This window comes from Acidithiobacillus sp. TH-A117 (assembly GCF_057473465.1).
Map to the genome: position 1 here is coordinate 1 of NZ_JBYCKQ010000034.1, position 46,490 is coordinate 46,490.

41 protein-coding genes, 1 tRNA gene and 1 pseudogene are annotated in these 46,490 nt (G+C 53.3%); 20 read left to right on the plus strand and 23 right to left on the minus strand.

Annotated features, from left to right (window positions below):
- Window positions 1–66 precede the first annotated feature (66 nt).
- Entirely contained in the window at window positions 67–432 is a 366-nt protein-coding gene (locus AC2VLR_RS08530; protein ID WP_486881744.1) for a type II toxin-antitoxin system HicA family toxin, read from the minus strand.
- Window positions 433–842: 410 nt separating this feature from the next.
- Between AC2VLR_RS08530 and AC2VLR_RS08535 the strand changes: the two genes are divergently transcribed.
- From AC2VLR_RS08535 to AC2VLR_RS08555, 5 genes are all read left to right on the plus strand, one after another.
- Window positions 843–1,148, plus strand: coding sequence for a hypothetical protein (locus AC2VLR_RS08535; protein WP_486881745.1), 306 nt, complete (start codon window positions 843–845; stop codon window positions 1,146–1,148).
- Window positions 1,149–1,366: 218 nt separating this feature from the next.
- Window positions 1,367–1,825 (plus strand): helix-turn-helix domain-containing protein, encoded by a 459-nt coding sequence (locus AC2VLR_RS08540; RefSeq protein ID WP_486881746.1) that lies wholly within the window; start codon window positions 1,367–1,369, stop codon window positions 1,823–1,825.
- On the plus strand, window positions 1,822–2,403 hold the full coding sequence (locus tag AC2VLR_RS08545; protein ID WP_486881747.1) for a PIN domain-containing protein: 582 nt from the start codon (window positions 1,822–1,824) through the stop codon (window positions 2,401–2,403). Before AC2VLR_RS08540 ends, AC2VLR_RS08545 begins: the two co-directional genes overlap by 4 nt.
- Before the next feature lie 265 nt (window positions 2,404–2,668).
- Window positions 2,669–3,778, plus strand: a complete 1,110-nt coding sequence (locus tag AC2VLR_RS08550; protein WP_486881748.1) for an AI-2E family transporter — start codon at window positions 2,669–2,671, stop codon at window positions 3,776–3,778.
- A 1-nt stretch (window position 3,779) separates the two neighbouring features.
- Complete coding sequence (locus AC2VLR_RS08555) at window positions 3,780–5,243, plus strand: MDR family MFS transporter (protein WP_486881749.1); 1,464 nt, start codon at window positions 3,780–3,782, stop codon at window positions 5,241–5,243.
- A 40-nt stretch (window positions 5,244–5,283) separates the two neighbouring features.
- Here the strand turns inward: AC2VLR_RS08555 and AC2VLR_RS08560 are convergent, their stop codons facing one another.
- From AC2VLR_RS08560 to htpG, 7 genes are all read right to left on the minus strand, one after another.
- Entirely contained in the window at window positions 5,284–6,099 is an 816-nt protein-coding gene (locus tag AC2VLR_RS08560; RefSeq protein ID WP_486881750.1) for an outer membrane protein assembly factor BamD, read from the minus strand.
- A 117-nt stretch (window positions 6,100–6,216) separates the two neighbouring features.
- Window positions 6,217–6,477, minus strand: coding sequence for a hypothetical protein (locus tag AC2VLR_RS08565; RefSeq protein ID WP_486881784.1), 261 nt, complete (start codon window positions 6,475–6,477; stop codon window positions 6,217–6,219).
- An 86-nt stretch (window positions 6,478–6,563) separates the two neighbouring features.
- Window positions 6,564–6,773 (minus strand): hypothetical protein, encoded by a 210-nt coding sequence (locus AC2VLR_RS08570; RefSeq protein WP_486881751.1) that lies wholly within the window; start codon window positions 6,771–6,773, stop codon window positions 6,564–6,566.
- A gap of 66 nt (window positions 6,774–6,839) precedes the next feature.
- Window positions 6,840–7,415, minus strand: coding sequence for a DNA-3-methyladenine glycosylase I (locus AC2VLR_RS08575; RefSeq protein ID WP_486881752.1), 576 nt, complete (start codon window positions 7,413–7,415; stop codon window positions 6,840–6,842).
- A gap of 64 nt (window positions 7,416–7,479) precedes the next feature.
- Window positions 7,480–8,568, minus strand: a complete 1,089-nt coding sequence (locus tag AC2VLR_RS08580; protein WP_486881753.1) for a TQO small subunit DoxD — start codon at window positions 8,566–8,568, stop codon at window positions 7,480–7,482.
- Window positions 8,569–8,579: 11 nt separating this feature from the next.
- Window positions 8,580–10,094, minus strand: coding sequence for an outer membrane protein assembly factor BamB family protein (locus AC2VLR_RS08585; protein ID WP_486881754.1), 1,515 nt, complete (start codon window positions 10,092–10,094; stop codon window positions 8,580–8,582).
- A 336-nt stretch (window positions 10,095–10,430) separates the two neighbouring features.
- Window positions 10,431–12,326 carry a molecular chaperone HtpG gene (htpG, locus tag AC2VLR_RS08590; protein WP_486881755.1) on the minus strand — a complete coding sequence of 632 codons (1,896 nt, stop codon included), beginning with the start codon at window positions 12,324–12,326 and terminating at the stop codon, window positions 10,431–10,433.
- Between the two features lie 273 nt (window positions 12,327–12,599).
- Between htpG and AC2VLR_RS08595 the strand changes: the two genes are divergently transcribed.
- From AC2VLR_RS08595 to AC2VLR_RS08610, 4 genes are all read left to right on the plus strand, one after another.
- A complete protein-coding gene (locus AC2VLR_RS08595; RefSeq protein ID WP_486881756.1) occupies window positions 12,600–13,376 on the plus strand; it encodes a hypothetical protein in 777 nt (258 codons plus the stop codon).
- A gap of 140 nt (window positions 13,377–13,516) precedes the next feature.
- A complete protein-coding gene (locus tag AC2VLR_RS08600; protein WP_486881757.1) occupies window positions 13,517–14,050 on the plus strand; it encodes a universal stress protein in 534 nt (177 codons plus the stop codon).
- Entirely contained in the window at window positions 14,051–14,965 is a 915-nt protein-coding gene (locus AC2VLR_RS08605) for a sulfite exporter TauE/SafE family protein (RefSeq protein WP_486881758.1), read from the plus strand.
- A complete protein-coding gene (locus AC2VLR_RS08610; RefSeq protein WP_486881759.1) occupies window positions 14,965–15,708 on the plus strand; it encodes a TIGR02186 family protein in 744 nt (247 codons plus the stop codon). The genes AC2VLR_RS08605 and AC2VLR_RS08610 overlap by 1 nt, the downstream gene beginning before the upstream one ends.
- A gap of 24 nt (window positions 15,709–15,732) precedes the next feature.
- Here AC2VLR_RS08610 and AC2VLR_RS08615 read toward each other — a convergent pair whose 3' ends face one another.
- Genes AC2VLR_RS08615 through AC2VLR_RS08625 form a run of 3 tightly spaced genes read right to left on the minus strand, consistent with a single transcriptional unit; the run spans window position 15,733 to window position 18,026 of the window.
- The gene (locus tag AC2VLR_RS08615; protein ID WP_486881760.1) at window positions 15,733–16,473 is read right to left on the minus strand and encodes an HAD family hydrolase; all 741 of its coding nucleotides are present in this window, start codon (window positions 16,471–16,473) and stop codon (window positions 15,733–15,735) included.
- A 7-nt stretch (window positions 16,474–16,480) separates the two neighbouring features.
- On the minus strand, window positions 16,481–17,479 hold the full coding sequence (locus AC2VLR_RS08620) for an aminoglycoside phosphotransferase family protein (protein ID WP_486881761.1): 999 nt from the start codon (window positions 17,477–17,479) through the stop codon (window positions 16,481–16,483).
- A 31-nt stretch (window positions 17,480–17,510) separates the two neighbouring features.
- Complete coding sequence (locus AC2VLR_RS08625; protein WP_486881762.1) at window positions 17,511–18,026, minus strand: hypothetical protein; 516 nt, start codon at window positions 18,024–18,026, stop codon at window positions 17,511–17,513.
- 216 nt (window positions 18,027–18,242) lie between these two features.
- On the opposite strand from AC2VLR_RS08625, the gene AC2VLR_RS08630 reads away from it, so the two are divergent.
- From AC2VLR_RS08630 to AC2VLR_RS08650, 5 genes are all read left to right on the plus strand, one after another.
- Entirely contained in the window at window positions 18,243–19,856 is a 1,614-nt protein-coding gene (locus AC2VLR_RS08630; protein WP_486881763.1) for a cation:proton antiporter, read from the plus strand.
- On the plus strand, window positions 19,849–21,306 hold the full coding sequence (locus AC2VLR_RS08635; protein WP_486881764.1) for a TrkH family potassium uptake protein: 1,458 nt from the start codon (window positions 19,849–19,851) through the stop codon (window positions 21,304–21,306). The genes AC2VLR_RS08630 and AC2VLR_RS08635 overlap by 8 nt, the downstream gene beginning before the upstream one ends.
- Before the next feature lie 10 nt (window positions 21,307–21,316).
- Window positions 21,317–21,973: a potassium channel family protein gene (locus tag AC2VLR_RS08640; protein ID WP_486881765.1), complete on the plus strand. Its 657-nt coding sequence runs from the start codon at window positions 21,317–21,319 to the stop codon at window positions 21,971–21,973.
- A gap of 278 nt (window positions 21,974–22,251) precedes the next feature.
- Window positions 22,252–22,524 (plus strand): EexN family lipoprotein, encoded by a 273-nt coding sequence (locus tag AC2VLR_RS08645; RefSeq protein ID WP_486881766.1) that lies wholly within the window; start codon window positions 22,252–22,254, stop codon window positions 22,522–22,524.
- A 68-nt stretch (window positions 22,525–22,592) separates the two neighbouring features.
- Window positions 22,593–23,528 (plus strand): sulfur oxygenase reductase family protein, encoded by a 936-nt coding sequence (locus AC2VLR_RS08650; protein ID WP_486881767.1) that lies wholly within the window; start codon window positions 22,593–22,595, stop codon window positions 23,526–23,528.
- A gap of 27 nt (window positions 23,529–23,555) precedes the next feature.
- Here AC2VLR_RS08650 and AC2VLR_RS08655 read toward each other — a convergent pair whose 3' ends face one another.
- The 9 genes and pseudogenes from AC2VLR_RS08655 to AC2VLR_RS08695 all read right to left on the minus strand — a co-directional run bounded on the left by AC2VLR_RS08655 (window position 23,556) and on the right by AC2VLR_RS08695 (window position 35,855).
- Complete coding sequence (locus tag AC2VLR_RS08655; protein WP_486881768.1) at window positions 23,556–24,707, minus strand: MFS transporter; 1,152 nt, start codon at window positions 24,705–24,707, stop codon at window positions 23,556–23,558.
- Entirely contained in the window at window positions 24,704–26,218 is a 1,515-nt protein-coding gene (locus AC2VLR_RS08660) for a GMC oxidoreductase (protein ID WP_486881769.1), read from the minus strand. The genes AC2VLR_RS08655 and AC2VLR_RS08660 overlap by 4 nt, the downstream gene beginning before the upstream one ends.
- 4 nt (window positions 26,219–26,222) lie before the next feature.
- Window positions 26,223–27,008: a glucose 1-dehydrogenase gene (locus AC2VLR_RS08665; protein ID WP_486881770.1), complete on the minus strand. Its 786-nt coding sequence runs from the start codon at window positions 27,006–27,008 to the stop codon at window positions 26,223–26,225.
- Window positions 27,005–29,368 (minus strand): glycoside hydrolase family 15 protein, encoded by a 2,364-nt coding sequence (locus tag AC2VLR_RS08670; RefSeq protein WP_486881771.1) that lies wholly within the window; start codon window positions 29,366–29,368, stop codon window positions 27,005–27,007. Before AC2VLR_RS08670 ends, AC2VLR_RS08665 begins: the two co-directional genes overlap by 4 nt.
- Window positions 29,369–29,475: 107 nt before the next feature.
- Window positions 29,476–30,327 carry a DUF1641 domain-containing protein gene (locus AC2VLR_RS08675; RefSeq protein WP_486881772.1) on the minus strand — a complete coding sequence of 284 codons (852 nt, stop codon included), beginning with the start codon at window positions 30,325–30,327 and terminating at the stop codon, window positions 29,476–29,478.
- 63 nt (window positions 30,328–30,390) lie between these two features.
- The gene (locus AC2VLR_RS08680) at window positions 30,391–31,677 is read right to left on the minus strand and encodes an NAD(P)/FAD-dependent oxidoreductase (protein WP_486881773.1); all 1,287 of its coding nucleotides are present in this window, start codon (window positions 31,675–31,677) and stop codon (window positions 30,391–30,393) included.
- A 220-nt stretch (window positions 31,678–31,897) separates the two neighbouring features.
- Window positions 31,898–32,701: a cryptochrome/photolyase family protein gene (locus AC2VLR_RS08685; protein WP_486881774.1), complete on the minus strand. Its 804-nt coding sequence runs from the start codon at window positions 32,699–32,701 to the stop codon at window positions 31,898–31,900.
- A gap of 215 nt (window positions 32,702–32,916) precedes the next feature.
- Window positions 32,917–33,330, minus strand: a pseudogene (locus AC2VLR_RS08690) (deoxyribodipyrimidine photo-lyase); the annotation flags it as partial.
- A 26-nt stretch (window positions 33,331–33,356) separates the two neighbouring features.
- Entirely contained in the window at window positions 33,357–35,855 is a 2,499-nt protein-coding gene (locus AC2VLR_RS08695; protein ID WP_486881775.1) for a penicillin-binding protein 1A, read from the minus strand.
- A 95-nt stretch (window positions 35,856–35,950) separates the two neighbouring features.
- Here AC2VLR_RS08695 and gltX point away from each other — a divergent pair, with 95 nt between their 5' ends.
- Together gltX and cysS are read left to right on the plus strand one after the other, a co-directional pair.
- Window positions 35,951–37,399 carry a glutamate--tRNA ligase gene (gene gltX / locus AC2VLR_RS08700; protein ID WP_486881776.1) on the plus strand — a complete coding sequence of 483 codons (1,449 nt, stop codon included), beginning with the start codon at window positions 35,951–35,953 and terminating at the stop codon, window positions 37,397–37,399.
- A 12-nt stretch (window positions 37,400–37,411) separates the two neighbouring features.
- On the plus strand, window positions 37,412–38,815 hold the full coding sequence (gene cysS, locus AC2VLR_RS08705) for a cysteine--tRNA ligase (protein ID WP_486881777.1): 1,404 nt from the start codon (window positions 37,412–37,414) through the stop codon (window positions 38,813–38,815).
- A gap of 2 nt (window positions 38,816–38,817) precedes the next feature.
- Here cysS and AC2VLR_RS08710 read toward each other — a convergent pair whose 3' ends face one another.
- Window positions 38,818–41,271: an Rne/Rng family ribonuclease gene (locus tag AC2VLR_RS08710; protein ID WP_486881778.1), complete on the minus strand. Its 2,454-nt coding sequence runs from the start codon at window positions 41,269–41,271 to the stop codon at window positions 38,818–38,820.
- A gap of 198 nt (window positions 41,272–41,469) precedes the next feature.
- On the opposite strand from AC2VLR_RS08710, the gene rluC reads away from it, so the two are divergent.
- Window positions 41,470–42,423 (plus strand): 23S rRNA pseudouridine(955/2504/2580) synthase RluC, encoded by a 954-nt coding sequence (rluC, locus tag AC2VLR_RS08715; protein ID WP_486881779.1) that lies wholly within the window; start codon window positions 41,470–41,472, stop codon window positions 42,421–42,423.
- Window positions 42,420–43,082 carry an HAD family hydrolase gene (locus AC2VLR_RS08720; protein WP_486881780.1) on the plus strand — a complete coding sequence of 221 codons (663 nt, stop codon included), beginning with the start codon at window positions 42,420–42,422 and terminating at the stop codon, window positions 43,080–43,082. Before rluC ends, AC2VLR_RS08720 begins: the two co-directional genes overlap by 4 nt.
- On the opposite strand, the gene AC2VLR_RS08725 is transcribed toward AC2VLR_RS08720, so the two are convergent.
- Window positions 42,975–44,390, minus strand: coding sequence for an MFS transporter (locus AC2VLR_RS08725; protein WP_486881781.1), 1,416 nt, complete (start codon window positions 44,388–44,390; stop codon window positions 42,975–42,977). The two genes, AC2VLR_RS08720 and AC2VLR_RS08725, sit on opposite strands and share 108 nt — an antisense overlap.
- 581 nt (window positions 44,391–44,971) lie before the next feature.
- Here AC2VLR_RS08725 and AC2VLR_RS08730 point away from each other — a divergent pair.
- Both AC2VLR_RS08730 and AC2VLR_RS08735 read left to right on the plus strand, forming a co-directional pair.
- Window positions 44,972–45,586 (plus strand): DUF2459 domain-containing protein, encoded by a 615-nt coding sequence (locus tag AC2VLR_RS08730; RefSeq protein ID WP_486881782.1) that lies wholly within the window; start codon window positions 44,972–44,974, stop codon window positions 45,584–45,586.
- Between the two features lie 220 nt (window positions 45,587–45,806).
- Window positions 45,807–46,118 carry a hypothetical protein gene (locus AC2VLR_RS08735; protein WP_486881783.1) on the plus strand — a complete coding sequence of 104 codons (312 nt, stop codon included), beginning with the start codon at window positions 45,807–45,809 and terminating at the stop codon, window positions 46,116–46,118.
- A 268-nt stretch (window positions 46,119–46,386) separates the two neighbouring features.
- On the opposite strand, the gene AC2VLR_RS08740 is transcribed toward AC2VLR_RS08735, so the two are convergent.
- Window positions 46,387–46,471, minus strand: a tRNA-Leu gene (locus AC2VLR_RS08740).
- Between the last annotated feature and the right edge of the window lie 19 nt (window positions 46,472–46,490).

Genomic DNA, 46,490 nt, shown 5'->3' on the forward strand with positions numbered 1-46,490 from the left:
CGTCCATAAACGTCACCAGTACCGTGCCATCATCCGGGGTTAACGTGACGGGGTAATCAAACATGGTCATTGCTCCTGCTCGCTGGATAATCCGAGTTGCCGCTTGATAGCGGCTTCCAACCCTCTGCCTAGCTCAGTCGTGCCGTGCATCGGTAGCACAGACTGCTTGCCGTTCAAAAACACCTTCAGATGTGAGCCCTTGCCAGGCTGAAATGTCGCGCCCTGCTGCTCTAGCCATTTCTTCATCTGCTTGGAGTTCATGGAAGCATAGTAACAGAAGTGTTGCATCTCGCAAGCTGGGATACTGCGAGAAATCGCGGTAACTTTCGGCGCAAGTTGAGGTGGAATTGACGGCATGAGGTGTGCGGACAGCTGCAGCGGGAATTGATTTCGACGAAGCATCGCAAAAGCTATACCGCCAAAATCCGCCACAATATCGAAGCTATACCCGTCATCGGGTTCTTTATCTTGCGTTCCCCACTCCCTGTTTTTTCCCGATTTTTTTCCCGTTTTTCCGCTTTTTGCGGGCCGTCAGGCCCGCCGCGCCCCGCAGGGGGCGACCGCGATTTTTGCCCTGCCAGCACGCGCCGGGGTGACCGCTGCTTGCCCACTACCAGCCATAATCGATTATCCCCTAGCAAAATGCTCAATTACCCCGCCATGCTCAATACCACCAAGCCGTGCAATGTCAGGCAATCTCCAAAAACTGAGGGCGCGGCTATCGCCCTGGTATCGGATACCAGAGTAAGTAGCATGACCCCAGCGTATCCACGATGCATTGCGAATAAAGACCCATCCAGGCAAAGGACGCCGGGATATGCGCTGCATAAATCTGGGGGCGCATGCCCAAAGAGATCAAACAGGAAATCGGCAGTACCCGCAGCCAGACCCGTACCGCCGATGCGGTCACGAACCATCTCCATTTCTGTCTGCTGGCCACGACGCTGACCTGGATCTACGCGGATCGCATCGAGGCTGACCCCGAGCGCCGTCAAATCGCCAAAGGCCGGACCAGTTTTGCCTTCTCAGACGTCCGTAGACTCATCGCGGACGAAGCGCTCTGCGACCATTTTCTGGGGCTTTGGCCTCATCTCTGCCAACCCCTCCATAAATCATTCACCAAGGTGCTCAGGCGTAAGGTGACTTGAGGTTTGGCGATCAGCAAAATGTGAAATTCAGTGAAACTTCAGTTTTTTGTTGTTGGTTTATTTTCTGCGTTGCATTTGCATGATTCCCTATGACCGTGAATGAGAGAGCGCCAAATTCAGAAAAAAGAGATTCACATCTACGGATAACGCGCTTGCCGTTTCGTTTATTTCGTATACACTGATTCGATATGAGGCAACGAATTTCGGAGGTGCATACCATGGCATCCACTACGGTAAAACAAAGTCCTGATGCTTTGGCCCTAGCAGCCAAAGAAAGTGCTCGAAACCTTTCCATTTTTTTGCATACCCACGCAGACATTCAGGAACTCCAGATAGGAAGCGGCACCGGGGACACCCAACGGGTGCGCATCCCTACACAGGCGTTGCACCTTCTCAGGGAAATCCTGGTGGAACTGGGTATGGGGCATGACGTACGTATCATTCCCGTAAGCGCTGAACTCACCACCCAAGAAGCCGCCGATATTCTAAACGTGTCACGGCCCTTTTTGGTGCAATTATTGGAACGCGGGGAGATCCCATATCACAAAGCAGGCACGCATCGACGGATTTGTTACGAGCACCTTATTGCATACAAGGACAGGACGGAAGTGGAACGGCGCAAGAACATGGATGATCTTGTGGCGCAAGCTCAGGATATCGGGATGGGCTACGATTGAGCTTTCATAACACGCAATTCACCGTCTTACTGGATGCTTGTGTGCTCTATCCCGCACCGCTGCGGGATTTACTGATACGCCTTACGCTCTCAGGACTTTTCCGGGCAAGGTGGACGCATCAAATTCATGAAGAATGGATAAAGAATTTGCTGGCTAATAGACCAGATATCCAGCGTGAGCAGCTAGAACGCACCAGAGCCCTTATGAATAACAGCATGCTTGACTGTCTGGTTTCTGGATATGAATTTCTCATCGAGTCCATAGTTCTTCCCGACGCCGATGACAGGCACGTCGTCGCCGCTGCGATCAGGGGGCAGGTAGACCTTATAGTCACTTTCAATCTCAAAGATTTTCCTTCTGATGTGCTCATCCAATACGACCTGGAAGCCAAGCATCCAGATGACTTTCTGTGTGAGCAGTACGACTTGCAGGGGGCTAAAGTCATCCAGGCCGTTGCGGAACACCGTGCAGCACTCAAAAAGCCTCAAAAAACGCAGGATGAATATCTCAATACACTTCTTGGCATCGGCCTTACCCAAACAGTGGAAATGCTTAACAGATGGAAGCATGCATTTTAATGAAACTCGAAGTGCTATGGCGGGGGAATAGTCATTAAAAAACGTTTACTAAAGCTTGAGCAAGATTGCTCGGCTACATCAGCCTGAGATACATAAGCCTACGGTCGCGGAGATTCAGCTTGAATGAGTAATGACTGGCGAGCTCATTGATTTTGTAGCGTGGGGATTCTTCGCGCATGTTTCCACAACCCAAAGGGTGCCTGCCCTGTCTACCCAACGCCGGTTTCAGGCATAATGATCTGATGATTTTACGCGGGGATTCATTTTGACTGAAGTTTCTCGATCTGTGCAGCGCTGGTTGCCGATTTTGCTCATTGTTGCAGCGCTCATTTGGATATTGCAGAATTTTTGGTCGGCGCTGGCCTGGTCGGCGGTGCTGGCTGTGGTATTTTGGCCTTTCGTGCTGCGTATTCCGGGGCGCTGGCGTCCCTTAGGCGCCTTGTTTTTTGCATTGACTGCCGCCAGTCTGATTCTGCTACCCCTTGCTTTTGTGATTGTGGAGTTGCTGCGCGGTCTGCGTCTTCTCGGACCCTGGATCTCTCAAGAAGAATTGTCGCATTGGGCATTACCCCATTGGCTGAGCACCCATCTGCCGCAGGTGCTACTGGATCCACTGCGTCACTTGTGGCAGGTGGCGACGCAATGGCTGGGTGCTTTTTTGCCGGGAATTACTGCAAAAAATACACTCTTGCCAGCGCATTTTCAGGGATTTCAGGTGTTGGCGGGGTCTGACGCCCTACTCGCCCACGGTCAAATGGTTCTCAATGTGCTGGGCGGTGCTGAAGATACGGCACTCAATGCCAGCTTGGCGCTGCTGCTCCTGTTTTTCTTCTTGCTGCATGGTGAAACTCTGGCGCAGGGTCTGGCAGAACGAATCACTGGTCTGGCGGGTGCAGACGTCTGGATAGTGATCGCGCGGGGATTGGACATTTTACGCGGTACCTTCTGGAGTGTGGTGATTACCGGACTTTTTGAAGCCCTGCTGTTTTGGGCTTTATACGCGGCTTGCGGCATCCCCCATGCGCTGATCTGGGGAACCGTATCCGGAGTGTTTTCCGTGATTCCCTTCGGGGCGTCCGCTGTTTTTACCGGAGTAACCTTGTGGACCTGGTTGGCGGCTGGCGAACCCTTACTGGCTCTGGTGATTTTCATTGTCGGTAATATCATCACCACGCTGGCCGACAATCTGCTGAAACCGCTACTGATCGGTGGCCGTTCCCGGATGCCTTTCATGCTGATTTTTATGGGTCTGCTGGGAGGCCTGTCGGTATTGGGCATATTGGGTATTTTTGTCGGACCGATGCTGATGGGCATGTTGATGGCCTGGTGGCAGGGATGGAAACCAAGAGATATAGATAAGGAGTGTCTGCGCTGACATGTCTGCTCAAAATCCGGTAGTACCTCAGGACGAAAGAGACTTTCGTCTGGATTGGTCGGCGCGCCTGATGTTCGTAGCCATTTTGTCTTCCATTTTTCTTGCGGCTATGGACCAGACCGTGGTTTCAACGGCACTGCCGACCATTGCCCGGGACTTGCATGGGCTGGCCAAACTGCCCTGGATTGTGACGGCCTATTTGCTGACATCCACTGTCTGTTTGCCGGTCTATGGCAAACTCGGTGATCTTTTAGGTCGCAAATATCTGTTGCAATCGGCGGTATTGCTGTTTCTGGCAGGCTCGGCACTGTCCGGGATCGCGCAAAATATTGATGAATTGATCCTGTTTCGGGCATTGCAAGGTATTGGCGGAGGTGGCCTGCTGGTTACGGCCATTGCCTCAATTTCGGATTTTATTCCGGTAACCCAAAGAGGACGTTATCAAGGACTGGTGGGCGCGGCTTTCGGGCTCGCCACACTCATCGGCCCCTTTCTGGGTGGCTTCATGGTTGAAACCCTGAGTTGGCGGTGGATTTTCTACATCAACGTGCCTATCGGCGTGTTTGCTCTGCTGGTCATTGGCGCGGCCTTTCCCAAGCCGTTGCGCACGGCTGAATGGATCATGGACGTGTGGGGTACGGTGTTGCTGATTACCGGATTGAGCGCGATGGTCCTGTTTGCCAGCGTGGCCGGCCCGGTACTGGCTTGGAATGCTCCGGTATTATGGTTGCTGTTGGCCCTGGGATTGGGCAGCTTTGCAGGGTTTTTCATTTTTGAGAGGCGGCATCCACAACCCCTGTTACCACTGGCTTTTTTCCGATTCCGGACCTTTACCCTGAGTGTTACCCTGTCTTTTTTTGTGGGCGTGGCCATGTTGGGTTCCATCAGCTTTCTGCCCATTTACCTCCAGGATGTGCGCCATTATTCACCAACCATGTCCGGTCTGGAATTGTTGTACCTGCTCATCGGCATGTTAGCGATGTCCATTCTGGCAGGGCGCCGGATCAGCTACAAACAGCGCTATCGGGAATTTCCGATTCTCGGCGCCTTGTTGATTACGCTTGCCCTGGCCTGGCTGTCCCGGCTGGGTGAACAGACGCCCATGTGGCACATTGACGGAGCTTTGGTTCTGCTCGGCCTGGGCCTGGGAATGACCATGCAGGTGCTGGTGCTTTCCGCTCAATTAGCGATTCCTCATCGCCACCTGGGGGTGGCCACGTCCACCGTCACTTTGTTTCGCTCCATGGGCGGTACTCTGGGGGTGGCCGCTTTTGGTGCGGTTTTTTCCGGGTTGATGGCGGGAGTGGCATCTTCCGCAGAACATGCCGCCATGATTGTACAAACCTTGCGTACGGATTTTCTGATTGCTGCGAGCTTCAGTCTGGCAGCTTTTGTGGGTGCCTGGTTTCTGGAAGATATGCCGGGCCTGCTAAAAAAACGTCAGGATCATGATGTGCTTCAGTGAGTATTCCCAGGTTTTCCAGTGAACCGCGCTGGCAAGCGGACTAACCGGCCGCGCTGGTGCTGGCTTTGGGCGCATTTTTCCAGAATGCACGTAGTTTGCGGGTAAAACGTCCCTGAGGATAGTTGGCGTGCAGAATGATAGCGGTAGTCCGCGCCAGTTGGTCTAAGTTCAGGTGCGCGTAGGATTTGCTCAGATAATAGAGCGCTTCTTCCCGGGCGGGGCTGAGTTGATAATCGGTGATGACCCGGCTGCAGCGATTGACAGAGGCCACATAGGCATCGCGAATGTAATAAAATTTACAGATGTTGAGATTGCGCTGGCCGAGAATGTCGATGATTTTGGCAATATGTAGCCGGGCACTGACCGCGTAAGGTGTTTTGGGGAAGGCTTTGGCCAGGTAGGTAAAGGTACTCAAGGCTTCATAGTCGGGAGTAGGGGTATATTCCGGCCCTTCAATGCCCTCATATTCGGCAAGGCCCTTCAAGTAGTAGGCATAGACCACATGGGGGTTGGCGGGATGGGCCTTGATGAAGGCCGAGGCAGCAGCTGCTGCGGCTTTGGCATCGCCCGATCGGTAATAGGCGTAGGCCGTATCCAGTTGGGATTGCTCCGCATAGGGACCGTAGGGATATTCGGTTTGCAGGTTTTCAAATTGGCGGATGGCCCGATCGTAATCGCCACGGCGCAGGGCTTCCTGCCCGGGTCGGAACATCTGCGCCACCGGTGCCACATGTATGGCTTCCCCTTTTTTGTCGGGGCTGCTGGCGCAACCGGACAGAGTGAGGGTAATGATGGTAGAAACCAGCAACCAAAATGTCAGGGTGTTTTTGTAGGGACGGGTGGTCAGCGGCAGCATCTTCAGATTCACTATGATTTGAACGTTGTTCTGTAAGACGCAAGCTTGCGGAGAGAAGTTCCCCAAGTCGGAACCTGGGGGAGAGCGGAAAAAATTCGTCCGTATTTTTTTGAAAGATCAGATCGTCTGTTCGGTAGTCGCTACAGGAATCATGGATTCCGCTGCGCTGATGACGCCACGCTCGGTTTCCAGGACGTCACCTTTGGCTCTTTCCCGTTCTACCAGGCTGATCAGACGCGCCACCTGGGCAGGCTTGACCGCCAGATATTCGGCCACGGCTTTCATGTCTTCTTTTATCTGTGTCTGAATGGAATTGATACCTTCCCGGCGATTGATAATATCTTCGATAGCCTCACGGGCCTTATGATCCAGTTCCAAGGTCTGCCTCTGCAAAAGATGAGTAATGGTTTGCTGCTGTTCGGCATCTTCATGCATTGAAGATGCCGGAGCAGTTTAACATGATATCAAATTTGCGGACTTTGATCTGATGACAGCGCAGTATAGGAGGCTCTTGCTGATAAATCATGCGACTGTTGCAAAGCAATGGATGTCATGGCGTTGTCTGGCCCGGGTTGATAATGCCGGTCCTGATGGCCGAGCCAGATGCCAATGAAAGCGCCAAACACGATGATTCCCAGGGTTTTGGTCCAGATCTGCAGATGATAGGTGTGCATGCCATGTCTCCTTACGGTTACTGTATAAATGTACAGTAACCCCGAAAAAAGGAAAAAGCAAGCTATCTATCCGGTGCCGTTGTGCGCTCCAAGACATTTGAAACAGTTGATGCAGTGATCGTTGATCATGCCAATGGCCTGCATATAGGCATACATGATGGTTGGTCCGACGAAGCGCATGCCACGTTTTTTCAGATCACGAGACAGGGCGACCGAAATGGCGCTCTGGGTGGGTATGTCGTGGATGTTGCGGGGGCGATTGACCACCGGCTGACCATCGACGAACTGCCAGATATATTGATCAAAAGATGAGAATTCTTGTTGAATATTCAAAAAAACCAAGGCGTTGTTGCGCGTAGAGTAAATTTTCTGACGATTGCGGATAATTGCCGGGTTGCTCAGCAGAGATTCCAGTACTTCGTCAGTCATCTGCGCCACTGCCGCTGGATCAAAGTCATGAAAAGCCAGGCGGTAAGCTGCCCGTTTTTTCAGGATGGTATACCAGTTCAGTCCGGCCTGTGCGCCTTCCAATACGAGCATCTCGAAAAGGTGGCGGTCGTCATGGGCGGGAACCCCCCATTCCTGGTCGTGGTAAAGCACATAATCGGCCTTGTCGAGGGGGACCCAGGCGCAGCGTTGCATACACAAAGCCCTTCGGTGAAAGAAGAAGCTATCCTCTCCCGCCGAAGGGTTGCCGTCAAACGCCTCAGTGCGCGGCGATCTGGGCAGTCACCTCTGCCTTTTGTCCATTAATGTTCAATACTTGCAACTGATAAGGACCGGAACTGGTGTTGATGAAGCCGGAACTGCTGACCGGTAGATGCAGCATGGCTTCGGCACCCAGGCCAGCTTTCAGGCCGAGAATTTTATCGGGCGAGAACTGCTGGTAGGCAAAGTCATTGTGAATGTCCTTGGGATTGAGTCGGGAAAGCTGTTTGCCATCCCAGGATTCCACGACCTTGCCATTATAATCCAGCAGACGGATGGCAATGATGTGAGCCGGAACGGATCCGGTTCCCGCATCAATGTACATGTGTACATCCACCCGACCATCGGGCAGCACTTTTACATCCGTCATTTTTACATGATGGGCTTTTACCCCGGTAGGATCGCCGTGGAAGGGGGTGATCACCGAGCCACGATAATAGGAATAGGTGGCAACAATGAAAATAACCGCAATCCAGAACAAGGTCAGGGCCAGTTTTTTGAAGGCGCCATCGGACAAGGGCAGGGGCAGGCTGCCACCCAGCCAGCGGAACCAACCCTTTTGTTCCAGCGCCGGGTTGCGTTTCATCATCCAGTTGTCGATGGAATAGGCCCCACCACCGACCAGCAACAATGTAATCCCCATCCCGAAGTTGGACGCGGCCATGGTCCACTCATCAATACAGGTGGCTCCTTGCCAACCGAAGAGCAGCATCAGGGTAAATGACAAGCCGAGGGTCAAAAAGGCTGCCAGACGGGTCAGGAATCCAGACAACAGCATCAGACCGGAGATCATTTCCACGGCGCTGAAAATAATGACACCCGCATAGAGTAGGACAAAGTGGTGAAGTAAAAAAGCGACCAGATGATTCAAGCCGAGAATAGCCCCCGGCATGGCGGTCTGAAACTTGTAAGCCATCCAGTGGCCTGCAGGATTGATTTTTTGGGGGCCGTAAATAAAACGACGGGAACCGCCACCCCAGTAAATCCAGCCTTGCACAAAGCGCACGGCGAGCATGCCGATGGCCAGTATTCTCCAGGAATGCCGGGTGGCAGGATCGCTAGCAGCAGATTTCATGGTTGTTGCCATTCAGAACTCCTTTACGCCTTGTTGGCGTTGAATTGCGGATTGACATCTTTGACGGGTACGGCATTGATCCAGTCCCAGGAGTTTCCAAGGTACATGGTCCCTCCAACAATCGTGGGGTTCACAATGCCAAAGCGGCCGCCTACATGGTATTCATGGACCATCTGGCCGTTACTCGGCTGAATAGCATAAACATCAGGCCCAGTAGAAATATAGAGCATATTTTCATAATAGGTCGGCGCGCCACGACCTGCGCCTGCCGGGCCGGGATTGGGTACGTGCCAGGTCCACGCGACTTTGCCCGTGTGCAAATTCAGGGCCTCATAGGTAGAGGTGACGGGAGAACCGACATACACCATACCGTGATGAATCATGGGTACGCCCCCCTTGAAAGCCGGGATTTTTGGCCCACGGCCCATGTTATCCGTCCACAAGACCTGTCCGGTATTGGCGTTGAAGGCTCGCACCAGAGTTTCCATGGTCGCTTTGCCATCGACCATTTTGGGGTTGGCCACGGTATCCATGACCACAATCCCGTCATCCACCGCCGGAGAAACATCACCCATGCCGGTATTCACCGCACCGGGAATTTCACCCTTCCAGAGCACCTTGCCGGTGTTGACGTTCAAGGCATATAGCCCGGGAATGACTGACATGGAGACATACACATGATTTTTCCAGACGACCGGGCTGGACATGTTGGCGATGCCCCCCACATGGGTTTTCCAGATGGCTTTACCATCGGTGGAGTGTATGCGGTAAATATTGCCATCACCGGTGCTGATGAACAGGGAGTGGTCGGCATACGCCGGGGTGGGCATGGCATCACCCTGGGTTTTGAAGCTCCAGAGCAGTTGTCCGTCCTTGCGATCCAGGCAGAAAATGCCGTTGTAACTGATGTCCTTACCGCGTCCTGCTTGTTTGGGGTGTTTGGCATATTCCATGACGTTGGCGAAATTGAAAGACACGCTGCCCGCCGAGAGATAGACCTTGTTGCCAACCACCAATGGATTGCCCATGAGGGTATTGGCTACCGGGCTACTGCGCCAGATCAACTTGCCGGTCCGGGCATTCACGGCGTAGGCAAACATATCATCACTTTCGGCATATACGACGCCCTTGACCACGGAAACACCCAGGGCATTACCATAAAACTGGGTTTGTACCGGCAGGGCTTCCTTGATGCCATCCACCTTTTCTCCATAAGGATGGTTGTCGTTCAGCGGCCAGGCCCGGGCCTCCGGGAAATTCCAGCGGACCCCATCGCGAATCCAGCTGGGTGCATTGGTCGCTACCGAAAAGCCAGCATTATGCTGAGGATTACCATAAGCATGGGTCCACTCGGACGGGCCGACCTGATCATTAGCCGGTGCGGCATTTTGTGGCAGGTACAGGGTAGCAAAAGGACTTTGGGGATCCAGGGCATTGTGTACAGGGTCCTGGGGCACCTGATTGGTTTGTGCCCAGGCTGCCCCGGACATGAATATACTGACCGCCGATAATATGGCTATTTTGCGTAATTTCATCATTTCTCCTCGCACTTTCAAAGCGGAATATCTACAGGAACATATTTCCTCGGCAGATGTTCTGAATAATTAGAAAATTCTAATTTAATAATGAATAATTCAGCATCATCATTGAGTTACTGAACCGTAAACCTCTTATTGTAAGATATCAATAAATAAAATGTAAAAAATTGAAACAATGTTACATATTCTTACAATTTATTTTTTTGACAAATGCCAAAATAATCTGTTTTACGCTAAAACCCAGCAGTGTAATTAATTGCGAATCATGCGGGTGCACAAAAAGCCCCCTTCTTTAGGCAAGAAGGGGGCGTCATGCCCAGCGCAATACAAGAAGTATCAGTGGGGTTGATTTGCCAGAGCCAGCATCAATTGGTTAAGGCGGGCCACAAAGCCGGCCGGGTCTTCCAGTTGGCCACCCTCAGCCAGAATGGCCTGATCCAGCAGCAGGGAGGACCACTCGGCAAAGCGGGCATCCTCTTGTTCGATGCGCGCCAGCATCGGGTGGCCGGGGTTGATTTCCAGAGTCGGCTTGGTACTGGGAATCTCATGGCCAGCCTGTTTGAGGAGTTGCTGCATATACAAGGCCATATCTCTTTCACCCAGGACAATGCAGGCTGGCGAACTGGTCAGTCGGTGGGAAACGCGTACCGCCTCGACGCGATCTCCCAGCGCATTTTTGATCCGCTCAAGCAGTCCTTCAGCGGTTTTTTCAATTTCTTCCTGAGACTTGCGTTCTTCTTCCGTTTCCATGCTGCCCAGATCCAGGGTACCCTTGGCAACAGAAGCCAGTGACTTGCCTTCAAACTCCTGTAAATGACTGGTCAGCCATTCATCCACACGATCACTGAGCAGCAGTACTTCAATGCCTTTTTTTCGCAGTAGTTCCAATTGGGGGCTGTTTTTGGCGGCAATAAAAGTATCGGCAGTAATGTAATAGATTTTATCCTGACCTTCGCACATCCGGCCGATATAATCTGTCAGGGAAACATTCTGGATTTCGTTGTCGCTGTGGGTACTGGCAAAGCGTAATAACTTGGCAATTTGCTCGCGATTGGCAAAATCTTCTCCTGGTCCCTCCTTGAGGGCACGCCCGAATTCGTTCCAGAAGTTTTGATATTTTTCGGGTTCCTTGTCCGCCATTTCTTCCAGCAGACTCAAAACCCGCTTGACCGAGCCGGAACGCATCTGGTCAATGACGCGATTGCCCTGGAGAATTTCACGGGATACGTTGAGGGGCAGGTCACTGGAATCCAGAACGCCACGCACAAAGCGCAGGTAGCGAGGAAGGATCTGGTGCTCGGTGTCATCCATGATGAACACGCGCTGCACATAGAGCTTGATGCCGTGGGTCTGATTCGGCTCCCAGAGATCAAAGGGCGCCTTGCCGGGGATATATAGCAAAGAGGTATATTCCAGGCGGCCTTCCACCCGGTTATGGGCCCAGGCCAGAGGTTCGCCATAATCATGGCTGACGTACTGATAAAACTCCTTGTATTCGGCATCGCTGATTTCGGACTTGGGGCGTTGCCAGAGCGCCGAGGCCTTGTTGATGGTTTCCCAGGTGTCGCCGGGTTGCTGATCGTCTCCGGTTTTGCGCATCAGGATGGGAAGGGGAACGTGGTCGGAATATTTGTTGATGATGCTGCGCAGGCGCCAGGCATTGAGAAAATCCGAACGTTCATCTTCGCGCAGATGAAGGACGATTTCGGTGCCGCGCTCGGGCATATCCACCGTTTCGAGGGTGTAGGCGCCAGTGCCATCGGACTCCCAGCGCACCCCATGTTCGGCTTCCATGCCTGCTCTGCGGGTGCTGAGCGTCACCTGATCAGCCACAATAAATGCGGAATAAAAGCCGACACCGAATTGGCCAATCAGCTTGGCATCCTTGCTTTGGTCGCCACTGAGCCGTTCAAAAAATTCCTTGGTGCCCGACTTGGCAATGGTGCCGATATTGGCAATGACCTCATCGCGATCCATACCAATACCATTATCGCGGATGGTGAGCGTGCCATTTTCTGCATCAAAATCGACTTTGACGTTCAACTCACTGTCGCCGGCCATCAAGCCGGGGTCCGCCAAGGCCTCAAATCGCAGCTTGTCACAAGCGTCAGAAGCATTGGAAATCAGCTCGCGCAGAAAAATTTCCTTGTTGGAATACAGGGAGTGAATCATCAAATGCAGCAGTTGATTGATTTCTGTTTGAAATTGCAGGGTTTCCTTGTGGGTGGTCATGTTTTCTCCTTCAGAATGATCAGGTTCAGTCAACAGCTATAATGCCTCATGGACAGGATGCACATGGGGGCAGTCACTGCAAGAATCAAGAGAGCAAGATATATGGGATTAGTTTGTGCAAAAGGATTGCCTATGTCTTTCTGTTTATGTTAAAAAAGTACAGCAAGTGATTGAAGATGATTCAAATGTTCCGTCGAACTGTTTTCGTACGGGATATCAATAATTTTTTCTAGGCATAGTCGCAGAAAAATTCTTTCAGGAATGGAGGTTTTTGTGAGTAAAAATATCGCAGCCGCAGCATTGTTGATGATCTCGTTTCCGGCCATTGCTTTCGCAATGCCAACCATGCCAATACAAACCACCAATGTAAGTACGCCTAATGGTATACTGCAATACAGAGTAAATCCCAACGCTCTCACAGTGACTGTGAGTAGCAATGGTCACATTTTGAATACCGTCAATGAACAGATGGGGGGAAGCAAGACAGCAGTTGTCGAAACTCCCAGTGGATCTGCCATATTGATGTCATATAACACGGGTGGTAACAACGATTGTGCTGCCACTTACCAGTGGTTCAGTCTTTTACCTGGTGGTCAGTATAAAATGAGCAAGCTTTTCGGTTCGTGTTACTACTTAAAAAATATTCATGACCAGGGTGGTAATGTTTTCTATAAACAAATCAGTGTCAATGGTAAAGGCTATAAGATCATGCGCTACTCCGTGAGTAATGGTGAATTACTTACTGTTTCATCCCACATGCTTTCTGCCAGTATTCCCAAAATTGTGGTCAATTCATGGCATGAGTATGTACCTGTGTATGGCAAAATTGTTGAAAAGCAGGAGCAGGGCCAAACTAATTACTCATTGGATTTCCCAACAAAAGTGGAAATTACCGGCAATGCTTCCCTGCCAGGCAACCTTTATGTCAGTTCTATTTTTATCCAGAAAATGGATGTTCCCGCCGGTGATATTGGTAAGTTACAACATTATGTCGCGCAAATTTCTATTCCCATGGCGGGTCCAGGAATCATGAATATTCGTCCGCAGTAACGTGAAAGGTCCACTGATTGCATCGCTTGGTGTAACCAGAGTCTGGCCTGGGTTTCAGTGGGCGCAGTTTTTTCTGATCCTCGACAGCTTTGGGGCCATCCTCTAATATTGCAGAAATCCTTCAACATTGCAGGTGGCTTATGTCCGATCCGGTGATATTGACGGCCATCGACGGGTCGCAAAATGCCCTGGTGGCCGCTGCGGTGGCTGCCCGTTTTTCCCGGCTGTTAGGGGCGCATCTCGGGTTGGTGACGGCTTTACATATTGCCAGTGATCCTCTGGGTTTTGGGGGCGCCTTATTCTCCAGCGGACTGACGGACCGTCTGCTGGCAGAAGCCCGCCTCGAGGCGGAGAGCAATTTGCGCGCGGTAGCAGAACGCATTGCCGAACATTGCGGTATTCGTTTGCCCGAGTATTTTCTGCTGGAAGGTGCTCCGGAGCTGGAAATTCCCCGTCTGGTCCAGAGCAACTCGGATATCAGCATGGTGGTGCTGGGCCAGCGCGGATTTGGAACAGAAAGTAAACCCAAGGGCTTACCGCATCTGCTCGGCGGCCTGGGTGCCAAGCTGAGTCTGACTTTGTCGGTCCCGGTTTTGCTGGTTCCCCCGAATATCGATCTGGACCAGCTCTGTGCCCCGGTCTGGAATGCTGATCAGGCCGAGGGAGTGCTTTAAGTGGAGGTGTTCCTGCCCATCGCCCACATGGACGTCAATATCTGGTTGATCGTCAGCTTTGGTTTGGTAGTGGGTTTTCTGTCGGGGTTGACGGGAGTGGGAGGGGGTATCCTGATTACCCCCTTGCTGATTTTTATTGGGGTGCCGCCGCTGGTGGCCGTAGGTACGGGAGCCGCGCAAATTGTCGGGGGCTCTGCCATCGGTAGTTACGCACACTGGCGCATGGGCAATGTGGATATGCGCATGGCATTTGTGCTTCTGGCGGGGAGCTGGACCGGTGGGTTGCTGGGCGTGCATTTGGCCCGGATTCTGGAGGCTGGAGGACACTTCAGTCTGGTGGTGACATTTCTGTACGTCATCCTGCTGGGCTTCATCGGGACTTCCATGCTGATTGAATCGTTGCTGGCCTTGCGCCGCCCGCGTTCGGAACACCCCAAAAAGTCCCGGAATACGGACAAATCGTTTTTACAACGTCTTCCCGGCCAAATGGATTTTCCGGTTTCGGGTTTGCGTCTGTCCATTTTGACCCCGATCCTGCTGGGTTTCGGCGTGGGTTTGCTCACCGCCCTGATGGGGGTCGGCGGGGGTTTTGTGATGGTCCCCATCATGTTGTATGTGCTGAAAATGCCGACCAAGGTGGTAGTGGGAACTTCTCTGTTCCAGTTGCTCTTCACGACGGCAGAAGTGGGTATTTTGCAGGCCGGAATGAATCATGCGGTAGATCCCTATCTGGCTTTGGCTCTGGTATTGGGCTCCATTTTTGGCACCCAGTTCGGGGCCCGGGCCGGAGCGCGCATGCAGGGGGAACATTTGCGACTGGTGCTGGCCCTGGTGGTCGTAGGTGTAGCGATCAAGATGGGCTTGGGACTGTTTATTACGCCGACCCATATATTCAGCATGGCGCGGGTCGTGTAATGTTTTATCTGCGTCTGCTGATGTTGGTCTTCATCCCGGGCTTTGCCATGCTGGCACACGCTGCGACGCCCCTGGTGGTCGCGACCAGTACCCGACAGGTGCGGGTAACCAGTGATTTTGTCGGGGAAAATGTCCTGGTCTATGGCGCTATCTCTGGCCCTGGGCAGGTGATTGTGGTGCTGCGTTCACCCGATAGTACCGAAGCCATGCAGAAAAAAAGCCGGAATGGACCTATCTGGCTGAATGGTGCCAAGGTGACGGTGACAGGTACTCCTGGCCTCTGGCAGAGATTATCCTCCGCACCCGTCAGGCAGCTTTTGCCGGAGGCGACCCTGCAACAACAGGGGCTGACCCGTTCTGCACTGCTGCTTCAGGCCCGTTTTGCGCCAAAACCTGAGCACCTGAATACCTGGGAGCACGCCTTTCTGGATCAAAAAACCCGCCAGCGTCAGTATCTGGTGGATCCTGCGGGGGTAGTCATCCATCAGGGTTTGTTTACGGCCAGCATTCAGTTACCCGCTGCTCTGCCTTTGGGTCACTATCAATTGACCACTTATCTGATCCGGCAGCAAAAAATAGTTGCCGAGGACAAACAGCAACTCGATGTAAGGCAGGTGGGTTTTCAGGCCTGGATTGCGCGTTTTGCCATCCGGAACAGCTGGCTGTACGGGGTAGTGTTGACCCTGGTTCTCGCCACCTTGGGTTTCGGGCTGGGAATCATCATGCGGCGTCGTTCTGCCTGAGTTTTGTTTTAATCCCCGGCGTACTTATTCTTCGGCATGTTTCTGGGCCAGAAAAGCGACGCCATCCAGCACCTGATAAAAATCCCGCGCAAAATAGTCAGGTTGAATATCATTGTAAGACTTTGCGCCTTGATTGGAGTCTATAAAAATGGTTTTCAGTCCGGCTTGCTGGGCGCCATAAATATCCCGATACATATCATTGCCCACGTAAACCGCCTGATGCGGGGCTATTTCCAGTTGTTCGGCAGCCATGTGAAATAATCGAGAGTCCGGTTTGCGATAGCCGTAATCTCCAGAAATAATGCGAATATCAAAATATTTTTTGATATTCAGGGCGCGCATTTCAGGGAGGGCGAAGCAGCGTTGGGCATCTGAAATGAGCGCCAGCTGATAGTGCTCTTGCAGGCTTTTGAGGGTTCTTTTGACACCTTCGTAGCGCTCCAGGCGGGTTCTGGAAATACCGCGATGCAGACGTGCGAGTTCTTTGGCGAGCTTTTCCCGACCATTGACCGGCTTGCTGTTTTCCTGAATCAGTATGGTGTGCCAGATGGCTTCCACATCAATTTCCGGATAGCGTTCAGTCGATTGACGTTTGCGTTCTTTCATGACGGCAAAATAACGCTCGCGTACTTCCCGACGATTCATGAAAACCCGATGATAAGTCAGATAGTGGGAAATTCCTCGATAAATCTCCTCCATATCTTCATTGGTTTCTATATTGATCAAGGTTCCATACAGATCAAAACAGACAGCGCGTATAGACATAATGAGATTACCTCCGTAGTACTGAAAGAGCGGCATGAACCAGGGCCTGACTATAACGCCAGTCCAGCCAGGAATTACGGGCAATGCGCAACAGGGTCATACCCATATAAAAAGGCACTCGGCGGGTAATGGCCGCAAATGCGGCCTGCCGATCCGGGAAATGGGTGCTGTACTCCCAGAGAAAATGACCGATAAAGGGCTCTGCCTGCGCCGCGTGATGGGTGCTTCGCAAGAAATGATGGTGAATTTCTCCGGCAATCATACCCAGATCGTAGGCGCGATCTGCGCGCTTCATGCGTTCGAGATCAATGGCAATGATTTTTCGGGGTTCGGCAAATAAAAAATTGGATGGGGTCGCGTCCCCATGAATCAACACGTCCTGATCAGACCACATGGAGGAATCGTGCTGCCAGTGCTCCCGATAATGATAGATTTCCCGTAATTGGGCATCGCTTATCCGCTGGCGACGCTGGAGGCGGGCCATGATTTTATCAAAGTATGTAAACTGCTCATCAAATTGAACCTTTCCCGGTCCGGCGGTATGGTTATGTAGCTTGGCCAGAAACCAGGCCAGATCGGTCAGTCGGGCATAGAGCAGATCGGCCTGTTGTGTGGCCAGGTATTGATTCAGGATGGTCGATAAGGATTGGCCCGGACAATATTCTTCAATAACCAAGCTATTGATGTGACGGGCTATTCCCAACGCCCGGGGAATCTGAAAATGGCTTGGATTCAAGCCGATCTGGCGAAGAAAATGCAAATTCTGCCATTCATTCCAGGCCCGATCCCAGGCATGCTGCGGATCCTTGCCGGGGCGCTGAAAAAACTTGCCGATGACTTTCTGCCGGGAGTGGCTTTCTTCATAGAGAAAGACCTCGTTGGAAGCAGGAAATTGAAATACCCGAACATGATGAATGGGCTTTTCTGATAACAGTTGCGGAAAAATGGCCTCACGCAAGTAGGCAAAAAGCGGATCCTGCCGGGCAAGGCGACCCAGATATTTCATGACGTCAGTTCCATCTGGCCAGTCTGATGCATCATGGTGGGGGTGCCTGCAGAGCTGGATGGAGGTCAATGCGCACAATCTTCCAGCCGGGTTCCAGGCGCGCCAGGGTAGGGGCGATGTTATCTCTGATCTGCTGGCTCAGGATATTTTGTGCAGCTATGGAATGGGCTACCTGGTCTAATTGTGGAAAAGCCATGAAAAGATTGGCAATCAGGCTGTTGAAAAGATTTTCTGGCTGTGTCAATGAATGCCAGGGTTCATGACCTTGCAGAACTGCTATCGGACGAATATTGAGCGCTTTTTCCCCGCCGGATGGCATTTGTACCATCACCCCATAAGAACCCAGAGGAAGGTATTTTTCCTCGATCCGGGGAGTGGGTGCTTTAACAGGCGCAGGTTTTTGTGGAGGCGGTGTGATGGCTTGCAAATGCAGGGGTACCGTGAGGGCAATACCAATGGCTACGGCAGCCGCAAGCAATACAAGGATGAGCAGCCAGATCCAGCGTTTTTTTCCGGAAGTGGCAGATTTCTTTTTGCGGCGGGCCAATGTCCATCTCTCCTGTATGAGCGGGCGTTTGTTCGGGACCGATAAACGTTTTGTATCACGGTCTGCGACCTGAGAACAAACGGAAAAGCCCGGTGAGAATCGATCAGATGGGCTTGCCGGTCTGTGAGCGAGATCCGGCGGGTTCTCTGGTTTGGCTACTGAAGACCCGCTAAACTGCATATCAATCTCAGTACCTGCAGCCGATTCTGGAGAAAGATGATTCCTGAAACTGCCATTTTATTGCTTTTTGTGGCCGCTTCGTTCCTTTCGGTCCTCTCCAGTCGCCTGCATCTGCCCTATACCGTAGCTTTGGTACTGGGTGGGCTGCTGTTGGGTGCGCTGCATCTGTTCCATACCCCGGTACTGACGCACGATCTGGTTTTCAATTTATTTTTGCCGGGCCTGATTTTTGAATCGGCATACCACCTCTCTGCCAGTGCCATGTGGCGTGATCGCTTGGCTATTTTTGGTTTGGCGGTGCCAGGTGTATTTCTGTCCATGGTGGTTACCGCCTATGTTTTTCTCTGGTCTTCGGAATACCTGCCGCATCTTTCCGGAGCGGTCATTCCGCTGGCCGTGGCGCTGGTATTCGGGGCAGCGGTGGCGGCCACTGATCCCATTTCCGTGGTGGCCATCTTTCGGAAATTGATGGCGCCCGAGCGTCTGACTTTCATGATTGAAAGCGAAAGTCTGCTCAATGATGGAACGGCTATTGTTTTTTTCAGTCTGTTTTTGGCACTTGCCGAAGGCAAGGTGGTGTCCATTGCCCATCTCGGTATAGATTTTGTCAGCGAGGTGGGCGGTGGTGCCCTGCTGGGCCTGGTCATTGGCTGGCTCAGTTCCGAAGTCATCAAGCGGGTGGGCGATGGGATGGTCGAAATCACCATTACCATTTTGGCTGCCTATGGCAGTTTTTTACTGGCCATTCAGTTGGGTTATTCCGGGGTCATCGCTACAGTGGTTGCGGGTCTGCTCTGCGGTAATTACGGGGCGCAGAAAGGCATGACAGCTTCGGTGCGCATGGCCGTCAATATATTCTGGGAATATATTGGCTTTGTCCTGAACTCACTGATTTTTCTGCTGGTAGGCTTGACCATCAACCTGCTGGATCTGGTGCATATCTGGGCGCTGATTCTAGCGGCGTATGTGGCGGTTACCATCGCTCGTGCGGCCGTGGTATTTGGAATGGGGGCGATACTGAGCCGCACCCGGGCGAAAATTCCTCTGAGCTGGAACTTTGTATTGATGTGGGGTGGCATTCGTGGCGCGCTCTCCATGGTGCTGGCGCTGAGCTTGCCCATCGAGCTTCCACATCGGGAGCTGCTCATCAATTTAGTCTTCGGTGTGGTTTTGCTGACAATTCTAGTGCAGGGGCTGAGTATTTCTCCCTTGGCCAGAATGTTGAAGGTTCTGGGCAAAAATGAGTCAGATCAAAAAACGGAAGTGCAACGTCTGCGCATATTTCTGGCGCAGGCCGATCTGCATGAATTGGAACAATTACAAAAAGAGGGGCTCCGGGATCAACGCGCCCTCAAGGCCTTGACCCGTTATTTTGAAGCCGAGCAACAAGAGGCAAGTAACCAGTTGCAGCAATTGGACAAACCAGATAGCAACAAAATTCTGCAAGGGGATTTTGTGCGATTATACCGACGAATCTTATTGTCCAGAAAAGAAAAAATAAATCAGGCGCGCAGTGAAGGTCTATTGAATGATATCAGTGCTGAACAGTTGATAGTGGATATTGATGCACAATTATTGGAAATAGCGTCACAACCGGAAGCCGTGTTCGCGCGGATGAACGATGTGGAAGAGGGTAAAGCCCGTGCGTGAGGAAATCCTGGCATTAGCGGTGCGGCCCAGGATGATTGCTGCCTATCTGGGCAGACTCATGCTGGTCACAGGACTCCTGATGCTGGCCCCGGCTTTATTTGCTTTACTGGCACCGGGCTGGTCTGGTGTATGGCAGTATGGACTAACAGCGCTGATGCTCATAGGGTTAGGTCATGGCTTGCAACGCTACGTGTTACTTCATAAAAAGGATGTGCTTCAAGCCAATGAAGCGATGGTCATCGTTGCGCTGATTTTTATTTTAACCCCGGTTATTTTTGCGATACCCATGAGCGCGAATGGCGTAGGATATCTCGCTGCATTTTTTCAGGTGGTTTCGGATATCACCACTACTGGAATGGAAGTACTGCCGAAAGGACAACTACCCATATCCTTCTGGTTGACTTCCGCCTGGTTACAATGGATTGGAGGTTTGGGGATTACCGTATTATCACTGGGGCTGGTTTCCAGTCAGGTTTTAAATATCCGGCGCTTGAGCGGGGTGCTGGATGGTGACAGCCAGCAACAGCAAGTACAACTTACTGACTATGTGCGTAATGTGCTGATAGTGTATCTTATCCTCACATTGCTCACGTTTTTTGCTTTGCTGATGGCAGGTCAATCAGCCGTGCAAAGTGCCATATTTGCTATGGCGGCAGTAGCTACCGGTTGGTGTGCTCCAGCCCGTATTGGTATCAATGATTATTCTGGTACAGTGCAACTGATTATCGCTTTGGCCAGTATGAGCGGTGCGGTGACCATCGGTTCTTATTTACTTTTTTCAAAAAATCGCTGGCGGGATTTTTTTCGAGACGTAGAATTTCGCTTGTTACTGTTATTTATTTTTATCGGTACGATGGTGCTAGGCTTGAGCTTGTATTTTTCCGGAATGTCGATTTGGAATGCCTTTTTCAGAGCATTTCTTTTAGCTACTTCGGCGCAAACTACCGCAGGATTTTCCCCCCTTGATCTGAATGTGGTTTCTAGCTTTGCCCTGGTCGTTATGATTATGTTGATGTTTATTGGCGGTTCTGTGGGCTCTACGGCGGGAGGAATCAAGCTGGTAAGGGCCTGGCTATCACTCAAAATTGTGGCGTACATGATCAGATCCACGAGAATGTCGGCGCATGTAGTAAACCCATTGCGCATGGAAGGACGTACCGTGCCGGTTCCGGTACTACTAAATACCTTAACTATTGTGATGTTGACTTTGCTGATCATGACCTTGAGTTGGCTCGCTTTCCTGGTTTCTGGTTATCCCGCATTACCGGCTCTTTTTAACGTGGTTTCAGCTATTAGTACGGTGGGCCTGTCGGTGGGGGTTCTCAATGTAAGCACACCTGCGGCTTTAAAATTGGTACTTTGCACAGATATGCTTTTCGGTCGTTTGGAGTTTGTGGCACTTTTAGTGTTGCTTGCCCCCCGTACTTGGTTCGGTCGTCATTTACGATAAGGAGTGAAAAATGCGTGTGGTTTTTGCTGGAGCTTCCAACCTGGTGGTCAGAACCGTGCAGCAACTGAATGAACAGACCAGACATGACATCATCATCATTGAAAATGACGCTGCGCTCATCGATAGCCTTAATGATCAGTTAGATGCTGCTTTTATTCAAGGGGATGCCAGCCTTCCAGCAATTTTGAAAGAAGCTAACCCCAGTGCCTGTGATTTCTTTTTTGCTACAACAAATAGTGATGAGAGCAATATGATTGCTGCTCTGACGGCTAAAGCCCTGGGCTTCAGTCGGGTTGTCGTGCTGATTAAGGAAGAATCCTATGAGCCTATCTGCCAGGAGTTGGGTCTGGATGAAATCATTATTCCTTTGCGCGCGGTCAGAAGAAATATGATCAATATCATAGATGGTGAGCGAGAACGCCATCTATCAGATTATATTCGTGCAGATCTCCGTTTGTTTTCATTTCGGATACCCTCGGATGCCCAACCGCAAACGCTGGATAATCTCGCTCTGCCGAAAGATACCAAGCCTATTGTGATATACGACGATCGGGACTCACCACGCACGCTCAGTGACGACATGACCATTCAACCGGGGGATAACGTGGTGCTGCTCACACATAAAAACACCCTTAAGACCTTGGAAAACAGATTTTCAAAAAAATAGTAGCCGTCATCAATATCGCTGCTTCATATCAAGTTGGGTGCAATGAAATACTAATGATGACTGTCTCTTTATGGCGACAGCATAATTTTCGCAAAAAATTTTCTTTCATTGGAATTGTCTTTCTGTTTGTAAATCAACGTCAAAAAAATTATAAGCTATTTTTATTTTGCGCTTTAATTTGGCGACAGTGACCAATTTCTCCTGTTTTTTTGACAGATTCATGGCGCTGGTTAATACTAGGTTTTCTGTTAATTCGTGATTAATTTAGGGAGAAATCTATGAAAATTGGCAAAATAATGCCTATAACCATACCGTTGCTAGGCTTGGCGCTTGCAGGATGTTCTGGTGTTTCGCAGGGGCCTCAGGGCGGTCATGATATTTCCTGGTACCTCCATCATCAGAAAAAAATGACCCAGGAGATCTCTTGGTGTAAAAACAGTGCTGGGCGCGATAAGCTGGAATCGTGCAAAAATGCGGAACAAGCATCTTCTAATGCAGTATCCTATAATGCGAAAAAAACCATGAAGAGCATCGGGAATGCTTTATCTTGATCTGGTATGAACCAATATATATTTTGCTGGTCAAAATATATCCGTGAGTAACTACTGGAGGTTAATATATGAGTACAAATCCTATTATCGCCATCAATCAGTCAAAAGTAGCCAATCGCCCGGAAAGTTATGCAACTATGATGAAAGTGGGGCCAAAGGTATGTATTACTACTGCATCCCATCCAGGTTTTTTAGGTTTTGAGCAATTACTTCAGACAGGCATTCATCCCATGGCTGGACGCTATGGCGGTGGTGCGGTGGATATGCATGAAACCCTGAATCCTATATCCATGTTTCAATATACCGTCTGGAAAGATGTAAAATCCCACGAAGAAATGCATCACGAAAATTTCAAGGAAATTTTTGAGTTGTGCGGAAGCTGTCTGGATATGGTCATAGAAGGTCCTTGGGAACCTTATTACGAAGTGGTTCGTTCTGATCTTCCTCTGATCATGGGTATGACCGATATCCCTGCAGCTTTAGGACAATCTTTTGCAGAGCAAAAACCAGTGCCTAAAGTGGCCTTGTCGGCAAAACGCAGTATTGCCATTGGCGATCATTGGGTGATGGATGGCCACGAGGAGGATTTTGAAAAGGGTGCTATTGAGACACTCTCGTGGATGAAAGAAAATGTGCCAGGCATGATCGGTTGGATGATCATGAAACAATTTGGTGTTTCTGCGATTGGGTCTTTTCAGTTTGATCCTAAAGGTATGCTGAAAGCCACACTTGGCGCCAATCCACCGGAGTACAATACGAATTATGGCAGTCAGGTGCCGGATAAGCCACTGATTCCCGGCCAAAAACCCACTCAGTATCTGGTGCATATGGAATGGGAATCGCCCGAACATGCCCATATGGGCATAGCCCATGCCATGCTGGATTACGAGCTACGGCAGATACACAATGCAGGTGTTTTAGCCCATCTGGATAAGGGACCTTACTACATGCTTTTCGGGCCGATGATGGAACAGGGGCAATGGCGTAAAAAACTACAGTTCTAATCCGGATGACAACCAGGCCTGTAAATGTTAACTGCGGGCCTGGTTTAATTTTACATGGCTATTCCGCCAAGCTAGCCAAAGCAACGGTATCGCCCAAAGGGCGGAAAAAGTATATATCTGATTCAGTGAAATAAAATGTTGCAGTGGGCCAAGACCCGTCGAGCCGATACCTTCGCCAATCATCAGCGCGCCAACCAGCAGCCCGGCCATTTGTGTGCCTTCCTTGCCGTGCGCGGCGACGCCGAAGGCCATGCTGTAGGGATAGTAAATTCCGCAAGCGGCACCGGCCACTGCAAATGCCAGTAACAGTGCCGTTGCACTGACCAGATGGGGTATGACGACAAAACAGGCCGCCATGCCGATGGGGGCTAAGCGATAGACCCAGCGTCTGGAAAGCAGGTGGTCGGGGATGCTGCCCAAAATGAATCGGGCAACGGTCATGCCACCCCAGAACAGGGAAAGGGCCAAAGCGCCTGTCGCAGCAGGTAGATGGTGATCTACACTAACGAGCACATTCGCCCAGCTGCCGAAGCTGCCTTCACAAATTGCATAGATTACCACGGCAAAAGCGAAAGGCATCATGGAGCGTCGCCATGCGCGTAAACCGCCAATTTCTTGTGTATCTGTATCTTCTGCAAGCGGAAATAGTAGTAAAACCAGCCAGAGCAGGAGGATGAGAGCAGGCCAGGCAACCCAGCTCAACCAACTTTGCGCGCCAGCCAGAATCATGGGTGATACGGCAGTTGCGCCGCCAATGACGGCGTTCAGAATAGTGACAGCAGCTGCGGCAGCCCCGGCGAAAAGGAGGGATGCCGCCCGATTGATGGCGGCGTTGGTTAAACCGAAGCCAATGCCCAGCATGAGGGTTTCGGCCAGCAGTAACAGGACAACGAACAATTCCGAACTGAAAAAAGCCGCTACCAGTAAAGTCATGGCGATGGCATTGCTGATCGCCCCCAGGCGGAATAATCCTTTGCTGCACAGGTGCTTATGAATAGCCCCAGCACTCAATGCCGCCAATATGGCGCCGATGATTTCCGGGAAATACAACATGCCATAAGTGGCATTACTCATGTCGTAGGGAGCGCTGCGCAGCGTGGTACCCAGTGCCGGAATCAGTACAAAAGCAGCTCCCTGCAAAAAGCCGGCGATATATACCGCGCTGAGGCCGCGTTTCATGTCGCACCTTGAAGATGGCGACGAATATGCGGACTGACCCGCAAGGCATTGGCCATGATGGTCAGCGACGGATTGACCGCACTGATAGAGGGCATAAAGCTGGCATCCACCACATAAAGATTATCGAGATCATGGGCCTTGCAGTAAGGATCAAGTACATTGTCGCCGGGGTCCTCGCCAAAGCGACAAGTCCCGACTTGGTGGGCAGTGGCAGAAATGTCCATGGCCTGAAAGAAAACGCCCAGAAATCCGGCTTTTTGCAGAATCTCCCGCCATTTCTGGCAAAGGCGGCGATGACTTTCGCGATTTTTGGGATTCCAGGTAAGACGGATGTCGCCGTCCGTATCGAGGGTGACGCGATTGTTCGGATCGGGCAGGTCTTCCGTGGTCAGCCACCAGTCCACGGAATGGCTGGCCGTCCAGGCGCTGATAGGAATAGGCATCAGTGGCCGTTGGGCGTGGAGCAGGCCGGGAGTCACCTTGCCCAAACCCTGTATATGCCCCAGTGGGTAAGGATAATCGGGGTCTCCAGAGTGTTCATAAAAATCGTTAAGCGCCAGGGTTTTTTGAAAAATACTGCGATTTTCCCGTCCAGGCTTAATAGCCATGCAGGCGCTATTGAGATGACACATGTAATTGCGTCCGACCTGATCACTATGATTGGCCAGTCCGGTAGGATATTTTTCGGAGGTCGAAGCCAGCAGAATAGCGGCGCTGTTGACGGCTCCGGCAGCCAGAACCACCAGGCGGGCGGTAAACGATTCCTGGTCGGTTTCGACAGATTCCACGGATTTTCCATTTTTACTGTGGATCAGGCGACGCACCCGATGGCCGGTTAAAATCCTTACGTTAGGATATTCCAAAGCAGGGCGTACACCGCATACTTCGGCATCACCCTTGGCATGCAACATACAGGGAAAGCCGTCGCAGGTCGGGCAGCGTACGCAGGGACTGTGTTCCGGATCATTATCCAGGCGATGCAGAGCCAAGGGTAGCGGGAAGGGGTGGTAGCCCATGCCGCGCAGTGCCTTATCCACCTCAGCAATATCTTCATCGTGAGGAAAGGGAGGAAAAGGATAGGGCTTGCGAGCTGCTTCGGTAGGATCAGCGCCAGCCTCACCGTGGGTGAAGTACCAGGCTTCTGCCGTATCGTAAAAAGGCGCCAGATCCTCATAACGGATGGGCCAGGCGCGGGTTTCACCACCCTGATGCTGACGAACGCTAAAATCCTTTGCGCGGCGACGCAGAACCGCCGCTCCATAAAATTTGGTATTGCCACCCACATGATAGCCAGTGACCGGAGAAAAGGCCTTGCCGTGCTGATCGCGCCATTGTTCATCCGTGTGATAGCGATGCTCTCCGAAAACGGTTTGCGGGTCCCAGTTGCCCCATTCTCTGGGCAGGTAATCGCCTCTTTCGAGGATCAGTATTTGTAGACCAGAGTCCGCCAGGGCACGGGCTAATGTTCCGCCACCCGCGCCGCTGCCGATAATAATGACATCGGCATCCATCGTCTTATCCTCCGTGGCGGAAGTCCGGATAAATCAGCATGCCACCATCTACTGCGAGGGTGGTACCGGTAATGTAACTGGCCAGATCACTGCAGAGAAATGCGACGACATTGCCGATTTCCTGGGGTTTGCCGAGACGACCCATGGATATTTTCTTGTCGAGATCCTTCAGTGACTGGGGGTCGCTCCAGACCGATTCATTGATGGGCGTTTGAATGGCCCCGGGGGCGAGAGCCACTACGCGAATGCCTTTATCCGCAGTTTCCTGGGCCAGGGTCTTAGTAAACATGGATAAACCTGCCTTGGCACTGGTGTAGGCACTATAACCTTCCCAGGGGATGAATTCGTGCACGGAGGTGACATTGATAATGACCCCGCGCTGCAGTTTTTCCATGCGCGGAATGGCGGCCCGGGCGCAGTAATAAGGTCCGAGCAGATCGACACTCAAGACTTTTTCCCAGATTTGCGGATCATCATCCCCGACCAGCGCACGCGGCCCGTCCATGCCCGCATTGTTGACGAGAATGTCGAGACCGCCAAAAGCCTGCTCAATCTGCTGCACCAGTTTTTCCACGGCGGCGGGATCGGAAATATCCGCCTGAAAAGACTGGGCTTTACCGCCCGCTTTGCTGATGCTGTCCACCACCGCATCTGCCTCGTCCTTGCCCTTGCGGTAATGCACGGCCACTTGCGCCCCTGCTGTTGCCAGGGTTTCCGCAATAGCCCGTCCCAGGCCGCCGCTGGCCCCGGTCACCAACGCCCGTCTGCCCTGTAAGTCTAATTGGATCATGACGCTGCTCCTGTAATATCCAGATGAAAATCCTCGCCGAGCCAGTCACCACTATCCTGCCAGCGGATGGTGAATTGCACCGATTCGCCTTCGCTGAGCGAGCCGAGCGGTAAAATGGCGACATGTCCCAATTCCCAGTCTTCCGAGTGCAGATCCTGCACCTTCTGCCAACCATTGATGCCCCAGTGAACAGTAAATGGAGCGCGTAGCAGCACCCGGAGCTCCTGACCGGCGGGCAATTGCCGGGGCCTTTGCCGCAAACGCCAGAGTCGATAGGTAATTGCGGGTTTTTTCCCTTGATAGCGCTTCCAGGTGGCTGCCGGCCGATCGACGGGTTCGCCCTTTATGTAACTGTGACAAAGCTTGATATATTCACCGTGCGCCCAGACCAGGGGCATGGCCGAACCACTGGGATGTCCGGGTGCCAGACCTTTTTCCGGAATCGGATCAGACTCCCAGATTTGTTCCGGCAGTAGTCCCCCCTTGCCGGTCATGGCCGCCATGGCATTGATATAGGGCAGGGCATCCTCCCCGGCACTGACAGCAAAGTGCCCGCGTTCTCCCACCAGGAGCGGCCAACCCCGACCAACGCCAGTGCCATCAAAAGGGCTGCCATCGCGATGCTCGCCATAACCATCGCCGTTGTAACGATGCCATACCGGCCCGCTGGGGGTGTCGGTTTTGAGCAGGGCATCCATGATCTTGACGGAAGCAACGATGTGCGGATCTTCGGCGCTGCGCAGTCCATAACGCACGAGCTGCAGAAAATCATTGGCGATCTGATCGTAGGCAGGGAGGTGGGGGTCATGAGCCCGGTTTTTGATCAGCACCCACTCATCCTTGGCGCCGTCCTGTATCAGTACATCTTCCGGGGTGATCCGCACAAAATATCCTGGCACCTGATATTTTTTGGCAAGATCGGTATCTTTGACAAAAGTCCAGTCTTCCAAGCGTGCATTCCAGTAATCTGCCAGCATCAGGGCATAATCGGCAGTTTTGCCACCCAGTAGTTCTGCGCCTTCGACCAGCGCTGCAATGGCGACAGCCAGAGTGAAAGGATTGACGCCACCGTCTTCTTCCCAGCGATCCTGGCCGGTGACTGGTCCTTCATGGGCTATGAAATGCAGGGCGCGGCGGACCATGTCGTGGACGGCAACATCGCCGAGGACTTTATGCTGTTTCAATAGCGCAGCAAGCAGGATAGGGAAACCCGTTTCATCCAGCTGGACACCCTGCCAGAAGGGTTTGCCCCCCAGCCATTGATTTTGCAACCAATGTCCATCAGCCTGCTGGGTGCTGATGAGATAAGTCAGTACCTGTCGGGCTTCCTCGCTTGCTCCCATGGCCACCAGTGCGCCAGCACTTTCCACCAGATCCCGGGACCAGACCAGATGATAACCTCCACGACTGGTGCTGGCTTCTCCCCAGGGTACAGAAAGACTGGCGACCAAGGCACCGGGAAAAGTACGGTCCTCGTGCACTTTGAGGATATTGGTGGAGCGTGCATAGAGGGTTTGGGCAACATCGGGAAGCTTGCTGGCAAAATTGCGGGGACGGGGATGCTTCTTGTGCCAGGCCAGCCATAAATCGGTGTAGCGGCTCGTGGTGGCTGTGAAGCCGTTAGCCAGAGCACTCCAGGCGTTGGTAGCGGCAGCCTCCTTACTGGAGCCCAGCCCCAAGGCCAGGGTGCCTTGTCTAGGCATTTGTCCAGCCAGGGCAACCTCGCCGGGTCCGGCCTCCTGATATTCCCAGGACATGCGTCCATGGGCATGAAAATCCTGCCATAAATCACTGGCACCGACTTCTCCCACGCTGCAGCGTTGCAGGGCGGCATATCCTTCAGCATTGCGACAGGCCAGCGCCAGCCCAAAGGGTCCCTGTTCTGCCCAGAGGACCTGACGGCCTTCCCAATTCCCGACCCAGGCGCAATTGTTTTCGGCATCTTCTCCCAGTCTTGCAGAGCAGAGGAGGTAGGGTTGTAATCCTGCGTCACCTTCCAGCTGAAAATCGATCAGCAACACATCGCGGTCGGGATCGGCGCAGATTTTGAGAGTGAAATCAAAACGCTCGTGGTGATGACGGATAATGGGCTGGGGAACATGGGGATCATCCAGCTCCACCGCCGGTTCCGGAAGGGTTTTTAATTCCTGCCAGAAACCCTGGTCATCAGCAATGATGAAGCCCAGATCGCGAATTTGGGGAATATCAATGCGCGGATAGAAAACTTCGGTAATGATACCGCTGCCTGTGGTAAACCACAGTTTACTGCTACCCAGCGCCGTCCCTACACAGGATTTTTGCGCGGTGGACCATACCGGATGACGCCATTGTGCCACCGGTGCTTTTTGGACTGTATTCATGGAATAACTCCTGAATGTCTGTCTGCGGACTTAAAGCACCGGTCGAGTTTTGCTCAAGACATATCTGGCTTTACCACTCCGGTACTATGCTCTCAAAGTGAACAGAATCAACTTTTATGCTTGGGTAGAACACCCGCTTTTTCGAGGTAAACCGGCAATACCGCTACAACCCGCATGCCCCTCTGCACGTCAGGATCCTTGAGCATGTGATAGAGGCCCGACAACCCCCCGGCTTTGCCGGTGGCTTCGTGTTCTGCGGCATCAGCCAGTGCTGCAGCCATGAGCCGTCCGCTTTGCATCAGACTCGCCGCAGAATTCAGTACCGGACTGTTCTGGCCTTGCTGCACGAGCTGCCCCAGCAAACTCTCCAGATCAATGGTTTCCGCAAAAAGGCCGACCTGGCGACTGAGGTCTGCGACCCGCTGCAAGTTGCCATCTTCCTGCAATTGTTTGAGCAGGCGCAGGGCTTCGACAATAGTGGTATCCGCCGAGGTTTCCTGCCAGAGATCACCCAGTTCCTTGACTTTGGCGACCACGGCACCGCCCGCTGGTCCCTGCATGAACTCCAGAACGGCGTTGAGTTTCGGAACGATTTCACCCAGTAGCTGAAGTGCTGACATCCACTCCGCTAGGGGAAGTTCATGTAGTTTGGCGAGGAGAATGGGAATATAGGGCTTTAATAATTCGACGCTTTCCGCCAAAAAAGCCGCGTTTTCCCGAATCAGCGCCAAAAGGCCACTTTCGCGCAGAACTTTGAGGGTTTCCAACAGTTCTTCAATACTGCCTTCCAGATTGAAGCGTTCATCCCAGCGACCGGCTTTCAGGGCCAGGTCCATGGGTAAATTTCCCGCCGGACTCTCCATGAAGCTGGCGCTGCCGTGGGCAAGGTCGCCCAGACGGGCAAGACCTGCCCATTGTTCTGGTGTGAGTTGCGGGGTGAAAGATTCTTGTGCTGCCATAATGCATCTCCCTTGATTTATATCTGGCCAATAATAAAAGAGGGCCTCGCGGCCCTCGTTTTTTCAGGCTGCGAAGAGTTTTTCAGCCAGGAGTTTTGAGGCATCCAAACCCCATTCCGGCATTTTACCTTTCGTCTTGAAGAAGAGATTTTTGTATTGCATTTTCAGCAGGAAGGGCATATGGCCCATTTTCAGAATCTGATCAGGACCGCCAAACCAACTGTTGGAACGGATGTAAAAGGCCTGATTGTTACCCATGTCACCAATACAATAGACTACCGGTTCCAAAGGCTTATCAGCTTCTGCCGGAGCCATTTTGCCCAAATCCTTGGCAATTTGCTTGGCCACAATCTCGCTCTGGGCATGGCCGATACCACCCAGCTTCGGGACGGTAATCGCTGCCGCGTCCCCTGCTGCAAACACCTGGGGATACTTGGGGTTGCGCATGGTCACATCGGTGATCACAAAGCCTTCGTTATCACTGATAGGCAGGCCTTTCATGAAATCATGGGGAACCCAGTCCGGGAATACCAGTTTCAGTTCGGCTTCAATATTTTTGCCGCTGGCCAATTCAACCCCATCTTTGGTGATGCGGGTAATGTCCTTGGCTTCATTGACATAGTTGAAACCCATGCCGCCGGCAATTTCCAGCAGTTTGCCCACCACTTTTTCACCGGCATCTTCGGCAATCAGAGAAGCTGGAGTAAACACGGTAATTTTATCCGGTCCACCTTTGCCATGTTGACCCAGCCAGGTAGCCATGGACAGCATGGTTTCCACGGGCGGGCCTTCGCAGGCGGCTTCAGCGCTGGGGAAAGCGTGCCCGCCATAGAGTTTGATGTCTTTAGTGCCATCGCCCTGATGGAAGCGCGCAGAACCGATGGCTACGGGACCACCCTTATATTCATGGGCCAGGAAGTGACGTAATTTGTTACCATAATAAAAATCGCTGACCGTGTGCCCATGTTCGGCAAAACCTTCGATTTTGTCATAGGCCAGACGATTGCCGACGGCTACGACCAGATAGTCATAAGCCATGCTTTCAGGGGCAGCCCCCGGACGTTCATTGGGGACAAAATCCACCTTTTTTGCATCCGGATCAATGGCCTTGATTTCGCCCTGAATAAAACCGATATCGTCTTCATCCAAAGTGCTGGGAATGTCCATGGCCAGGGTCTTGCTGGGATCGCGGCCTTCAAACACTTCCGCAGGGACGTTTGGTACAAACAACAGAAAATTTTTACGATCAATAACGGTGATACGTACCGCTTCGCCACAGAGTTCACGTATTTTCTGTGCAGAGGCGAGACCGGCAAAGTTACCACCAAGAACGACAACATGAGGCTTCATAGATGTTCCCTCCGTTTTTTCGTCATGAAATTGCAATAATCAACATCCACACAAATGAATGTCTCCTATGTAAGAGTAGTAGATAATCGTAAAAGTTCAACAAGCCAATTTTTTCAGGCTATGGGAATGGGCTTTTATATTCGCAGGGTTTTATATTTTTAAGGACTTATAAATGCCTATATCTTATTACGGTGGACTTATATTCTGAGAAAGAAGAGATTCAGATTTTTTTCTTCAGGTCCTGAAAAATAGCCAGAGCTTTTTGCCGCGCCTGGGCATGATCCACGACCGGGCGGGGATAATGTATCCCCAGTGCAACCCCGGCCTTTGCCAGAATAGCTGGTTCGGCCGCCCAGGGCTGGTGAATGATGTGATCGGGCAGGGCGGCAAGTTCCGGTAACCAGCGACGCAAGTACACACCCTGCGCATCGAATTTTTCGCCTTGCAATACCGGATTGAAAATCCGGAAATAAGGTGCTGCATCCGCACCCGAGCCAGCGACCCATTGCCAGGAAGCACTGTTATTGGCTTCATCAAAGTCCAGTAAGGTATCCTGAAACCAGGCTTCGCCTTTGCGCCAGTCTATGAACAGATCCTTGATGAGAAAACTGGCACAAATCATGCGGACCCGGTTGTGCATCCAGCCGCTTTGCCAGAGTTCACGCATTCCGGCATCCACAATGGGATAGCCGGTCTGGCCGCGTTGCCAGGCATGCAGCAGTTTTTCATTATTCTGCCAGGGGAAATCAGCGAACTCCGGACGGAGCGGCGTATCGGGCAGATTCGGAAAGTGAAAAAGCAGATGCCAGGAAAACTCACGCCAGCCCAGTTCCCGCAGAAAATGTTCTCCCTGGGCGGCAAGCTCCGGATTTTTGAGCAGATGGCCCTGAGTTTCCTGCCAGATTTGCCGGGGACTGATTTCACCGTGCGCCAGATAGGGAGAAAGTCGGGAGACTGAAGACTGGGCCGGAAAATCCCGGCCTTTGCTGTAGTTGAGCAGTCCTTCCTCCAGAAACTCACGCAATCTGGTATGTGCACCTGATTCCCCGGGCTCCCAGAATTCTGGAAAGCGGCTGGCCCAGCGGGATGTTGCGGAAGCAGCTGCCAATCGGCCAGGGAATCGCTGGGTAAATGTTGAGCCAGTTCAGAGGGTAAGGGTTGAAGTGCCGCCTGTGGTAAAGCCGGAGCCACCGGAAAACGTGCCAGTAGACTCTTCCAGAAAGGCGTGAAAACCTTGTAAGGTTGTTGATCATGATGATGCAGCCAGGGTTCGACCAGACAATCTCCGGGAAATGAGCGCACCGACACCCCTCTGGCCTGCAAGTCAGCCTTGATGGCGGTATCCTGAGCGATGCCACGGGGATCATAACGACGATTCCAGACAACTCCATCTACTGCGACGGTTTGGATTATTTCCAGCAGAATCTGCAGGGGATCTCCACGCCGCAGCAGTAATGGCAAATGCAAGGTCGCCAGTGCTTCACCAAGTTTGTGCAGGCTGTGATGCCGCCACCATAATTCCGCAGCGCCGGAGGATTCATGGGGATCAAGAATATATAGCGGGATAACCTCGCCCTCCTGGGCTGCCTCCCATAGAGCCGGATGGTCCGTAAGGCGCAGATCCCGACGAAACCAGACAATGGTGACAGTCATTTTTTAGCTCCTCAGCAATCAGCTCCTCAAAAAAGATTCTTGATGGTATTCATTAGCTTTTCTCCTGTACCGGACCCTGCGGCGCTGCTGGTCGAGGCGGTAGAGGATGTGGCAGCCGCAATGGGCGGAAAGCCCGCGAGATAATCGCTGACACCGATGACATTACTGTCGCCACTGATGGTCGGGCCGGTAACCGAGGGCGGACGGAAAAAGCCCGTCGCCGGACTTCCAGCCATGGCTGTACGCATATAATGAATCCAGATGGGCAAGGCCTCGCGAGCCCCGGCCGCCCAGCGGCCCATGGTGTGATTATCATCGTAACCCACCCACACGCTGGTCGTGATGCGTGGGCTGAAGCCATTGAACCAGGCATTGTTTTCATGATTGGTAGTGCCGGTTTTGCCGGCAATGTCATTGCGTCCGAGGCTCTGGGCCGCTACGCCGGTACCGATTTTGATGACCTGCTGCATCATTTGCGTCAGCAAATAGGCTACGCCCGGGGGGATGGCTGTTTCAGTGGGCGGTGGTGCATAGCCCATGGGGCAGTTCAACAAGGAAATCTGGGTACCCCGGCCATTGACGATTTTGGTGATGAGGTAGGGGTGAGGAAGAAAACCACCGCTGGAAAATACCGAATAGGCTCTGGCCATTTGCAGGGGGCTGTAATCCCCCGCGCCGAGGACCATGGACGGTACCTGGGGCACCTGCTTGGCGGGGAAACCAAAACGCTGCACATACTGCGCCGCATAAGGAATCCCGATGTCCATGAGAATCCGCACACTGGGAACATTATGGGAGTATGCCAGATTGGACCAGACCGGTATGGGCGTGTTGGAAAACTGGTTACTGTAGTTGGTGGGCGCATAAACCTGTCCGTCAGGCAGGGTAATGGACAGGGGGGTGTCGGGTATGGGGGTCTGAGGGGTCATGTAGGTATTTTTACCCGAAGCCAGCAGTGCGGGTGCATCCATGGCTGCCGCGTACACAAAAGGTTTGAAGCCCGAACCGGGTTGCCGGTAGGCAAATACCGCCCGATCAAAATGACTGAGTTCGTAGCTGAAGCCACCAACCAGAGCATGAATGGCCCCGTTCCGGCTGTCCAGACTGACCAGGGCACCCTGGACCTTGGGGATCTGGGTCAACTGCCAGCCGGGATCCTTCCCGGCAGAAGACCAGACATTGGCACCCCACTCCTGTCCGGCGCCGGCAGTCACGGCGTTGACATAGGGGCGTAACCAGATCAGGTCACCACTATGCAGCACCCCGTTGACCTGCCGGGGCAAAGGACTGTTGAAGCGCCGCCGCGCCCAGCGCACATCCCGGAGTGTCAGGGTGATATCTTTTTTGCCCTCCAGCGACACCGTAGCCGCTTTGGGATCAGCGCTGATGACCACCCCCCATTTCAGGTTGGCCGGATCATGGGGAGGCAGAGACGTCGGCCGTTTGCCAGCCAGGGCTGCCTGCAAGGCATCCCCACTCAAGCGGGTAATCGGACCGCGATAAATTTTCGGGTCCATACTGGAAAGTCCCATGTCATAATTTTCCAGCCCCACCGCAACCGCCTGATTGGCTGCTATCTGGTCTTTGGGGATGATGCTGGTGTACACCTTGAGGCCCGAGCGATAGGTGAAGTCGCTGCCAAACTGTTGGGTGAGCCAGTTGGCGATCCAGTCCGTCACATAGGGCGCGCTATCCGAGGCCTGGGCATGGTAGCGGGAAAGAATAGGTTCCGCATTGGCCTTGGCTTCTTCGGCTCTAGAGATATAACCGCGATTTTCCATACGTTTCAGCACATAAGCACGGCGTTTTTTGGCCAGGTCCGGATTCATGACCGGATTCAGCACGGAAGGAGCCGGGGGCAGGCCGGCAATGGTGGCCATTTCACCCAGAGTCAATTGTTCGACACTTTTGCCAAAATAAGTCTGCGCTGCTGCCTGGACCCCATAAGCACCCTGACCCAGATAAATTTTGTTCAGATACAGTTCCAGAATCTGTTTGTGCGTAAAATGATCGGCGAGCTTGTAGGCCAGCAGTATTTCGGCAATTTTGCGGGTAATGGTTTTTTGCGGGGTCAGGTAAAAATTCCGGGCGACCTGCTCGGGAATGGTGCTGGCGCCCTGCATGGGGGCCATGTGGATGAGATCGACCACTGCTGCCCGTAGGATGCCGGGATAACTGACCGGATAATACAAGGGATTATTGCTGTAAAAGCGGGCGTTTTCCGCAGAAATGAAAGCCTCCTGCATTTTGACCGGTATCTGGTCAATGGGCAGGGCATAGCGCATTTGCGGGCCGACTTCCTGGAGCAGTGAACCGTCCGCCGCATAAATACGCAACGGTTCATCGGGATGCCATTCCTTCAGTTCGTGGACGGGGGGCAGGCTGTCCCAGATGCGATAGACGTAAATGCTGATGCCAATCCCGATGTTGATCAGAATCAGCAGGATGATCAACAAAATCCAGCGACCATAGTGGGGGCGCCGGGATGCCTTGCCCCGTGCCTTGGAACTGTCAGTTTGAGCCATTATGTTTCTTCCATTTCCTGAATGCTTGGTAAAAGAAAGGCTGTACCGCCTTTTACCAAGTACCCTGTCGCCGTTTTGTCATTGCGAGTCGGCTTATGGCGCAATACTATACCATCATGAATCTCAAGAGTCGCTTCGCCCCCAGTCCCACCGGATATCTCCATCTGGGCAATGCCCGTACCGCCTTGTTTGCCTGGCTGGCAGCCCGTGGCGCAGGCGGAAATTTTGTGCTGCGTCTGGAAGATACCGATCAGGCCCGGTCTCCGGAAATTTACGAAAAAGCCCTGTTCGAAGACTTGCAGTGGTTGGGTCTGGACTGGGATGAAGGACCTGATCGGGGTGGTCCTGCAGGCCCCTATCGGCAGATGCAGCGGCTGGATATTTATCAGAAATACTATGACATGTTACTCGTGGCAGAGCAGGCCTATCCCTGTTATTGCAGCCCCGAAGATCTGGCTGCGGAGCGGGCCGTGCAAAAAGCTGCGGGAAAGGCACCGCGCTACGGAGGGCGGTGCCGGCATCTGAATGACGACCAGCGCCAGGCGTTGGCAGCACAAGGCATTCAACCGGTTTTGCGTTTTCGGGTGCCGGATACCGGGATGCTGAGCGTGCCTGATCGGGTCTGGGGAGAACGCAGTTATGCCCTGGCTGACCTGGGAGATTTCGTGATTCGGCGCAGCGATGGCAGCCCCGCTTTTTTCTTTGCCAATGCCGTGGATGATGCTCTGATGGGCGTGAATCTGGTCTTGCGAGGCGAGGATCATCTCAGCAATACCCCGCGCCAGATTCTGATTTTGCAAGCCCTGCAGTTGCCGGTCCCGGCATACGCGCATCTGCCGCTGTTGCTGGGCGGCGATGGCCAGCCCCTGTCTAAACGGCATGGAGCCGCCAGCTTGCGGGATCTCCAGTCAGAGGGCTATCTTCCGGTGGCGGTGCGTAATTATCTGGCCCGACTCGGTCACCATTATGCAGCCTCAGAATTACTGGACGATGCAGCGTTGGCATCTGGATTTGCGGTAGAAAACATCAGCCGCGCGCCGGGGCATTTTGATCCGGTCCAGCTACAGCACTGGCAGCATATGGCTCTGCAGGAATTGACGGATGCCGGGCTCTGGGACTGGCTTACGGCTACTCCTGGCCCATTGCGGGATTGGGTTCCCCAAGGACTGGAAATGGCTTTCGTAGCGGCAGTGCGCGCCAATATTCAGCTTCCCGGAGATGCCCTGGACTGGGCGCGACGCTGCTTTGCCGATCAGGCATTCGTCGCGCTGGCGAAAGAAGAGGCGGCATTGCTGGCACTGGCCGAAGCCCCGGCGACATTCTGGCCCTTGGCCGAACAACTGCTCCAGGAGTCCGCCGGTGATTACCGGATCTGGACCAAAAGCCTGCAGCAGGAAAGCGGCCGCAAGGGGAAGTCGCTGTTCATGCCGCTGCGGGCCGCTTTGACCGGCCTCTGTCATGGTCCGGAACTCGCAGCCCTGTTGCCCCTGATCGGTATGGAGCGCGCCTGTGAGCGCCTGCGTACTGTGCCCCAATATCTCTGAATCGAGGAATTCATGTCGCCAGCCCTGCCGTCCATTCGTCTTTACGACACGATGCATCATGACAAGCGCCCTCTGGAGCCTGCAAACCCGGGGCAGGTGGGCATTTATGTCTGCGGCATGACGGTCTATGACTACTGTCACCTGGGGCATGCCCGGGTGATGGTCACCTTTGATATAGTGGTGCGCTATTTGCGCGCCCGGGGTCTGAAAGTGACCTATGTGCGCAACATCACCGACATTGATGACAAAATCATCCGTCGTGCCCTGGAGAATGGCGAAACCATACAATCCCTCACTGCCCGTTTTATCGACGCCATGCATGCCGATGAGGCGGCTTTGCTCTGCCAGCCGCCGGATCTGGAGCCGCGCGCTACGGAACATGTGGGCGCCATGCAAAACCTGATCGGCGAGTTGATCGCCCGGGGACACGCCTATCCTGCCGCCAATGGGGATGTCTACTACGCCGTGCGCAGTTTTCCGGACTATGGCAAGCTCTCGGGCAAGTCCATCGACGAACTCAATGCCGGGGCGCGGGTGGAATTGGGTGAGGATAAACGCGACCCCCTGGATTTTGCGCTCTGGAAAGCCGTCAAGCCCGATGAACCTTCCTGGGCCTCGCCCTGGGGTGAAGGACGTCCGGGCTGGCACATCGAATGCTCGGCCATGTCTGCGGATGCCCTGGGTTGCAGCTTTGACATTCATGGCGGCGGTGCGGATTTGCAGTTTCCTCATCATGAAAATGAAATTGCCCAATCCCAGGGGGCGGGTTGTGCCTTTGCCCGTTACTGGATGCATAACGGTTTTGTGCGCATCAATGACGAAAAAATGTCCAAGTCCCTGAACAATTTTTTAACCGTGCGTGAACTGCTGCCATTGTTTTCTGGAGAGGTGCTGCGCTTTTTCATTCTTTCCAGTCAGTATCGCAGCCCTTTGCACTACAGCGAGGAAGGACTGGAGCAGGCGCGGGCCGGGCTCACCCGACTATATACGGTCCTGCGCGGGATGCCCCCGCGTCAGATTGTGCCGGAACTGGGCAGTGAATGGCGGGAACGCTTTCATGCTGCCATGAGTGATGATTTCCACACTCCTGCGGCGCTCGCCACCTTGTTTGATCTGGCGCGGGAAATCAATCGCCTGCGTGATGAAAAAAGTGAGGTGGCCGCACCCCTGGCAAGCCTCCTGCGGGAGCTGGCGGCGCTGCTGGGCATTTTGCAGGAAGATCCGGAAAGCTACTTCCGGGGGGGTATGAATGCCAGTGATAATGCCTGGATTGAAGAGCGTATTGCCGCCCGCCTTGCGGCACGCCAGCAAAAAGATTATGCCGGTGCCGACGCCATTCGCGAGGAACTGAGCGCCGCTGGCGTCATTCTCGAAGACGGCCCTGCCGGCACCACCTGGCGCCGGCAGGGGGGCTGATCTCAGTCTTCGCCGAGGGGCAGGGACTGCTGTCCGGGATCCTCGGCAGCCACTTCGCTGGGGGGTTCCTGAACGACTGGTGCTGCCTCGGTAAACAGAGGCAGATGCCAGTCCTCGGGATGGCTGGCGGGTGCTGTATTTGTCTCGACGGGATCGGCTTCGGCAACAGGGCTGGTTGGCGACTCGGGCACGGGTTCCAAAGCACTTTGAGGCTCCGCCGGGTTAGCTTTGATTGCATCGGCGTCCGGGTTGTTTTCAGGGACAGGCGTGGCCTTTTCTGCTGGCACGGTATGTGCGGCCGGATCTTCTAGAGAAATGCTTGATGGGGCTTCTGCCGCTATCTGGACAGGAGATTCGCTGGAAGCTGTTTCCGCACCGGTAGCGATGGTCGGAGTAGATACCAGCATCAGGTGCCAGTCATCGGTGGCGGGTACCGGGCCAGGATAGACCAACTCCTCTCTGGGCGCTGGTGCTTGCTCGACTTTTGCTGCGGTTTTGGCCGAAGTTTTGGCCTTCGGCGCAGCAGGTTCATCTTCTACTGATGATACTTCCTGAAGATTTTCCCCGCCATTATTCTGTGTGGAACGCCTGGCCCTGGCCCTTCGACCGCCGCGCCGCCGCCGCCGACTGCGATTTTCTTCATTGGCGTTTTCTTCATCCCCCTCGGCTTGAGCAGGGCTTTCAGCGGTGGTTTCGACAGCGTGGCTTTCCGCCATGAAGGTAGCGGCGTCTACAGGCACATAGCGGGACACCAAAGCGCGCACCAGGCGCGCTAAAATACCTTCCTCAGCGACTGCTGGCTTACTGGCACTGCTTTTGGCTTTAGCTGGTGCCTGCGCAGGGCTGCGCAGGGGTGGGAGGACATCGGGTGGTGGCGGCGCGGTCAGCGGACTGAGAGCGGCCGATTCCACGCCCGGACGACTCGGTCGGGCCGGCAGGGCATTATTGAGATTCTGCGGCACGGGTAGGCTGCGCAGGGTGCTGGCTTCCATGCGGGTGCGCTCAATATTGTAGTGAGGGGTCACCAGTTCCGGCTTGGGAATGATGACAATACGGGTTTCGGTTTTGGCTTCCAGTTCGAGAATAGGCAGGCGTTTTTCATTGAGCAGATACACCGCCACATCTACCGGAACCGCACACTGGACCTCGGCAGGACCGGGCTTCATGCATTCTTCCTGCAAGAGGCGCAGGACATGCATGCTGGTGGCTTCGCAACCGCGAATCTGCCCCGTGCCATTACAACGCGGGCAGGGCTCGGAAGAAGCTTCTTCCAGACTAGCACCCAGCCGTTGTCGGGACATTTCCATCAAACCGAAGCGGGAAATCCGGCCGAGTTGGACTCGCGCCCGATCCAGCTTGAGGGCTTCCTTGAGTTTACCCTCTACTTCACGCTGATGTTTGGGGGATTCCATATCAATGAAATCCACCACAATCAGGCCACCCAGGTCGCGCAGGCGAATCTGCCGGGCAATTTCTTCCGCCGCCTCCAGATTGGTCCGGAAGGCAGTTTCAGCAATGTCCTGACCCTTGGTGGAGCGCCCCGAATTGACGTCCACTGCCACCAGGGCCTCGGTATGATCGATGACTATGGCGCCCCCGGATTCCAGACGCACTTCGCGGCTGAAGGCGGACTCAATCTGCTGCTCGATCTGATAGCGACTGAAGAGCGGTACATCATTATCGTAATGCTTCAGGCGGTGGACCATTTTCGGCATCATCGCGCCCATGAACTGCACGGCGGCATGATAGGCGCCTTCTTCATCAATCAGGACTTCACCGAAATCCTCTGAAAAATGATCGCGCAGCGCCCGAACCACCACGTTGCCTTCCTGGTAAATCAGAAAGGGCGAAGCACGGGTTGCGGCTGTATCGACAATGGCTTGCCAGATTTGTTTCAGGTATTCGAGATCGCGATGCAGGGCTTCCAGTTCCTGACCAATGCCGGCCGTGCGGGCAATGACCCCCATGTTTTCGGGAATATCCAGGAGTTGCAGATGCTGGCGGATCTGGGTGCGATCGTCCCCTTCTATGCGGCGGGAAACCCCGCCTGCCCGGGGATTGTTGGGCATGAGGACCAGATAGCGTCCCGCCAGACTGACAAAGGTGGTGAGGGCGGCACCTTTACTGGAGCGCTCTTCCTTGTCCACCTGGACAATCACTTCCTGGCCTTCGCGAATCAGTTCCTGGATGCGTTTGCGGCCTTGACCGGATTCCTGTTGCTGAAAGTATTCCCGGGCAATTTCCTTGAGGGGCAGAAAACCGTGGCGTTCGGCGCCATAATCCACGAAGGCAGCTTCCAGGCTAGGCTCTATCCGGGTAATTTTACCCTTGTAGATATTGCTCTTTTTCTGTTCTTTGTAGGCGCGTTCAATATCAAGGTCGAGGAGTTTTTGACCATCTACCAAAGCCACCCGCAGCTCCTCCGCATGGGTGGCGTTAATCAACATCCTTTTCATAAGTTCTTCTTTCTCCGGCGCTCAACCCGCCTGCTCATTCAAGCAGGCCGGGGAGCGCAGCGTTTGTAATTGGGACCGAAAGGCTTGCCCTTCGATGCTATAACCGGAGCCGCACTCGTTCAGCGCAGCGTCCTGAGTCGCAATATATGCCATAAAAGAATAGAATCGCAATCGAAAAAATGCGGGAGCAGTGAAAATATGGCGGAAAACGGAGTGCGTCAGTGGCTGGTGACCGATGCCGATGCGGGCCAGCGTCTGGATAATTTCCTCCTGCGGGTCATGAAAGGCGTGCCTCGCTCGCACATCTACAAAATCCTCCGCAGTGGTGAAGTGCGGGTGAACAAGGGAAGGGCGCGCCCCCATTATCACATTGCCGTAGGTGATGTGTTGCGCCTGCCCCCGGTGCGGGTGGCGGAACCCAGTGATCCGGCAGTGCTGCCTGCCCATCTGCGTAGCCAGCTCGAAGCAGCGGTCCTTTTTGAAGACAGTCATCTGCTGGTGCTGGACAAGCCCAGCGGGTTGGCGGTGCATGGCGGTTCCGGTTTGAGCTGGGGCATTATCGAAGCCCTGCGGCAGTTGCGTCCGGATGCCCGGGAGCTGGAGCTGGTGCACCGTCTGGATCGGGATACTTCCGGATGCCTGGTGCTGAGCAAAAAGCGTTCGGCACTGCGCGCTCTGCATGAAAGCCTGCGTCAGGGGCAGATGGAAAAACACTATCTGGCCCTGGCCTGCGGTGACTGGAAGGGGCCTGCGCGCTCGGTACGCCTGCCGCTGCGCAAAAATACCCTGCAATCCGGCGAGCGCATGGTGCGGGTGGATCCCGTCGCCGGTAAGCCCGCCCATACCCATTTCTCGGCCCGGGAACATTTTTCCGGGGCAACCCTGGTCGAGGCTGATCTGGATACCGGGCGCACCCATCAGATTCGTGTGCACCTCCAGGCCATCGCCCACGCTGTTGCCGGTGACGAAAAATATGGCGATCCTGCCTTTAATCAGCGCCTGCGCGCTTTGGGTTTGCGGCGTCTGTTCCTGCACGCCGCCAGTATTCGTTTTGCGCACCCCCGCGATCAGCAGCCCATGCATATCCAGGCCCCCTTACCGGCCGAACTGGAGGCCGTATTGCAGCAATTACGCCAGGAGTCATGTTCATGATGCCTATTTTGCAAAATCGCCGACTGATTATTTTCGACTGGGACGGCACCCTGATGGACAGTATTTCCACCATCTGTCGCTGCCTGGCCCACGCCTTTGCCTATGCCGGGTTAGATGATCGGGGAGAAGCACAATATAAGGAAATCATTGGCCTGGGCCTGAGCGATGCCCTGGCAGTATTGGCCCCCGAGGCTGACGAAAATCTGCGTGAACGGATTCTGGAAGGTTACCGCCATTGTTTTTTCGGAACACCTGCAGCCGCCATGCCGCTGTTTCCGGGGGTTGAGGAAACCCTGTCGGGGCTGGCGGATGCGGGTTATCAACTGGCTGTGGCTACGGGTAAGGCGCGTCGAGGTCTGGATAAGGTGCTCACTGAAAATCCGCGTCTGGCAGCACTGGTCAGTGCCAGCCGTTGTGCCGATGAAACCCGTTCCAAGCCGGACCCGCTCATGCTCGAAGAGCTGCTGGATCATTACCAATTGCCGCCGGAAGCTGCCGTCATGGTCGGTGATACGGTACACGACATGGAAATGGCCGTGGCTGCCGGTGTTTTACCGATCGGCGTCCTCTGCGGTGTGCATGATGCGTCGCGCCTGACCCAGGCGGGTGCGCGGGTGTGTATACCTGATCCGAGGTTTCTGCTGGGTAAAATGGACTAAACGATTTTCCTCACCGGCGATCAACTCCAGACTTTGACGGGCAGGCTCAGGCAAGAGCAACGTCAAAAGCAGTCCGAGCATGCTGAAGACAAAGGTGAGCAAGAGCGTATTTTCTATACCCATTGCTTGCAGCAAAACAGGGAACAGAAACACGCCAATAAATGCGCCAATCTTGGCGGTGCCCGCAGAAATACCTGCGGCAGTGCTGCGTAAATGTGCCGGATAAATTTCCGAGGCCAGTACGAAGGTTGTAGTATTGGGGCCGAATTCTGCAAAAAAGTAGCTGACGGCATATAACGCCATAAAAACAGAAAAATCCCCGGTAATATCAGGGAGAATGCCAATGGTCAGAAACGCCATGCCCATACACAAAAAACCTATCCACTGCAAACGGCGGTGGCCAATCCGGTCCAGGGTCAATGCCGCCAGAAAATAACCGGGAACTGCAGCAATGGCAAACACAATCCAGCTCCAGGCAATATTGGCCATCAATCCACCCTGCGGAGCTAGGGCGTGCATAATCATGGGCGTCGAAATGGTGTTGCCATAATACGCATAATCAAAAGCAAACCACGCTCCGGCGGTGCCCAGCAAATACCGCCAATAATGGCGCAGCGGCTTCGGAGAAGCAGCGTTTACCTCGTTTTGCTGTGGTGTTACGGGCCTTGCCCGATGCAGCCAGCGCGGTGACTCCGGCATGCCGCGCCGCATCCAGTAAGCACCCAGAGCCGGAAGCGCGCCCAAACCCAGCATGATGCGCCAGGCCAGATCATGATCAATTTGTGCAGCCAGCAAGGCCAGAGCAATACCCGGCCCGATCAATACACCCAGCGCCTGAAAGGAAAAAGTCAGCCCTACCAATAGTCCACGATTGGCTCTATTGGCATATTCACTCATGATCACCGACGACAAGGGATAATCTCCCCCCACCCCCAGTCCGAGAATAAAGCGAAATATAATCAAAGTGGTAATATCATTGGCGCAAGCCGAGCCGAGTGCTCCCAGCACCATCAGCAGGGCTTCAACACCATATATTTTCCGCCGTCCGTAAATATCCGCAATTCTACCGAAAAAATAGGCACCAAAAAGCACTGCAATCAGAGAAATGGAACCGATCAATCCCATCATGAAGGCATCGAGATGCCATTCCTGCCGAATCAAGGCCAAGGCATAACCAATGATGAACAAATCGTAGGCTGCCGAAAAAAATCCCAGTCCGGCGGTTAACATGGTTTTCAGGTGAAAAAGTCCGAGGTTAGCCTCATTCAGCTCGACTATAGACGAAAAGGTGGTGTTTGCTGATTTCATATACCCCGACGAACGTATGAGAACGGAATAGGGTGACTTCCAGACAGGAGAATTTCGCGCTGACTACCTGCCTGCAACAATCACTTCAACTGGATGCGCTGGATATTCTGCCATTTTCGTTGCGGCGATCATCCAGACATTGCTGGTACGCAAAGCATGGTCGACACCCAGCGTCAAAAAAAATTTGACGCGAGGATAAAGTTTACCCCGACAACTGTCAAATAAATTGTAGAGTTTTTGGCTGAATGATGACGTCACATTTTCATCAGGCCACAGATTATCCCTGTTGATAATAGATAACTACCTGACTTTGAACTCTGGCAGACGGATAAAGATACCGTGATTGTCTGCTGGAATGCTGCCATATTGGAGGCTTCACACATGGATCAAGAAGGACAGTACGCGGAAGCCAAAGCTCTCCTGAAGCTGCTGTTGATCAGCGGTTTTATAACATTGGCCAGTGCAGCGGTTATCGTCCTGGCCTGGTGGTTTTGGTCTTGAAGTGTGGCAATACGAGGGCATGCCGGTGGCTGCTGATCTCCGGCTTCCTGCTCCTGCTCTCCGGGTGCGGTGCTTTGTCAGTGGCTGGTACAGATAATCTGCAGGCAATAGCGCACGAGGGCCACTATCAGCAGCCCATCCACGCAGCCATCCTCGATACCGGATGGCATACGGGTTGGGTGTTGCCTGCCCAGCCGGTGTGGCAGGAATTGCCGATCCTGAGGCCGTATTTCCCCGAGGCGCGGGTACTCTTGGTGGGGTTTGGGAATCGCGGCTTCTATGAGGCTCGGAACCCGGGCGTGTTACTTGGTTTGCGGGCATTGTTCCCCTCTCCGGCTGTTGTGCTTCTGCAGGGGATTCCCCACCAGCATTGGCGCGCCTTTTTGCTACCCCAGGTACACTTGTTGCCGCTCACCCTTTCGCCAGCGCAGTTTCAAAAGCTGGTACACTACGTCGCGCAAGCTATTCTCTGGAAGCAAAATGGTCCGGAACCGATTATGCGTGAACCTTGGTATCCGCATGGCCTTTTTTTCCCGTCGACAGAGCCCTACGACGCCTTTCATACCTGCAATAACTGGACAGCCCAGTCGCTGCATGTCATGGGTTTCCCGGTGAGCAGTTTGGGCATATTTTTTGCCGGACAGGTGCAGGGACTCTGGAAACAGATCATGAGAGAGAAAAAGCCTGCTACATAAACCGGTGTTAAACAGCGTGCAAAAATGGCCAGAATTGGGTGGAAAGCAGCGTGGATGGTCAAAGCGTTCGTTGGATAGCATCTCTTTTGTGCCATAGTGCATGAGTGCAGTGGTGCATGTCATGGAGGGGCGCAAAGCGATCTGCAACGTGCTATGGCCTGGGCATCGGCGCATCCGGCGGATGATACCGACACTCGGCACGCTCTGGATCAAATGATTCGTGGGTGATCAGGTTCGTTTGGACCTGAATAATCCGGTATTCCAGGAAAACCTGCTTGCCTTGCCCAAGCCAGAACGTCATTCGGCCCTGGAGACTTTGAGAAAGATTTTGCACATGACCTGGGATCAGGTCTACCGGGATAAGGGGCTGCGATGGGAAAAAATTCTGAGTGTGACGCCGCCCAAAGGTATTACTGCCATCTACTTGCTACGGATCACGCAATCCCGCAGGGCGACCGCCTACCGAGATGGAGACTACTTGCGGTTTTTAACCGTTGCTCCGAACCACGATGCAACTTACGGTAAGAAATGAGATGAAACGAGAATGTGGCGCTGGCTAACGGGGATCTCACCGGGTTCCATCCACAATAAACAGCAAAAAGAGGTTAAAAGACTGGTTGAAGTAAAGTGGGGCATGGAGCGGTACTCTCATGCAGCAGAGAGGTGAGCTAATCCTAACCGTATTCGGAATTTTTTGAACACAGGGAAAAATACCCTGCCACTTTATCCCACATCAACCCGCATCAGGTTTGGCCCAACCGGCTGTTTTCAAGGTGATACCACTTTGTACTAGCATAGTGTGGTGCGAAAGGGGAGACTCGAACTCCCACGCCGTGCGGCGCTGGAACCTAAATCCAGTGCGTCTACCAATTCCGCCACTCTCGCTTACGCGCTATCTTATGCG

Excerpts from the sequence above, each read along its gene's own strand:
- AC2VLR_RS08720 (WP_486881780.1), top strand. The coding sequence starts at position 42,420 with ATGATGCCTATTTTGCAAAATCGCCGACTGATTATTTTCGACTGGGAC.
- htpG (WP_486881755.1), bottom strand. The coding sequence starts at position 12,326 with ATGACCACCCACAAGGAAACCCTGCAATTTCAAACAGAAATCAATCAA.
- AC2VLR_RS08570 (WP_486881751.1), bottom strand. The coding sequence starts at position 6,773 with ATGCACACCTATCATCTGCAGATCTGGACCAAAACCCTGGGAATCATC.
- AC2VLR_RS08630 (WP_486881763.1), top strand. The coding sequence starts at position 18,243 with ATGATTCCTGAAACTGCCATTTTATTGCTTTTTGTGGCCGCTTCGTTC.
- AC2VLR_RS08660 (WP_486881769.1), bottom strand. The coding sequence starts at position 26,218 with ATGGATGCCGATGTCATTATTATCGGCAGCGGCGCGGGTGGCGGAACA.
- AC2VLR_RS08610 (WP_486881759.1), top strand. The coding sequence starts at position 14,965 with ATGTTTTATCTGCGTCTGCTGATGTTGGTCTTCATCCCGGGCTTTGCC.
- AC2VLR_RS08655 (WP_486881768.1), bottom strand. The coding sequence starts at position 24,707 with ATGAAACGCGGCCTCAGCGCGGTATATATCGCCGGCTTTTTGCAGGGA.
- AC2VLR_RS08645 (WP_486881766.1), top strand. The coding sequence starts at position 22,252 with ATGAAAATTGGCAAAATAATGCCTATAACCATACCGTTGCTAGGCTTG.
- AC2VLR_RS08725 (WP_486881781.1), bottom strand. The coding sequence starts at position 44,390 with ATGAAATCAGCAAACACCACCTTTTCGTCTATAGTCGAGCTGAATGAG.
- AC2VLR_RS08575 (WP_486881752.1), bottom strand. The coding sequence starts at position 7,415 with ATGCAACGCTGCGCCTGGGTCCCCCTCGACAAGGCCGATTATGTGCTT.
- AC2VLR_RS08600 (WP_486881757.1), top strand. The coding sequence starts at position 13,517 with ATGTCCGATCCGGTGATATTGACGGCCATCGACGGGTCGCAAAATGCC.
- AC2VLR_RS08665 (WP_486881770.1), bottom strand. The coding sequence starts at position 27,008 with ATGATCCAATTAGACTTACAGGGCAGACGGGCGTTGGTGACCGGGGCC.
- AC2VLR_RS08585 (WP_486881754.1), bottom strand. The coding sequence starts at position 10,094 with ATGATGAAATTACGCAAAATAGCCATATTATCGGCGGTCAGTATATTC.
- AC2VLR_RS08650 (WP_486881767.1), top strand. The coding sequence starts at position 22,593 with ATGAGTACAAATCCTATTATCGCCATCAATCAGTCAAAAGTAGCCAAT.
- AC2VLR_RS08675 (WP_486881772.1), bottom strand. The coding sequence starts at position 30,327 with ATGGCAGCACAAGAATCTTTCACCCCGCAACTCACACCAGAACAATGG.
- gltX (WP_486881776.1), top strand. The coding sequence starts at position 35,951 with ATGGCGCAATACTATACCATCATGAATCTCAAGAGTCGCTTCGCCCCC.
- AC2VLR_RS08615 (WP_486881760.1), bottom strand. The coding sequence starts at position 16,473 with ATGTCTATACGCGCTGTCTGTTTTGATCTGTATGGAACCTTGATCAAT.
- AC2VLR_RS08680 (WP_486881773.1), bottom strand. The coding sequence starts at position 31,677 with ATGAAGCCTCATGTTGTCGTTCTTGGTGGTAACTTTGCCGGTCTCGCC.
- AC2VLR_RS08555 (WP_486881749.1), top strand. The coding sequence starts at position 3,780 with ATGTCTGCTCAAAATCCGGTAGTACCTCAGGACGAAAGAGACTTTCGT.
- AC2VLR_RS08560 (WP_486881750.1), bottom strand. The coding sequence starts at position 6,099 with ATGCTGCCGCTGACCACCCGTCCCTACAAAAACACCCTGACATTTTGG.
- AC2VLR_RS08710 (WP_486881778.1), bottom strand. The coding sequence starts at position 41,271 with ATGAAAAGGATGTTGATTAACGCCACCCATGCGGAGGAGCTGCGGGTG.
- AC2VLR_RS08580 (WP_486881753.1), bottom strand. The coding sequence starts at position 8,568 with ATGGCAACAACCATGAAATCTGCTGCTAGCGATCCTGCCACCCGGCAT.
- AC2VLR_RS08540 (WP_486881746.1), top strand. The coding sequence starts at position 1,367 with ATGGCATCCACTACGGTAAAACAAAGTCCTGATGCTTTGGCCCTAGCA.
- AC2VLR_RS08535 (WP_486881745.1), top strand. The coding sequence starts at position 843 with ATGCCCAAAGAGATCAAACAGGAAATCGGCAGTACCCGCAGCCAGACC.
- AC2VLR_RS08670 (WP_486881771.1), bottom strand. The coding sequence starts at position 29,368 with ATGAATACAGTCCAAAAAGCACCGGTGGCACAATGGCGTCATCCGGTA.
- AC2VLR_RS08640 (WP_486881765.1), top strand. The coding sequence starts at position 21,317 with ATGCGTGTGGTTTTTGCTGGAGCTTCCAACCTGGTGGTCAGAACCGTG.
- AC2VLR_RS08695 (WP_486881775.1), bottom strand. The coding sequence starts at position 35,855 with ATGGCTCAAACTGACAGTTCCAAGGCACGGGGCAAGGCATCCCGGCGC.
- rluC (WP_486881779.1), top strand. The coding sequence starts at position 41,470 with ATGGCGGAAAACGGAGTGCGTCAGTGGCTGGTGACCGATGCCGATGCG.
- cysS (WP_486881777.1), top strand. The coding sequence starts at position 37,412 with ATGTCGCCAGCCCTGCCGTCCATTCGTCTTTACGACACGATGCATCAT.
- AC2VLR_RS08620 (WP_486881761.1), bottom strand. The coding sequence starts at position 17,479 with ATGAAATATCTGGGTCGCCTTGCCCGGCAGGATCCGCTTTTTGCCTAC.